Here is a 55484-nt window from a genome sequence, read left to right as displayed (position 1 = left end):
TATATGGATGGGCACCGGTCGGCGTACGCCGTACTCCTCGACCTTCTGGAGACGGCCCAGGCGAGGACGGCGCGCCTGATCATCGTGCCGAGCGCCCGCATGCGCGACGACCTCGCCGCCCGCGGCTGGCCCGCGGACCGGATGCTCGTCGTGCCGCACGGCTTCGAGGAGCCCGGACTGCTGCGGCTGGCCGGGCTGCCCGACGGCGAGCGCGACCGGGTCCGCGCGGAGGTGCGGCGGCGCTACCTGCCCGGCGGGCAGGGGCGGCTCGTCGTGTTCGCCGGGCGGCCGTCGCCGCACAAGGGGATCGGCACGCTGATCCGGGCGGTGCCGCGGGTCGTCGCCGAGCACGGTGACGCGCGGTTCGTGCTGATCGGCGCACAGGCGCCGCAGACCGACGACGCCTCGACGGTGGCCCGGCTGATCGAGCGGACGCGGACCTCCGGGCACGTGGTCGCCGGCAACCGCTTCCTCGCCCCCGCCGAGGTGTTCGCGCACTTCCTGGCCGCCGACGTCTGCGTCTTCCCGTCGGTGTACGAGCCGTTCGGCCTGGTCGCGGTCGAGGCGATGGCGCTCGCCCGCCCGGTGGTCGTCGGGCCCGGCTACTCGCCGGAGGTCGTCGGCGACGGCGCCGTCCGCTGCGCACGCGACGATCCCGGCGAGCTGGCCGCGGCCCTGCTGCGCCTCCTCGGCGACGCCGAGGAGGCGGACCGGCTCGCCCTGCGGGCAGCCGCGTACGTGCGGGAGCGCTACAGCTGGGCGCGCACCGCCCGGCTCACCCTGGCGGCGTACGCCGGCGCCGCGTGCCCCCGCCCGGGGACCCGATGACGGCCGTCGCGTCCGTCCGGGCCTCGGCGGACGGCCCCGCCGGCGGTCAGCCGACGCGGAGCGGAAGCGTACGCGGCCCCCGCACCTGGCCGGGAGCCCAGGTCACCGCAGAGGGATCGGCGAGGCCGAACACGGGGATCCGCTCCAGCCAGACCTCCAGGGCGACCCGGAGCTCCATGCGGGCCAGATGGGAGCCGACGCAGCGGTGGATGCCGAGCCCGAACGCCACGTGCCGGTTGATCTCGCGGTCGATGATCACTTCGTCGGCCCGGTCGAACTGCGCGGGATCGCGGTTGGCGGCCGGGAACGACAGCAGGACCCAGTCGTCGGCCTTCATGTCGACGCCGCGCCAGTGCATGTCCTCCTTGACCAGCCGCGCCATCGTGACCGGCGCGTACGCCCGGAGGAACTCCTCCATCGCGGTCGGCAGCAGTCCGGGCTCGGCGACCAGGCGCTCCCGGTCGGCCGGGGTCTTCGCCAGGTGCCACAGCGAGGCGCCGATCGCGCTCCACGTCGTGTCGATCCCGGCGATGAGCAGCAGGGCGATCGTGCCGGCGACGTGCGAGGGTTCGAGCTTGCGGCCGTACAGCTCCGCGTCGACGAGGTAGGTCGTGAGATCGTCGCGCGGGTGGTCGACGTGGTCGCGGATCTGGACGTACAGGTAGTCGAACAGCTCGTCCATGTTCGCGACCCGCTGCTCCGGCGGCAGGTTGACGCCTTCGAGCGCGTGCTCGACGAACTCCCGGAACCTGGGCCCGTCCTCGGGCGGGAAGCCCAGCATGTCGGCGATGACCCGCATCGGGATGTGCTGCGCGTAGTCGCGGGCGGCATCGACGATCTCCGCGCCTTCGAACCCGTCGATCAGGGAGTGGCAGAACGCCCGCGTCGCCTCCTCCCGCTTGGCCACTTCCTTCTTGGTGAACGCCGGGAGCAGCAGCTTGCGCGCGTCGTGGTGGAACGGCGGGTCGGAGGAGATCGGCGGCACGGCTCCCACCGGCGCGAGCTCCCGGGGCGGCCGGTAGTTGCTCATGATGATCGCCCGGGAGGAGAAGCGTTCGGTGTCGTAGGCGATGGCCGCGATGTCCTCGTAGCGCGTCGGCAGCCAGCCGCCGCCGAACCTCTCGGTGTGCGCGATCGGGCAGCGCGCCCGCAGGTCGTCCTGGATGGGGTACGGATCGGCGGCCCACTCGGACTCAAGGTGGGAGAAGTCGGTCGTCCAGTCGGACACCGGGCCGGTGATGATCTCGTTGCGCGTGCCGATGGGCTGTTCCTGCGGCTCGCGGAGGTCGCGGACGAAGCGATCGTCGACGGTCATGTCAGGCCTCCTCGACCAGGACGATCGCCTTCTCCGGGCAGTTGGAGGCCGCGACGCGCGCCGCGCGCTCGCCGCCCGGCGGCACGACGCCGTCGCCCGCGACCTGGCCATAGCCCTCGTCGTCCTCGGTGAACAGGTCGGGCGACAGGTCGTAGCAGCGGCCGTGTCCCTGGCAGCGCTCGGGATCGATCTGCACTTTCACTGGTGCTCCCCTTTATTCGGTGGCGTCCGCGGAGTGGGGTCGGTGGGGGCGATGGCGGTGACGAGGCGGGTGAGCAGGTCGCTCCACTCCTCGTCGCCGACCGCGTGCAGGTCCGGTGTGAGCACGGCGCTGCCCATCGCGAGCAGGAGACACAGATGGGCGACGGCGCCGGGCGAGAGCGCCGGGTCGATCTCGCCGTCGTCCTGGGCGGCGCTGACGAGCCCGGTGAGCCAGCCGGCCCGCTCGCCGACGTAGTCGCGCATCGGACGGGCCACGTCCTCGTCGCGGCGGGCCGCGACGAGCGCCTCGACGATCAGGGAGCCGCGGGCGTCGGGGCGGCGCGGGAGGCGGCGGCCGACGGCGACGAGCAGGTCCGCGACCGGCCGGTCGGGGTCGGCGGCCAGCAGGTCGGCCAGCAGCAGCGGCCCGTGGGCGCGCAGCGCGGCCACGATCAGCTCGGCCTTCGAGCCGAAGTGCGCGTACAGGGCGCCGTTGCTCACTCCGGCCGCCGCGGCGATGTCGGCCACGCGCGTGCCGTCGTACCCGCGCCGGGCGAACACGTCGACGGCCGCGCGCAGCAGCCGCTCCCGCGTCTCGGCGGCGGTGACACCCGCGATCCGGCCCATGACGGAATTAAATGGTCGTTCATTTGATTGCGTCAAGCCCGTGCCCGCCCCTATGGCGGCCGCCGCCTCTCGTACGGGAAGGACGGCGTGACAAGAGTCAGACAAAAGTCGCAATATAGACGAATGCGGAACAAATGGGACGTGCATCGCGACTGGTTCGTGGACGCGGCCCTGGCTGCGGCCGTCATCGCGTTCACCGTCCCCACCACCCTCATCGGTTACAGCTTCTCCCTCTGGGGCGGCGCGCCGGACGCGCTCGAGATCACGGTAGGAGCGATCACCGCGGCGACCATGCTGCTGCGGCGCCGCACCCCCTGGCCCGCGATCGTCGCCTCGGCCGTGTGCGGTTGCGTCACCGGGCAGGTCGTGCCGATGATCCTCGCCGTCTTCTCGATGACCGCCGAGCATCGGGTGCGCCGGTGGCAGTACGTCGCCCTGGCCCTGACGGTGGTCTACTTCGTGGTCGACTACCGCAACCCGCACACCGACCACTCGGTCTACCTGAACATCGTCCGCGCGCTGACCCTCATCTACCTGCCCGCGGTGGTCGGCACCTGGGTGAACGCCTACCGGCGGCTCATCCGGGATCTACGCGTCGGTGTACGCGAACGCGAGGAGATCGCCGCCTCCGAGGAGCGCCGCAAGATCGCCAGGGAGATGCACGACACCGTCACCCACGCGGTCACCGCCATGGTGCTCAACGCGGGCATGGCCCGTGACACCACCGAGCCGGGCGAGATCCGGGAGCTGATGGCGGCCATCGAGGACAAGGGCGTTCAGGCGCTCGGCGAACTGCGGCAGTTGCTCACCGTGCTCCGGCGCGAGGACGGCGACCTCGCCGAGGGCACCGAGGCGATCGCCCGGCTGGTCGGCGAGGCGCGGGCGAGCGGGCTCAAGGTCGACCTCCGCCTCGACGCTCCCCCGGGGGCGCTGCCGCGACAGGTCTCGCACGCGTGCTACCGCCTGGTGCAGGAGGGGCTGAGCAACGTGCGCAAGCACGCACCGGCCTCCCTCGTGCACGTCACCTGCGAGGTCACCGGCGACCAGGTGGCGGTCTCCGTGGTCGACACGCCGGACCGCGACGGCGCCGGCGGGAGGACGGTCAGGGCGGCGCCCTCCCTCGGCGGCGGGTACGGCCTGGCCGGCATCAGGGAGCGCGTCTCCCTCGCGCAGGGCCGGTTCTTCTCCGGGCCGACCCCCGAGGGCGGTTTCGTGCTCGCCGCCCGGCTTCCCCTCCGGTCGCCGCACGGCTGAACTCGTTTTTTCCCCCACCCGGCGGGGTACGTGCCTTTCACACCGATACAGCGCGGGCCCATGGGTCCGAACGCATCGGCCCGGTTCGTCTGGGCACTGGGCCGCCGTCGTGGATAGCGTGCGCGCGGCGCGCCCCTTTGCACGCGTCTGCCGTAACGATCGCGTTTGAGGGTAGCCATGAAAGCCGTGGTCTACGAAGGCCCCCGACAGGTCAAAGTCACCACCGTTCCGGACGCCCGGATCGAACGGCACACCGACGTGCTCGTCCGCGTCACCACCTCCAACATCTGCGGGTCCGATCTGCATATGTACGAGGGCCGGACCACTTTCGCGCCGGGCCGGGTCCTCGGTCACGAGAATCTGGGCGAGGTCGTCGAGGTGGGGGACGCGGTCGACCAGGTCAAGGTCGGCGACATGGTGTGCCTGCCGTTCAACATCTCCTGCGGCTTCTGCGCCAACTGCGAGAAGGGCCTGACCGCCTTCTGCCTGACCACCAACCCGAAACCGGGCGTCGCCGGCGCCGCGTACGGCTACGCCGACATGGGCCCCTACAACGGCGGCCAGGCCGAGTTGCTGCGGGTGCCGTACGGCGACTTCAACTGCCTCATCCTGCCGGAGGACGCGCGGGAGAGGCAGACCGACTACGTCATGCTGGCCGACGTCTGGCCCACCGGCTGGCACGCGACCATGCTCGCCTGCGTGCAGCCGGGCGACACCGTCGTGGTCTACGGCGCGGGCCCGGTCGGCCTGATGGCCGCCTACTCGGCCCTGCTCAGGAACGCGAGCGGCGTGATGGTCATCGACCACCATCCGGACCGGCTGGCCAAGGCCGAGGAGATCGGCGCGATCCCGATCGACGACTCCCGGTCCTCCCCCGTCGAGCAGGTCCTGGAGCTCACCCAGGGGATCGGCGCCGACCGGGGCTGCGAGTGCGTGGGCTTCCAGGCGCACGATCCGGAAGGCGCGGAGCATCCCAACATGACGCTGAACGACCTGGTCAAGTCGGTCAAGTTCACCGGGAACATCGCCGTCGTCGGCCTCTTCCTCCCCCGCGACCCCGGCGGCGGGAACGAACTCTACAAGCGGGGCGAGATGGCCATCGACTACGGGACCTTCTGGTACAAGGGCCAGACGATGAGCACCGGGCAGTGCAACGTCAAGAACTACAACCGGCAGCTGTGCGCCCTCATCCACGAGGCCGGAGCCCGGCCGTCCTGGATCGTCTCGCAGGAGCTGGACCTCGACGACGCGCCCGAGGCGTACGCGCACTTCGACGCGCGGGAGGAGGGCTGGACCAAGGTGGTCCTGCATCCGAACAAGGCCGGCTGACCGCGCGCCGGAGCCCGGCCGTCCTGATCGCGATGCGCGGTGCCCGTGATCGGCCGAAGTGGGCGGACCATACTCTTGGGGAGGAAAGCCGCGCCGCGGAGGCGCCTGGCGCGACCAGGAAGGGACGGGCGTGCTCACCGTCTGTGTGGCCCCGGCGGACCCGCCGCTGATCGTCGAATCCGTCCGCGCCGCCGGCGGCCAGGTCGTGGATGATCCCGGCCTGGCGGAGGCGCTGGTCTGGACCGACTCGCGACCGGAGGGCGTGCGGGACTACCTGACGCCGAGCGTGCGCTGGGTCCAGCTGCCCTCCGCGGGCGTCGAACGGTGGACGCGGGAGGGGCTCGTCGACTCCACCCGCGTGTGGTGCTCGGCGGCGGGGGCCTACGCCCCGCAGGTCGCCGAGCACGCCCTCGCCCTGCTGCTGGCCGGGGTGCACCGGCTGCCCGCCGCCGCCCGGCGCCGTACGTGGCAGCGCGACGAGCCCGGCACGCTGCGCGGGAGCACGGTGGCCGTCGTCGGCGCGGGCGGGATCGGCAGGGCGGTCATCCCCGCGCTGCGCGCCCTCGGCGCGAACGTCCTCGCGGTCAACCGCTCGGGCGAGCCCGTGGAGGGCGCGGCCGAGACCGTGCCGTTCACGGGCCTGGCCGCCGTCTGGCCGCGGGCCGATCACGTCATCCTGGCCGCGCCCGCCACCCCGGAGACGTATCGGATGGTCGGGCGGGACGAACTGCGCGCCCTGGGCCCGCACGCGTGGCTGGTCAACGTGGCCCGGGGTGAGCTCGTCGACACCGACGCCCTGCTCGCCGCGCTGCGCGCCGGCGAGATCGGCGGCGCCGCCCTCGACGTCACCGACCCCGAGCCGCTGCCGGACGGGCACGGCCTGTGGGCCGAGCCGAACGCGCTGATCACGGCGCACAGCGCCAACCCGCAGGCCCGCCTCACCGAGGGCCTCGCCGAGCGGGTGCGCGAGAACGTCGCCCGCTATCTGCGGGGGGAGCCGCTCCTGGGCCGCATCGATCCGGCGCGGGGCTACTGACGCGGCGCCGGGCCCGGTTTGCGCGGACCGGACGGTCGCGGGGAAGATCGTCCGATGGCCTCCCCCAGCCCGGCACGACGGCGGTTCGCGCTCTTCGCGGTCGCCGCCGCCGTCGTCTGCGTCTGCTTCGCGCGGGCCGAATCGGCTCTGTGGACCGCTGACGGGACTTTCCTGTCGAAGCCCCTCGTCATGGTCGACCGGACCGTGGAGCCGATCGCGGTCCTCGTGCTGGCGCTGCCGCTGGGAGTGCTGATCGACCGGACGCGACGCCGTTCCGTCCTGGTGGTGTCGGCGCTGCTGGGCGCGGCGGCCCTCGCGTCCGTCTCGGCGGCCGGGGCTCTCGGAGCACCCACCTGGCCGCTTCTGCTCGCGGTGATGCCGGCGAGCGGCGTCCTGGCGACGGTGACGGGACTCGCCCGGGACGCGTACCTGCCGTCCGTCGTACGGCGCGAGCGCCTGATTCCGGCGAACGTCCTGCTTCTGGCTCTGCTGCCGCAGGTCGTCGTCGTGCCGATGACGCTGGCGGGGGTCCTGTGGCGGGGGCCCGTGTTCCTGTGCGCGATCGGCCTGGCGTCGGCCGCGGCGGCGGCGCTGTTCCGGGGCGTCCGCGCCGTCGAGAGCCCGCCGCCGCCCAGGGCGGGGCTGTGGCGGGAGACGGCGGAGGGGATCCGTTTCACGGTCCGGCATCCGGCGCTGCGGGCGATCGCCCTCTATCTGGTGCTGTCGGCCCTGTTCGCCGAGATCGGCGACGCGGTGGCGGGCGGGGCGTGGGAGGCCGCGTTCCACGCCCTGAGCAGGGCGGACGGGACGTTCGCCTGGTGGCTGATGAGCGCGCCGGCGTACGTCCCGTCCGTCATCGGGGCTCTGGTGGCCGTGCTGCTGCATCGCAGGCTCGGCGCCTTCCGCCTGGCCGGGTGGGCCCTGATCGTGAGCGGGCCGTTCACCCTGCTGCTCGCCTTGTCCGGCACCGGACCCGGGTGGATCTGGTACGGCCTCGGGACCGCCGTCCCTGCGACCGGGACGCTGATCGCCTCCGTCGCCCTGCTCAGTCACCGGCAGGCCGTCACGCCCCACCGGCTGCTCGGGCGGACGGGCGCTCTGCTGATCGTCCTCACCACCGTGGCCGACGGCGTGGCGGACCTTCTGGAAGGGCCCGCGGAGCGGCTGGCCGAGCTGGGCGGCGTCGCGCCCGTCGCGCTCGCCACCGTCGCCGCGCTCGCCGCCGCCGTCCCGCTGCTGCGGGCCAGGCGGTCCGCGGCCCGCCACGACGCCGGAGCGGCCGTCGACTCCGTACCCTCAGGGTGACGTCGTCGCGCCGGCCGGCGCCGCGGTCGCATTCCACCGGTCCACAACCCGCCACTGGGGATTTCGATGAAGGTCTGCTCCATCGCCGCTCCGGCCACGGCCGAGGAGGCGGAGGCGATCCAGGACGCCCTGCGGCCCCGGCTCGACCTGACCGGCCCAGGTCCCCGTGACCCCGCCCTGGTCGCGGGGGTGGACGTGGCCTATGCCGACGACCTGCTGGCCGCCGCGGTCGTGGTGCTCGACGGGACGAGCCTGGACGTGGTCGAGCAGGTGACGGTGCCGGGACGGCCCGCCTTCGACTACGTTCCCGGCCTGCTCGCCTTCCGCGAACTACCCAGCCTGATCGAGGCGCTGGAACGGCTCACGGTCACGCCCGACCTGATCGTCTGCGACGGCTACGGCCTGGCGCATCCGCGCCGGTTCGGGCTCGCCTGCCACCTCGGGGTGCTCACCGGCCTGCCCACGATCGGCGTCGGCAAGACGGCCTTCGTCGGCTCCTTCGAGCCGCCCGGCCGGGAGCGCGGCTCATGGAGCGAACTGCTCCTCGACGGTCAGGTGGCCGGCCGGGTGCTGCGCACCCGGGACGGCGTCAAGCCGGTCTTCGTGTCCGTCGGCCACCGCGTCGACCTGGAGACCGCCTGCCACGACGTGCTGGCCCTGACCCCGCGTCACCGGCTCCCCGAGACGACGCGGGCCGCCGACCGCCTGTCCCGTTCGGCGCTGAAGGCGGCTCTGGCCGCCTCCACCTGACCACGGGGTTGCCGAAAGGCGGCGGGGGCGACACGCGTCCCCGGCCGTGATCAGGACGCGCCTTCGGCCAGGTGACGTTCCACGGTGGCCACCTTGGCGTCGAGCCTGCCCTGCCCGGCGCGGGCGTCGGCCTTGAGCACCAGGCTGACGCGGGAGCAGCGGGCCTCCACGGCGGCGACCGCGTCCTTGACGACGCCGAGCACCTCGTCCCACGTCTCACCCTCGACCGTGGTGAACATGGCGTCGGTGCGGTTGGGCAGCCCCGAGGCGCGGACCACGCGCACCGCCTCCGCCACCGTCTCGCCGACATCCTCACCGGCGCCGATCGGCGTGACGCTGAACGCGACGAGAACCGACATGAGACCTCCTCGAAGATCGCATCCCCGGGCCACGCTAACACCCGCCGCCGGGCGGCGGCGGGTGCGGGTGGTTCACGCGCGGGTCGTACGCTCGCCCGTCCTGTGGCGGGCGGCCGCACGGGCGTGCGCGTCGGCGAGGAGAGCACGCACCCGCGCGGCGGTGGCGTCGCCGGGGTTGAGCACGCAGATCCACGACTGGGCCGCGTACACCGGGTGCGGCAGGATCCGGTCCGGCACGCGGTAGTCCAGCGCCTCGTGGTGGCCGGCGTGCGCGGCCGGCGGATAGCCGAGCAGGTCCTCGAACACGGCGCGGCCGACCCCGATGTTGACCCGGAAGACGCCGGGGCGGTTCAGGTCGGAGGCGGTGTCGAACCCCTCGTAGTCCTTCACGACGATCGTGGCGAAGGGCATCTTCCGGTTGGCCGGTTCGTCGTCCGGGTCGTAGTAGAAGAAGGTGTCCCCCCATGCCGCCTGCGGGGCGCCGTTGTCCGCCGCGGCGGTGAAGGCGACGACACCCGGCAGGCCGGTCACGAATTCGATGACGTCGTTCTCGGTCACACGAGATCCTTTTCTCGCTGGATTTCCTCCTTCAAGTTTCTCATTCAAGTCCTTTATGAGACTTTTCCGAAAAACCCGCTGGCAGCCGTTCGCCAACCCTCAATCCGCGGGTAAGAGCTGCGCTTCGGCCTCAGCCCCGGCGGGGCCGCACCACCGCGACGGTGCAGTGCGCGTGGTGCAGGACCGCCCGGCTCACCGAGCCGAGCACCGCCGCCCCCACGGCGCCGCGCCCTCGCGACCCCACGACGAGCAGGTCGGCCTTCTCCCCCGCCTCGACCAGCGCGGCGACGGGGTGCGCGCAGACGGCCCGCATCTCGGCGGCGACGTCGGGATACCGGTCCCGGTAGGTCCGCAGCGCGCCCGCCACGTAGTCCTCCTGCGCCTTGCGCAGCTCGTCGACGTCGTAGGTGATCTCGGGCGCGAAGGGGTGCACCGGAAGCTGCCAGGCGTACAGGGCGAGCAGGCGGCACTCACGCAGCCGCGCCTCCTCGAACGCGTAGGTCAGGGCGGCGCCGGCCTCGTCGGAGCCGTCGATGCCGACGACGACCAGCCCGTGAGGCGCCGACACCCCGGCACGCACCACGACGACGGGGGCGTCGACCTGACCGGCGACGTGCATGCCGACCGATCCGAGCAGCATGCCGGCGAACCCGCCGTGTCCCCGGCTGCCGATCACGATCTCCGCCGCGTTCCCTGCCTCCTGACGCAGCACCCGGGACGGGTCGCCCTCGACCATGGCGGTGGCCACGCGGACGCCCGGGTGGGTCTCCCGCACGGCCTGCTCGGCCTCCTCCAGGATCCGCCGGCCGGCCCGGTCGAGCTGGTCCTCGACGGGGATCGGATAGCGCGCGATCTCGTACGGCAGGCGGTCCACCGCGTGGACGATCCGCAGCGGCAGCCCTTTGCGTGCCGCGTCGCCGGCGGCCCATTCCACCGCGGCGGCCGCGGCGCGCGATCCGTCGGTGCCGACGATGACGGGTTGGGTCATGGCTCCTCCTTCTGCTCCTGCCCCCATCCGACCGCCTGCGCCTCGTCCGGGGCAGGGCCGCTGGTCCCTGCCGCGCGGGACCTTTCTCCTCCCACGGCAGAGTTCGTGACGGAGTGTCGACGCGGAGCGGCCGGCTCGCGTGGCGCCGAGGCACGCAAGCCGGCCGGGGCCGGAAACAGCCAGACGGGTCAGAGGCAGGTCGGGAGGGTCAGGAGCAGGCGAACCCGCTCGCCCCCGGTGAGGAGGGGCCGGACCCCTGGAAGCCGAAGCTCGCCGACGCGCCGGGCGCGAGGCTCTTCGCCCACGAGGGCGCCTTGGCCGTCCAGCGGGTGCCGCTGGAGGTCACGGTCGCGCTCCAGCCGCTGACGAGGCTCACTCCGGACGGCATGTCCCAGGTGACCGTCCAGTCCGGCAAGGTCGCGGCGCCGGTGTTCTTGACCGTGACGTTCGCCGTGAACCCGCCCTGCCACGAGCTGGCCACCTGGTAGGTCACCTGGCAGGTCCCGGGGTTCGCCGACGGCGACGGGCTGGGACTGGGACTGGGACTGGGCGACGCGGAAGGAGACGCGGACGGCGAGGCGGACGGTGACGCGGAGGGCGAGGTGGAGGGCGACGGCGACGGCGAGCCGCTGGGGGTCGTCGTGGTGTAGCTCGCCTCGGTGTAGTCCGCACCGCACTGCGATCCGCAGGACGAGGGCAGGGCGAAGCTGTAGACCCGGCCGCCGTTCACCAGCGCGTCGGACGCGTCGCGCACCCGGATCTGGAACCGCGTCGCGCCCTGCGTGACCCCGCCGATGATGTACGACTGGCCCATGTCGGAGTTCATCTGGGCCTGCTTCCAGGCGCCGTCGGCGTAGTACTCCACCCCGTGGATGCCGTTGGGCAGGTGGGAGACCGCGATCGCGGGCCACCACGCCTGCGCGCCCTTCATGAACCCGATCCTGATGTCGCCGCTGTAGCCGGGCGCCGGGACGAACGACCAGGTCACGTGGCGGTTGTTCCAGTGGTTCGGGTACATGTCCCCGACCGGCGCCCCGTTCTTGACGAACCTGTTGAGCGACGGCTTCGACAGGTCCAGGTGATACCGGTCGTCGCGGCACCAGCCGTTGGAGTCGCCGCAGCTGTCGGCGACGAGCATGGTCAGCGTGGCCCCGTTGTAGGCGTCGGACACCCACGAGCCGTTGCGGCAGAACGGCTGGCCGGGCGCGCCGTCGTTGACGCCGGTGCAGTAGTCGGAGACGGTCACCTTCACATACCGGCCGCAGTTGAGGCCGTTGTTCCACAGCCCGGCCTTGGACGCGTTCGCGCCGGTCAGCGGCCGGGGGTAGAAGGAGTAGTCGCCGGGCGTGTCGTACACGTTCAGCGCGACGAAGTCCTGCGAGTCCAGCTCCGGCTGCGGCATGCCGCAGCCGCCGTACGGCGAGCCGAGACCGTCGAAGTAGGTCGCACTGCCGGTCACCGGCGCGGGCGGGTCGTCGACCGCGCCGGCCGGCGTCGCGGCGGGCCAGGCGGTGAGCAGCACCGCGGCGAGGGCTGCCGCCCAGATGCGGCGTCGGACGGAGGTTGCGCGGCCGGTCATCGGGCTCCCTGCGGTCACGGTCGTGCTCGGAACGCCGAGAAGCGTGGCGGCGGGGCCGCGACCCGGTCAAGGCGGCCTCAGGGACGACTCCGGTGAGCTGGGGATCCTCCGGTGAGTGCCTGTAACTTTCATCACCATGCCAAACCAGAGATGTGCGTAAGCCGACTTTCAGGGCAGAGAGCACGAAAATACTCATCAGCCTGGGGAGCGGCTACATGACAGACCTCGCACGGGACATGGCGGTCGGCGTCGAAGAGGAGTTTCACGTCGTGGACCTGGGAACCCGGCAGCTCGTCCCGCGCGCCGGTCTGCTCCTCCAGCAGTTGCCACCCGACCGGTTCACGCAGGAGTTGCACCGTTCGGTCGTGGAGGCCAACACCCGCCCGTGCACACGTCTGGAGGACCTCTCCAGGGAGCTGGCCGGGCTGCGGGCCGGCGCGGTCGCCGCGGCGGACGGTCTCGGCCTGGGCATCGTCGCCGCCGGGACGGTCCCGCTGGTCGATCCCGAGACGATGAAGATCTCCCCCGATCCGCGCTACGAGCAGATGCTGGACGACTACCAGGCGCTCGCCCGCGAACAGCTCATCTGCGGCACGCAGGTGCACGCCGAGGTGCACGACCGCGACCTCGCGGTGGCCGTCACGCACCGGCTGGCTCCCTGGCTGCCGCCGCTGCTGGCCTTGAGCTGCAGCTCGCCGTACTGGATGGGGGCCGACACCGGTTACGCGAGCTTCCGGTCGATGGTGTGGCAGCGCTGGCCGACCGCGGGGCCGGCGGGGCGGTTCGAGTCGGCCGAGGAGTACGACGCGATGGTGGACGAGCTGATCCGGTCGGGGGTCGTCAGCGATCCCGGCATGCTCTACTTCGACGTCCGGCCGTCGGCGCACGTGCCGACCGTCGAGCTGCGGGTGTGCGACGCCTGCCCGCGCGTGGACGACATCGTGCTGATCGCCGGGCTGTTCCGCGCACTCGTCAGCCGGGAGCTGGACGCCCTCACCGCCGGCGGGCCGCCCTCCGCGGCCGAGGAGTCCGTGCGTACGGAGCTGGTGCGGGCCGCCTCCTGGCGGGCGGCGCGCTCCGGGCTGGACGACGAGCTGGTCGATCCCGTCGAGGGCGTGCCGAGGCCGGCCCGCACGGTCGTCGGCCGGATGCTGGAGGGGCTCCGGCCGCAGCTGGAGGAGTCCGGCGACTGGGCGCTCGTCTCGTCGCTGGCCGCCCGCGCGCTGGCGGACGGCGGATCGGCCGCCCGGCAGCGCGCGGCGTTCCGGCACGGCGGCCGCCTGAGCGACGTGGTGGATCTCCTGCTCGCCGAGACGAGATCCGGCGACCGGCGACTCGCGGCGGCGGGGAGGTAGGACATGTGCGGACTGACCGGCGAGATCCGGTTCGACGGACGGCGCGCCGACATCGGCGCGGTGGGCAGGATGACCGACGCGATGCACGACCGCGGCCCGGACGGGTCGGGCCTGTGGTCGCAGGGCCCGGTCGCCCTCGGCCACCGGCGCCTGAAGATCATCGACCTGTCGGACAAGGCGGCCCAGCCGATGGCGGACCCCTCCCTCGGCCTGGCCGCGGTCTTCAACGGCTGCCTCTACAACTACCGTGAGCTGCGCGAGGAGCTGCGGGCCGAGGGATACCGCTTCTTCTCCGACTCCGACACGGAGGTCCTGGTCAAGGCGTTCCATCGCTGGGGCCCCGACTGCGTGCACCGCTTCGCGGGGATGTTCGCCTTCGCCGTCTTCGAACCGGAGACGGGACGGCTGACGCTCGCCCGCGACCGGCTCGGCATCAAGCCCATGTACGTGTCGGGGGACGGGCGGCGGCTGCGCTTCGCCTCCACCCTGCCCGCGCTGCTGGCGGGCGGCGAGGTGAACACCGACATCGACCCGGTCGCGCTGCACCACTACATGACCTTCCACTCGCTGGTGCCCGGCGAGCGCACCGTCCTCGCCGGGGTGCGCAAGCTGCCTCCGGCGACCGTACGCACGGTCGAGGCCGACGGGACCTCCCATGACACGGTCTACTGGGACCCGCCCTTCACCCGCCTGCCGCGATACGAGGGCATGGACGCGCACGACTGGCGCGAGGCCGTGCTCGACCGGCTGCGCGCCGCCGTCCGCAGGCGCATGGTCGCGGACGTGCCCGTGGGCGTGCTGCTGTCGGGCGGGCTGGACTCCAGCGTCATCGTGGCCCTGCTGGCCGAGGAGGGCCAGCGGGACCTGTCGACGTTCAGCATCGGGTTCCACGCGGCCGGCGGCGACGCGGGAGACGAGTTCCGCTACTCCGACCTGGTCGCCGAACGCTTCGGCACCGACCACCACCGCATCCTCATCGAGGACTCCCGCCTGCTGTCCGGTCTGCCGGAGGCGGTCTCGGCCATGAGCGAGCCCATGGTGAGCCACGACTGCGTCGCCTTCCACCTGCTGTCGGGGGAGGTGGCCAGGCACGTCAAGGTCGTGCAGTCCGGGCAGGGCGCCGACGAGGTGTTCGCCGGATACCGCTGGTTCCCCCCGCTGGCCGCCGTGCCCCGCGAGGAGGCCTTCGCGACGTACGCCCGGGAGTTCTTCGACCGGCCGCACGAGGACCTCGCCGGCATCGTCGCACCGGACCGTCTGGCCGGGGAGGACGTGAGCGCCGACGTCGTCCGCCGCCACCTCGCCCGGCCGGGCGCCGAGACCGCGCTCGACGCGGTGTTGCGCCTGGAGACCCGGCTGATGCTCGCCGACGACCCGGTCAAACGCGTGGACAACATGACGATGGCCCACGGCCTGGAGGCCCGCACGCCCTTCCTCGACCACGAACTGGTCGAGCTGGCGGCGGCGTGCCCGCCGGAGCTCAAGCTCGCCGAGGGCGGCAAGGGCATCCTGAAGGAGGCCTCCCGGGCGCTGCTGCCGCGCGAGGTCGTCGACCGGCCGAAGGGCTACTTCCCGGTGCCCGCGATCCGGCACATCGACGGGCCGTTCCTCGACCTGGTGCGCGACGCGCTCACCGCGCCCGCCGCGCGCTCCCGCGGCCTGTTCGACAAGGCGTACGTCGAGGAGCTGCTGGAGAACCGGGAGGCCCACCGCACCACGACGGGGGTCAACGTGCTGTGGCAGCTCGGGCTGCTGGAGATGTGGCTGCAGGCGCAAGGAATCTGATGGCGGAGCACCTCCTCGGCGCTGTCCTTCCCGGCACCGGCGTCGTCGGCGCCGGGTTTCTCGACACCTGGAGCTGCCGGACGCCGGCTCTGGCGCCGGACCGGCGCGCCGTCGCGTACGTCAGCGACAGGGACGGCGCGCCGCGGGTCTGGGTCCAGCCGGTGGAGCCGGGCGGCCGGGCACGGGTCGTCGACACCGGGCCCGAGCCGGTCGCCGACGTGAGCTGGTCACCGGCCGGAGATCGGCTGGCCGTGCTCGTGGCGCCGGGCGGCGGCGAGCACACGCAGGTCTGGACGGTCCGGACCGACGGCGGCGACCTGCGCCCGCTGGCCGCGCCCGACGGCGGATCGGCGTGGTTCGTCGAGTGGACCGGCCGGGGCGACCTGCTCCTGGTGGCCGAGGTCTCCGCGGCCGGGCTGACCGAGGCCCTGCTGGTCGACGCGGCCACCGGGAGCCGGGAGACGGTCGCCGCCGGGCCGCTGCTGCATCCGGAGGCGGTCAGCCGCGACCACGCGAGGGTGCTGCTGCGGCACGGCCCGCGCGGAGTCCGGCGGATGTACGTCAAGGACCTCTCCCCGGGCGGCGGGCACCTCCCGGCGGGTGACACGGGCCCGTCCCGGGGTGCCACGGACGGGAGCGGCACGGGCCCGTCATGGGGTGGCACGGGCGCGTCCGGCGGCGTCGCGGAGCGGTCGCTGCTCGCCGGCCTGCCCGGCTCGTCCGAGCACGGCGTGCTCTCGCCCGACGGCGCGACCGCCTACCTGCTGACCGACGCGGGCCGGGACCGCGCCGCGCTGATCGCCGTGCCGGTCGACGGACTGGCCGACGGGCCGGTTCACGGGCCGGTTCACGGGCCGGTCGGCGGGCCGGTCGACGCGGGCCGGGAGGGTCTTCCTGCCGTGGTGGCCGAGCGGCCGGACGCCGAGCTGGACCGCTTCGCACTCAGCGTGGACGGCCGCCGCCTCGTGCTGGCGTGGAACGCGGCCGGACGTTCGGAACTGGAGGTGCTGGAGACGGGCAACGGCCCCGCCGCCGGTTCCGATGACGCGGGGCACGCGGACACCGGGGACCCGGATGCCGCCGGCACGGATATCGGCAGGGCGGATGTCGGCACCGCCGCGAGCACCGGGGGCACGGCCGGTGGCGGAAGCGGCGGCGCGGCGGCCGGGTTGGGTGCGGAGCTCGGCGTAGGCCCCGGGTGGGTGCGACGCCCGCTCCCCGCTCCGCCCGGCGAGGTGGTCTCCTCGATCAGGCTCTCCATGGACGGCCGGATGGCCGTGCTCGCCGTCGAGGGGCCGGCCCAGCCGTCGCACGTCGTGCTGTGCGACCTGGACGCGGGCCGCTACCTGCCGGTCGCCGGAACCGGCCGCCTCGCCGGGGCCGTGGACGCCGAGCTCGTGCGCGTCCCGGCCCGCGACGGGCTTGAGCTCAGCGGATGGCTCTACCGGCCTCCCGGCGTCCTGGGCCCGGCACCGTACGCGGTCTTCCTGCACGGCGGGCCCGAGGACCAGGAGCGACCGGCGTTCACCCCGCTGTACCAGTGCCTGGTGGCCGCCGGCATCGGGGTGTTCGCGCCGAACGTGCGCGGCTCCGCCGGGTCCGGCCGGGCCTTCCGCGAGGCCGACAACCACGCGCTGCGCTTCCGCGCCATCGACGACGTGGCCGACTGCGCCGCCCATCTGGTGCGGGCAGGGCTCGCCGACCCCGCTCGCCTCGCGTGCCTGGGCTGGTCGTACGGCGGCTACCTCACGCTGGCCGCCCTCGTCACATATCCACGGCTCTTCCGCACCGGGGTGGACGTGTGCGGAATGGCGGACTTCGCCACCTTCTACGCGCGCACGGAGCCGTGGATCGCGGCGGCCGCCGTGAGCGAGTACGGCCATCCCGAGGCCGATCGCGACCTGCTGCACGCCCTGTCGCCCCTGCACGCCTTCGACCGCCTGGCCGCTCCCCTCCTCGTGGTGCACGGCGCGCGGGACACCAACGTCCCGGTGTACGAGGCCGAGCAGGTCGTCCGCGCGGCCCGGGCCCGGGGCGTGCCCTGCGAGCTGCTGCTGTTCGAGGACGAAGGGCACGAGATCCGGCGGCGGGCCAACCGAATCGTGTTCGCGGGGCGGGTGACCGAGTGGCTCGTACGGCGCCTGACCGGCGTCTCCTCCGGATGACTCCCGGCGGCGGCTCTCAGCGCGACTCGTGGAGCCGCGCCAGGTCGCTCTCCATCTTCGCGATGACCCGCTGGTACCCCTCCCAGCCGTACAACCGGAACAACTCGGACTTCAAGCGGAGCGTCTCCTCCTGCACCGCCTCTGGACCCTGGCGGCGTATGGCGTCGAGCGCGAGACGCGCCTGCCGCTCTCGGTCGGTGGTTCCGGCGAGATCCTCGCGTCTCATCTCAGGAGTAGGCATGGGGCTCTGCCCTCCGGGTCTGGACGAACGGTGCCTACACCTGACGCGCCTCGGTAGCGCTAGGTTGACGGCCGCGAGAAAAACTTCGAAACGAACACGTACCGGCGAGTAGGCATCAGCGTCCCCGATGCCGCGTCAGGGCGCCTCGCCGCCGGGAACGTCGACCGCGATCTCTCCGCCCAGCCGGTGCCCCCCGCCGAGCTCGAGGTTGTCGCCGCTCCAGAACCTTCCGGGGTCGTACCAGTTCGGGCGGCGGCCCGCGGGCAGCAGGCCCATCGCCTCGTACGTCACCGCGACGACCTCGGCGCAATAGGCCGTCTCCAGGGCACGGTCCAGCGCACCGGCCGCCGCGCCGTCGCGGGCACCGTCCTGGGTGCCGTCCCCGGCGCGATCCCGCGTGCCGTCGCCGGCGCCGTCCCGTGCTCCGCGCCGGAGCGAGGGCAGCCGCCCCCGCAGCCAGCGCCCGGCCAGGCGGGCCGTCGACGGGAACGGCGTGCCGTCCAGTCGCGCGATCGTCCGCAGGACGGCGTCCTCCATCTCCCGGGTGGCGGACGGCTCCAACTGCCGCAGCCAGGCGCGCTGGCCATACCTGGCCGCCCAGACGCAGACCGCGTCACGCATGTCGTGCAACTGGACGCCGCGCTGATGCGTGCCCGACCACATGTCGGGCAGCGACCGGCCGAGTTCGGCGTGCCACATGAGCGGCGGCAGGTCCTCGATGACGACGGCCATGCCGACGTGGTTGACCGGGCTGTTGGTGGTGACCTGGATGGCGCGGTCCGGCACACTGCGTCCGCGGAAAACCCAGACGTCACCGGTACGGGCTAGTTCGAGCGCCTTGTCGAGACTTATCCGCGTATGAGCCACGGCAGTAGCCTAGGCACATGCGCTGGTGGAAGATACTCGGTCTGGCGGCCTTCGCGGGTGTCGCGGCGACCGGTGTGGTGATCGCCCGGTCCGAGCGCCGGCGGCGCGCGTACACGCCCGAGGAGATCCGGGGGCGTCTGCGGGCCCGGCACGCCGAGGCCGTCGCCCCGGCCGAGGCGCCCGGGATCACCGCTCAGCCGCCCCGGTAGGCGTCGACGCCGAGCTTGACCGCGACCGCGAGGCCGCAGAGGGCCGCGGCGAGGCGCAGCGTCTGGCCGGGCAGGCGGCGCGCGACCGCCGGTCCGATCCAGCCGCCCGCGAGGAACCCCACGGCCAACGGGCCCACCGCCGCCCAGTCGACCGGGCCGAACACGGCGAACCCAACGGCCGCGACGGCGTTGGCAAACGCGGCCATGACGTTCTTGACCGCGTTGACGCCCGCCGCGGGCCGGTCGAGCGCCGCCGCGAGCACGGCGAACATCATGATTCCGCCGGCGGCGCCGAAGTAGCCCGTGTAGACGGCGACGCAGAAGACGCCCACGCGCAGCGCCAGGCCGCTCTCCCCGCCGAGGCCCACCTGCCCGGGGCGCGGCGGGCGCAGCAACAGCAGCAGCGAGGCGCCTGCGACCAGCCACGGGGCGACCAGCTCGAACGTCCGCGACGGCGTGAGCAGCAGCAGCCCGGCGCCGGCCGCGCCGCCCAGCGCGGCGGCGAGACCGAGCCGGCCGACGAGACGTCCCTGCCCCGCCAGTTCGGGCCGGGATCCTGCCGCCGCCCCCACACCGGTGAACAGCAGCGCGACCGTGTTGGTGACGTTCGCGGCCAGCGGCGGCAGGCCGAAGGCCAGCAGCGCGGGGTACGACACGATCGAGGCCAGGCTCACGACCGTGCTGACCACTCCGGCGACCAGGCCGATCCCGGCAAGCCCCAGCACGTCCACAAGCACAAGGGCACCCAACCATACGGATTCCGGACGTCCGCGACCGGCCTCCCTCTCCCGCCCGGCGGCGCGGCTCCTCTGTCAGGACGCGGGAAAGCGCAGCACCCACCGGCGCTGCCAGGGCGTCTCCACGGCCCGCGGGTGGTATTCGGCCCGGGCCCAGGCGACCGCGCGGTCGGCGGGCAGACCCGACAGGATGGCCAGGCACGCGATGACGGTGCCGGTGCGCCCCACTCCCCCGCCGCAGGCGACCTCGACCCTGCGGCCTGCCTGCGCGTGCGCGTGCAGCGCCCGGATGCGGCCGATCGCGTCCTCCTGGTCGCGGGGAAGGAGGAAGTCGGGCCAGTCGATCCACTCGTGGGGCCAGGTGAGGCCGTGGTCGTGCTTGAGCCTGAGCCGCCGGCTGCCCAGGTAGAGGCCGTGGTCGGGCAGGACGCCCGGCGGCATGGGACGTCTCAGGCCCCGGCCCCGCACGGCGGTGCCGTCGGGAAGCAGGATGGCACCAGGAAGATCGTCAATGGGCATGCCTCATCGTGCCTTCCGCCGCGCCGCCCTCGCAGCGGATTTTCCGGACTCATCCGGACGCGAGGTCGAACTCGTCCCGCAGGATGGAGAACAGGAGCTGGTCGTGCCAGCGTCCGCCTCGCCACTGGGCACGCCGGACCACGCCTTCGAGCCGGAACCCGATCTTCTCCAGGCACCGTACCTCGGCCTTGTTCTCCGGGTCGGTGGTCGCCTGCACGCGCTCCACTCGCGTGTGCGTGAACAGGTAGCGGACGAGTTCCCGCTGGGCCCGGGTCCCGATTCCCCTGCCCCGCCAGTCCGGCAGCAGGCCGACGGCGATCTCCCAGCACAGCGACGTGTCACGGCGGCCCCAGCGCCGCTCCAGCCACTCGACCCGTCCGGCGAGCTCGCCGTCCACCGTGACGGCGAGCATGTTGTCGGCCCCGGCCAGGAGCCCGCGGGTGCGCAGCGCCTCCCGCAGCGCGATAGTCGGAGTGAATCCGAACCACTGGTGCGGACTCGCGCCGCTCTCGCTCTGGAAGGCCGCGTCGAAGGCGTCCAGGTCGGCGTCGGTGACGGGTCGCAGTGCCAGGTCGTCGGGCATTCCTGTCGCTCTTCCTCACGGTCGTTCGCGTGCGGCCCACCGGGCCTGGGCACGTTCACCGTGTCCGTTCGGCGGCGAGGGGCGGACCCGATCATCGCATGCTCCGCGTCGGCGACCGGATCGGCGTCCCCCCGGCGGCCCGGCCGTCCGTTCCTGCGCCCGTTCCTGTGCCCGTTTCTGTGCGCCCGCGATCAGATCTGTCCGCTGTCGCCGGCGAAGTAATGACCCTCTTCGAGGTCCGCGATTAGCGCGGGCCGCACCGGATGCCACCCCAGCCGCTTGCGCGTCAGCTCGCTGGAGACGGGGTTGTCGAGCGACGCGAAACGCGCGAGCCAGGCGAAGTGGCCCTCCGCCTCCTCGGGAGACAGGGCGACCACCGGCATTCCGAGGTGCCTGCCGACGACTCCCGCGATGTCGCGGAACGGCACGCCCTCGTCGTCGGCGGCGTGAAGCCGCGCCCCCGGGGGCGCGTGCTCCAGCGCCAGGCGGAACAGCGCGGCGGCGTCGAGCCGGTGCACCGCGGGCCAGCGGTTGGATCCGTCACCGACATAGGCGGACACGCCCGTCGCGCGGGCGATGCCGATCAGGTCCGGTACGAACCCGCGGTCGCCGTGCCCGTGCACCGACGGCGGGAGGCGCACCGCGCTGACGCGCACGCCACGCGCGGCGAACGACAGCGCCCTTTCCTCCGACGCGGCCCGGGGCCGCGCCTCCAGGACGGGCGCGCGTCCTCCGTGCCGAGGCGGCCCGGCCTGCCCCGAGCGAAGGCGCTGCTGCGCCTGGCCGCCCAGGCCGCAGCCCAGACCCGCGCCGCGGCCCGTCCCAGCCGGATCGCCATCGGGTGCATCGCGAACATGGACCTCGCCCCGGCGGTGCGGGAACTGCGCCGCCACCACCCGGACGCGGACGTACGCACCCTGACGCTGGCCTGGAACGAGGCACGTGCGGCCCTGCTCGATCATCGTGTGGACGCGGCGGTGACCCGGCTGCCGCTGCGGACCGACCGCCTCCATGCGACGGTCCTCTACGACGAGCCCCGCGTCCTGCTGGTCCCGCGCGGCCACCGCCTGGCCGGCCGGCGATCCGTCACGCTCGACGACATCGCGGACGAACCCCTCCCCCGGCTGCCCGACCCGGACTGGAACGCCTTCTGGCGCATCGACCCCCGTCCCGACGGGAGCCCCGCGCCGGACGGCCCCCTGATAGAGCTCCTCGAGGACAAGCTCGAACTCATCGCCGCCGGGCAGGCCGTGGCCATCGTCTCGGCCGGCCTGCGCGCGGACGGCCTCCGTCCCGGCCTCACCACGGTTCCCCTGCGCGGCGTCGAGCCGGGCCACGTCGTGCTCGCGACCCGCGCCGGCGACGACGACCCCCTCATGACGGCCTTCCGCACGTACGCTCAGACCCACCTCGGAAGCAACGTCGACGGGGAGGCGTAGGGGCCGGTCCACATCGTCCGCCCACCCCTCCTGACACCGGAGAGCGCTCTCCACCTCGTGCTATAAATGGCTGCATGAGCACCGATCTCCCGCACACGTCGGGAGCCCCCACGCTGGAGGACGTGGCCCGCGTGGCGGGAGTGTCCCGGGCGACCGTCTCGCGCGTGATCAACGGCATCCGCAACGTCGCGCCGGACATCCAGGAGGCGGTGCACCGGGCCATCGCGACGACCGGCTACGTGCCGAACCGGGCGGCCCGCTCCCTGGTCACCCGGCGTACGGGAGCGGTCGCGCTGGTCGTGTCGGGCGCGGGCGACGCGCAGGGCGGCGAGCCGTTCGAGTCCCGCGTCTTCGCCGACCCGTTCTTCGGCCGGGTCGCGAGCGGCGTGGTGGGATACCTGCGGCCGCGGGGCATCCATCCGGTGCTGATGCTGGCGGACTCGGCGCAGACGCGCGACGACGTCGTGTCCTTCCTCCGGCAGGGCAGCGCCGACGGCGCCCTGGTCGTCTCGACGCACGGCGAGGACCCGCTGCCGAAGCTGCTGGTGGACGCCGGGCTGCCCGCCGTGCTGTGGGCGCGGCCCGCCAGGCCGATCCCGATCAGCTACGTCGACCTCGCCCACCGGGCGGGCGCGGCGCTGGCCGCCGACCACCTGGTGGCGCGCGGCTGCCGGCGGGTGGCCACCATCAGCGGCCCCTTTGACGTGCCCGCCGCCCAGGACCGGTTGTCGGGATTCCAGGAGGCCATGGCCGGGCACGGCCACCCGTACGTGCCGGCCGTGGAGGGCGACTTCATGCCCGCGAGCGGGGAGGCCGGCATGCACCGGCTCATCAAGGAGCACCCGGACATCGACGGCGTGTTCGTCGCCAACGACCTCATGGCGCAGGGCGCGCTGCTCGCGCTGCGCGACCTCGGGCGCCGGGTGCCCGAGGACGTCGCGGTGATCGGGTTCGACGACAGCGCCGCCGTCACCTGCCGCCCCCCGCTGACGACCGTGCGCCAGCCGATGGAGGACATGGCCGCCGAGATGGCCCGCCTGCTGCTCGCGCAGGTCGCGGACCCGGACTTCCAAGTCACTTCGGTCATCGTGCAGCCGACGCTGGTGGTCCGCGAGTCGGCGTGACGGACCACCGGCGCCTCGCTGCCCTCTCTCAGGCCACCCGCAGCCGCTTGCTCGCTCGGATGATCTCGGCATAGCGGCGGCCGCTCGACTTGACGGTCCGCGTCTGGGTCTCGTAGTCGACGTGCACCAGGCCGAACCGCTTGTCGTATCCGTAGGCCCACTCGAAGTTGTCCAGAAGCGACCACGCGAAGTAGCCCGCCACCGGCGCCCCCTGTTCGATGGCCCGGCCGCAGGCCGCGATGTGGTCCTCCAGGTAGGCCAGGCGCTCCGGGTCGTCGACCGCGCCGTCGGGGCCGACCCTGTCGGGCCAGGCGGACCCGCTCTCGGTGACGTACAGACGGGATGCGGCGTACTCCCGGGCGAGACGCACCAGCAGGCGCTCCAGACCGCCCGCGTCGACCTCCCAACCCATGGCCGTGGTGGTCGCCCCCGGCACCTCGACCTGCCGCGCGTACGGCACGGGCCCCTCGGGGTCGGCCGCCACCACCTGCCGAAAGTAGTAGTTGACGCCCAGGTAGTCGAGCGGGGCGGCGATCGTCTCCAGGTCGCCCGGCTTGATCGGCAGGTCGACGCCGTACACCGCGAGCATGTCCTCGGGGTAGCCGCGGCCCGTGACCGGGTCGAGCCACCACCGGTTGACGTGCCCGTCGAGGCGCCGCGCGGCCGCGTGGTCCTCCTCGCTGTCGGTCGCCGGGTCGCACGGGCTGAGGTTGTTGACGATCCCGATCGACGGCGTCAGCCGCGCCGCGGCCCGCACGGCCTGCGTGCCCAGGCCGTGGGCGAGGTGGAGGTGGTAGGACGTGCGGACGGCGGCCTCCAGGTCCTTCACCCCGGGCGCCATGGAGCCCTCCAGGTGCCCGTGCCAGGAGCAGCACAGCGGCTCGTTGAGCGTCGTCCAGTCGGCGACGCGGTCGCCGAGCCGCTCGGCCACGACGGCGGCGTAGTCGGCGAAGCGCTGCGCGGTGTCGCGCTCGGGCCACCCGCCGCGGTCCTGCAGCGCCTGCGGCAGGTCCCAGTGGTAGAGGGTCACGAACGGCCGGATGCCGGCGTCGAGCAGGGCGTCCACGAGGCGGTCGTAGAAGGCGAGCCCGCGCGGGTTGACCGGTCCCTTGCCGTCGGGCACCACGCGGGGCCAGGCCACCGAGAAGCGGTAGGCGTCCACGCCGAGACGTTCGAGCAGGCCGACGTCCTCGCGCCACCGGTGGTAGTGGTCGCAGGCCACCTCCCCGGTGTCGCCGCCGTCGATCGCCCCGGGCACCTCGCAGAAGGTGTCCCAGATCGAGGGCAGCCTGCCGTCCTCGAGGGCCGCGCCCTCGATCTGGTAGGCCGAGGTGGCGACGCCCCAGACGAAATCGGTGAAAGCGGTTACATCAGGGGCGTGGCCGCGCTGCGGCTCCATTCGCTGGTTCTCCTTGGATCGATGGTGGTGATGGTGAGCGTTCACTTCACGGCGCCCGCGGTGAGGCCCTGCACGAGGTAGCGCTGCAGCAGCAGGAACCCGGCCACCACGGGGACGCTGACGACCAGGGAGGCCGCCATGATCTGGTTCCAGTAGACGTCGTTCTCGGTGGCGTACCCCTGGAGGCCGACGGCGAGGGTGCGGCTCGACTCGTCGGTCATGACCGAGGCGAACAGCACCTCCCCCCAGGCGGTCATGAACGCGTAGATGGCGACGGCCACGATACCGGGGGTGGCGGCGGGAAGGACGACCCGCAGCAGGGCCCCGATCGGACCGCTGCCGTCCACCTGGGCCGCCTCGTCCAGCGCCGTGGGGATCGAGTCGAAATACCCGGCCAGCATCCAGATCGAGAACGGCAGCGAGAAGGTCAGATAGGTGATGATCAGCCCGGTGCGGCTGGCGTACAACTCGACCCCGAGGGCGGTCCCGAGGTTCACGTAGATCATGAACAGCGGGAGCAGGAAGAGGATGCCGGGGAACATCTGCGTCGACAGCACGGTGATCGAGAAGACGCGGCGGCCGGGGAAGCGGAAGCGGCTGATCGCGTACGCCGCGAAGATCGCGATGAGGACCGACACCAGCGCGGCCACCGACGCCACGATCAGGCTGTTGGCGAAGTAGCGCGCCAGCGGGACCGTCCGCCACATGTCGGCGAACGGACGGAGCGTGATCGTCGTGGGGATCCAGTGGAAGTCCCCCTGCACGTCCTGCAGCGGCTTGATCGCCGAGGTCAGCATCACGTAGAGGGGGGTCAGGGTGAACAGGCCGAGCAGGCCGAGGCCGGCCCACCGCGCCCACGGCAGCCAGCGGGGCTCACGCATCGCTTCTCCTCCGCGACGTCGCCACCAGATACACGGCGGTCACCAGCAGCAGGAACAGCAGGAGCAGCACCGACATGGCCGAGCCCGAGCCGAAGTTCCAGGTGACGAACGAGCTCTGGTAGATGTGGATCGAGATCAGGTCCGCCTCGTGCGGGGCCGACTTGCCGAACAGCACGTACGGCGTGTTGAAGTCGTTGAACGTCCACAGGAACAGCACCAGGACGAGCACCTGGTTGACGGGCCGCAGCATGGGCAGCGTCACCGTGCGCAGCCGCCGGCCCCAGCCCGCGCCGTCGATCGCGGCCGCCTCGTACAGGTCGTCGGAGATGTTCTGCAGCCCCGCCATCAGCACGAGGAAGGCGAACGGCCACGACCGCCACACGCAGACCACGATGAGGGACCAGAAGCTGTTGGCCCCGATCAGCCAGAACGGCCGCTCGCCGAACAGGTGCAACTGCTCCACGAGCACGTGGTTGACGAGCCCGGAGTCGCGCTGGAGCAGGAAGCTCCAAGTGATCACCCCGGCGTAGACCGGCAGGGCGTACGGCACGAGGAACAGCGCGCGCAGCACGGCCCGGCCCCGGAACGAGCCCTGCATGAGAACCGCGCCGCAGATGCCGAACAGCCACGCCAGCCCGACGGTGAGCAGGGTGAACGCGACGGTGACGAGGAACGAGTGCAGCAGCGAGCGGCCGACCGCGCCGTCGAAGTCGACGGCGACGCTGTAGTTGTCCAGCCCGGCGAAGGGCGCGGCCGACCAGTTGCGCAGGAAGAACTGGGTGAGCTTCAGGAAGCTCATCCCGATGCCGATCAGCATCGGCACCAGGTGGACGAGCAGTTCGAGCAGCACGGCCGGAAGGATCAGCAGGTAGGGCAGGGCGGCGCGGCGCAACCGCACCGGGACGCGGCCCGCGAGCCCCCGTCGCCGGCCGCCCCGAGGCGCGGGGCCGTCCGAGTGGCCGGTGCCGGGCCGGGACGTGGTGGACACGACCGCCGGACCGGTCCGGCGGGGGAATCGCTCGCCTGATGCCGTCCTTGTACGCCCCGGCGGGGCATCGGTCAGGGCTTGGCCGTCGCCTGCCCCGGCTGCCTCAGCCGGGGACAGCGAGAAGCCGTCCTCTTCAGGGGACGGAGGAGTCACGGACTTCCTCTCGATGTCGAGGGTCTGCGTAGGGGCGCCGGGCGGAGCCTCCGCCCGGCGCCGGATTGTCGGCGCCGGATTGTCCGGGCCGGATTGCCGGGGCCGCTCAGCCGCCCATCTGCTGGTTGGCCTCGGTCAGCTTGGCCTTGACGGCCTCCTCGCTGACCGGCTTGCCGCTCGCGGCGTCGGCGAACAGCTGGTTCATCGCGTTGCCCACGAGCGTCTCGAACTGGCTCTCCTGCGCCACCTGCGGAAGCGGCGCGGCCGTGGAGGAGAGGATCTGCTGGAACGTCTTGATCGTCTCGCTCTCGAACGCCGGGTCGTCGTAGGCGTCGGTGACGGTCGGCAGCGAGCCGTACGCCTTGTTGAGGTTCTGCTGGGTCTGCTTGGACGTCATGAACTGGGCGAACTTCAGCGCCCCGTCCTTGTTGGCGGCCGTCTTGAACACGGCGAGGTTGATGCCGGCGACCATCGCGTTGACCTGCTTGCCGCCCTGCGACGGGTCGGGCAGCGGGATGGGGGCCAGGCCGTAGTCGTCCTCGCTCCAGCCGGCCTGCTTGAGCTGCGTGGCGATCGACTGCCACATCAGCATGCCGGCCTTGCCGGAGACGAAGTCCTGCACCGCCTCGGTGCCGTTGGCGTACTCGGCGTTGCTCGGGTTGACGATCTTGTGGACGGCCATCAGGTCCAGGTACTGCTTGATGGCCGCGACCTCCTGGTCGGAGTCGAAGTGCGGCTTGCCTGAGGCGTCGAACAAGTCCGCGCCGTGCTGCTGGCCGAAGATGAAGGCGTGGTGGGCGTTCTCGCTGACGCTCGCGCCCTCCACGGCGAGCCCCCACTTGCCGTCCTTGGTCAGCTTCTTGCCGTCCGCGATCAGCTCGTCCCAGGTGGCCGGCGGCTTGTCGATGCCGGCCTCCTTGAACATCTTCTTGTTGTAGAAGAGGCCGTACGTCATGCCGTAGATCGGCACGGCGGTGGGCGGCTGGCCGGGGGCGCCGGTCGCGGCGAGGCTGGGGCCGAGGAAGCGCTCCTTGCCGCCGAGCGTCTTGAGCAGCGCGTCGTCCCACGGCACGAACGCCCCGGTCGCCTGCAGCGAGGCCGACCAGGTGTTGCCGATGTTGACGACGTCCGGCCCCTTGCCCGACGTGGTCGCGGCGAGGATCCGGTTGAGCAGGTCGGCCCAGGGGACGACCTCCACGTTCACCGTGATCCCGGTCTCCTTGGTGAACCTGTCCAGCTCGGGCTTGAGCACCTCCTTGTCGTTCTCCAGGCTGGTGCCCTGGTTGGACGCCCAATAGGTGATCGTCTTGGCCGCGCTCCCACCGGCGGAGCCGGCCGTGGACGACGAGTCGTCGGCGCCGCAGGCCGTCGCGGCGAGCACGAGGGCTCCGGCGACGGCGAAGAGATATGGCTTGCGTCTGCGCACGGGTGGTGTCCTCACTCTTTCGGATGCCGCCGCCCGCCCGTGAGGGCGGCGGCCTGGGGGGTGAACGGTCCTCATGCCTGTGACAGCGCGGTGCCGCGACTGCACCGTCCTGCGACAGCGCGGTGCGGACGACCCCCGCTTGTGCGGGAGTCGCCCCAGGTGACGGGCGCAGGCCACGCGAGCACGGGCTCTCCTCACCGGCGTCGGCTTGGAGAGCGCTCTCCAAGGAGGAGAGTGTCGCGGAAGGCGAAGAGTGTCAAGAGGCACCCCTCCCCCGCGCTCGCGCAGCCGACCGCTCCGGCCACGCTTTACCCGGATGAACTGCGGATTCCCGCTGTGTCGAGAGGGCGGCCTTGACAGGGCGGCCGCCGGGATACAGGCTCTGGGAAAGCGCTCTCCAATCCACTTTCCCGCATCTCGCCGACGAGGGGCCGCCGTTTCCCCACCGCACGCCGGGGACGTCCCGGCCTCCGCACCGACCGGTGGCGCCGCGCGCCCCTGCCGTTCAGGCCCGTACGCAGCGCATTTGACCAAGCCAATAGGGAATTTTGACTTTTTTGCGCAATTCGTGCGTCCGTTCGGGCTTCACGGGTAGCTCGCCGCTCCAGGGACGATTTCGACCCAAGGAGGCTTCAGTGAGCGACTTCCATACCGAGACGCGAACATACGCCGGTGGAAGCGAGCTGCCGCAGGGCGACGGCCGTCAGCGAGCCGGACAGCAGGGCACCGCGCCACAGGGCCCCGCGCAACAGGGCACCGCGCAGCAGGTCCGTCAGGCGGCGCAGGAGACGGCCCACGAGGCCAGGTCGGCCGCCGGTGAGGTGGCGGTCACCGCCGCGGACCAGGCGCGTACGGTAGCCCACGAGGCCAGGGAGCAGACCCGGCACGTGCTCCACCAACTGCGCAGGCACACCGACGAGCAGGCCCGGCACCAGAGCAGGCGCGCGGCCGACACGATCCGGCAGTGGACCGGCGAGCTGGAGGCCATCGGCGACAACGCCAAGCCCGACTCCCCCATGCGGGGCGTGGTCCAGCAGGTCGCGGAGCAGGGCCACCGCGCCGCCGACTACCTGGAGACCGAGGGCCTGCAGGGCGCGGTGCGCGACGTACAGGACTTCGCGCGGCGCCGCCCCGGGCTGTTCCTCGCCGGCGCCCTGGTCGCGGGCTTCCTCGTGGGACGGGCCGTCAAGGCCGTCGCCTCGGCCGACGAGCCTCACACGGACGGCGCCGCGAGGCGGTTCGACTCCGGCACCGCATACGGCACCGCCGCCGGCGACGGAAGCGGCGCCGCATACGGGTCCGGATCGCCCTCGTCCGCCCCGTACGGCACCCGCCCGCCGACGGCGTACGGCACGGGCGCGCAGCACACCCTGGTCGGAGAGTCGGTGAGCGGCAGCACGGGCACCGGCGGCCCGGGGACCGGCGTGACCGCCTCACCGTCGTACGGCACCGGCACCGGCACCGGCACCGGCACCGGCTATCGGGCCGGTGACGACACGCGCAACGGCACCGGGACCGGTTACGCGACCGGCGCGCGCTACCCGTCGGAGGAGTTCCGCGACGGCCACGCGGACGGCCACCCGGGGACGCCGGGCAACGGGGGTGGCCCGCGATGAGCTACCCCAGCCCGCCCGCCGAGCCCTCACTGGGCAAGCTGGTCGGCGAGATCGGCGAGGACCTGTCCACGCTGTTCCGCCAGGAGGTGGAGCTCGCCAAGGCCGAGATCCGGCAGGAGGCCGCCAAGGCCGGCAAGGCCGCCGGGATGCTCGGCGGGGCCGGCTTCGCCGGATACATGGTGGCGCTCCTCGTCACGCTGGCCGTCGTGTTCGGGCTCGGCAACGTCATGGACCTGGCCTGGGCCGCGCTCATCGTCGCGGCCGTGTGGGCGGTGATCGGCGGGGTTCTGTTCGCGCGGGGCAAGGAGCGCATGCGCGAGGTGAACCCCACGCCCGAGCAGACCATCGAGACGCTGAAGGAGGACGTGCGATGGGCGCGAGCCCAGAGGAGATAAGGGCCGAGATCGAGGTCACGCGGGCGGAACTCGCCGCAGACGTGGACCGGCTCGCCGACCGGGCGAGCCCGGCGCGCATCGTGCGGCGCCGTACGGACAGGATGCGCCAGGCGGCGCAGTCGGTGAAGGAGAAGGTGATGGGAGTGCCGGCACACGCCACCCACACGGTTCGCGACCAGGCCGGTGAGGCCGCGGGGACGATGCGGGACGCCGCGGCGCACGCCGGCGAGACCGTCCGCGACGCGGCGGCCCAGGCGGGCGAGACGGTCCGCGGCACCGCCGCCGAGGCGGGCGAGATGGTGCGGCACGGCGCCCAGCAGGCCGCTCAGACCGTGCGCGACGCGCCGCGGCAGGCCATGCGGAGCACGCAGGGCAATCCGTTCGCCGCGGGGATGATCGCCTTCGGTGCCGGGCTGCTGGCCGCGAGCCTGCTGCCGAAGACCTCCGCCGAGGAACGCGCGGCCGTCCAGGTCAAGGACCGGGCCGGTGAGATGGTCGAGCCGGTGAAGCAGGCCGTCCAGGAGACCGCGCAGCGTGTGGGCGAGAACGCCAGGGAGGCGGTCCAGCAGGTGCGCGAGACGGCCGCGGAGGCGACCAGGACCACGGGTGAGGAGGCGCGCGACCAGGCGCGGCAGGTCACCGAGCAGACCCGCGACCAGGCGCGGCAGATGACCGGGCAGGCCCGGTCGTAGCGCCGTCCGTGGGAACGTTCCGAGGGCCGGGCCCGGCACGAAGGGCCCGGCCCTCGGCGTGCCCGTCCCCGCCCGGCCGGTTACGATCAAGGTGGACGACGGACCGAGGGGAGCGGCGATGACGCGGGGGACCAGGACGTGAGGGCCGCCCGGCTGCACAAGGTGGGCGACATCCGGCTGTCCGAGGAACCGCGCCCCGTTCCCGGGCCCGGCGAGAGCCTGGTGCGCGTCACCGCCGTCGGTCTCTGCGGCTCCGACCTGCACTGGTACTCCGAAGGCGGTATCGGCGACGCGGTGCTGGACGATCCGCTCGTCGTGGGGCACGAGATCGCCGGGGTGATCGAGGGAGGTCCGCGGCACGGCACACGGGTCGCGGTCGACCCCGCCATCCCCTGCGGCCGGTGCGGGGTGTGCGCGACGGGATACGGCAACCTGTGCCCGGATGTCCGCTTCGCCGGCCACGGCACGCTCGACGGCGGCCTGCGCGAGTTCCTCACCTGGCCGGACGACCTGTTGCACCCGCTGCCCGACACGCTGTCCGACAGCGACGGGGCGATGCTCGAACCTCTCGGTGTGGCGGTCCACTCCGTGGACCTGGGGCATCTGGGCCTCGGGGCGCCCGTCGCCGTCATCGGCTGCGGACCGATCGGGCTGCTGGTGGTCCAGCTCGCCCGGCTCGCCGGCGCCTCGACGGTGGTCGCCGTCGATCCCCTGCCGCACCGCCGCGCCGCCGCGTTGCGCTTCGGCGCCGACCACGCCCTGTCCCCCGAGGATGCGGGACCGGCCGCGTGGACCGGGATCGAGGGGCTTGACGGACTCGGCGTACGCGTGGCCTTCGAGGTTTCGGGCGACGACGACGCGGTGCGCGTCGCCATGACCGCGGCCCGGCCCGGTGGCCGGGTCGTGCTGGCCGGCATCCCCGAGGAGGACCGCACCTCGTTCCCCGCGTCACTGGCCCGGCGCAAGGGCCTCACGCTCGCGCTGGTCCGGCGGATGAACCTCACCTATCCCCGGGCGATCCGCCTCGTCGAGAACGGGTCGGTGGACGTGTCGTCGCTGGTCACGGACCGCTTCCCGCTCGCGGCCACGGCGGACGCCTTCGCCGCCGCCGTCTCCCGGCGCGGGCTCAAGGTCGTGGTCGAACCCACGACTGCGGCTTCTTGATGTCACAAACGGAGCAGAGACGGTCGAATTGACAGCCATGCCGACAGGGATACGACGACACGGGTCAAGATTCGCGCGAAATCCCGGTGCGACGGACGCGAAACCGGGTATGTTCTGAGCATCGCGCAAGCGAACACAGGCTTCACCGGGGCACTCGCCCCCGAGGGCGCGGTCTTCTGGGCCGCGCCCTCTTTATTTCCCCGATGTTTTGTTTCCCCCGATGTCCCCGTACACCCCCCGAGGTTGCGTCAGCATGCATGCGATCCCCGCCGGTCGTGACCCCCGGTCCTCCTACTCCCGGCACGTCACCACCCGGCTGCTCGACTTCACCCGTCAGGGAGCCCCCTGGCCGATCCGCCTGTGGGATGTCGGCTCGTTCCTGGCCCTGGAGGAGTTGTACGAGGCCGGGGTGTGGGTCGATCGGCGGGTGCTGTCGCAGGCCGCGGTGGACTGGCAGCGCCATGCGCTGGAACGCCTGCTCGGCGACGATCCCGCCCTGGGCACCGCGACCTACCGCCGGGAAATGCGCGAGGTTCTGTGCACGACCCTGACGCTGGCCAGCGACGGCCGCCGCAAGCTGCGTCACCTCATCGACATCGGGCGGCCCGGCTACCTCGGCCGCTGGTCGTCCTGCGCGGCGGCGCAGGAGCCGCCCCGGGCCGAACGCGTGGCCCGGGCCGTCGCCGCGCACCTGCTCGACAGCGGGCACAGCCTGGCCGGGGTGCAGCGCTGGCTCCGCGCCGGCCACCTGAACCTGTCGGCGACGGACCTGGTCGCCGAGGCGTCCGCACTTCTGGCCCGGCCGCCGCGCCAGTGGCGGGTCGTCGTCCCCTTCCGCGCGCTCAACCGGCACGAGGACCTGGCCGGCTGGCTGCCCAACTGGCTGACGGCCGAGCAGACGCGGCCCCTGATGGCGTACGCGAGCGCCGAGCGGCACCGGGAGGTGGTCGGCGGGCTGAGCTACTCGGTCGAGGCCAGGGACGCCGAGCGCGCCGTGGAGATCGTCTCCGACCTGGTCGAGCGGCTCCAGGCGCGGGCGCGCTTCACGGCCGCGGGGTCGGTCGTCCCGCTGGGCGAGGCGTACATCGAAGGCGAGGACCGGTCGTTTCCCCTCCTGCTGCCCCCGCGCGGCGCGCAGGTGCTCTCACTGGCCGCCGAGCGGCAGTTGTACGTGGTCGGCCAGGACGTGCAGCGGTTCGGCGAACAGGCCAGGAGCGCGGTCGACGAGGCCCTGGAGATCGCCTCCGCGCTCAACCCGGGGCCGCTGGCGCCCGCCATCGCGGGAGGCTGGGCGGCTCTGGAATCCCTGCTGACGGAGGCCAGGGACCCCGACGAGCGGGAGAAAGTGGTGGCCGCCGCCCGCGCCGCGGCGCTCGTCGCCTGTTCCTGGCCGCGCGCCGAGCTCACCGCGCTCTCCTACCGCGTACGTGCGGTACCCGGCGACGCCCTCCCCGACAAGCTGGCGGCCTGCGCGTCCAATCGGGAACGTTCCACACTGATCGCCGCCGAGCTGGAGTGCCGGGACGGGCTTCCGCTCGTGCGGTCCTGGCGGACCGGCAGCGACGTCGCGTCGGTCTTCCGGATGAAGGCGCTGCTCGCCGACCGCCGGCGGGTGCTGGAGCGGGTGCGCGGCTACCTGGAGGTGTCGCTGCGGCGGCTGTATCGGTGCCGCAACATCGTGCTGCACGGCGGTTCCACCGGCGGCGTCGCCCTTCCCGCCGCTCTCCGGGTCACGGCGCCGCTGGTCGGCGCCGCCCTCGACCGGATCGCGCACTCCCATCTGGTGGCGGGGGTGCCCCCGCTCGCGCTCGCGTCGAGGGCGGAGACCGCGCTGCGGATGGTGGACGACGACCTCGGCCCCGGCCTGTGCGATCTCATCGACTGAGAAACTGGTCGTACCCGAGCTTGGCCACCAGGGCGGCCACCACGCACAGCAGGACGACGCGGACGAATCCCGCTCCCCGGCTGAGCGCCATCCGCGCGCCGATCTGCGCTCCGGCGATGTTGCAGGCGGCCATGGCCAGGCCGAGCGCCCACACCACGTGGCCCTGCGCGGCGAAGACGACCAGGGCCCCGAGGTTGGTGCCGGTGTTGACGACCTTCGCCGTGGCGGAGGCGTGGACGAAGTCCATCCCGAGGATCGAGGTGAACGCGATGAGCAGGAACGTGCCCGTGCCCGGGCCGACGATGCCGTCGTAGTAGGCGATGCCGACGCCCGCGACCGCGACTCCCGTCACCACCCGCGCACGTGTACGCAGGTGCGGGTGGGGCAGGCGGCCGAACCCCGGCCGCAGGGTCACGAACGTCCCCACGCCCAGCAGCACGACCATCACCAGCGGCTTCAGCACGTCCGCGTCGAGCAGCGCCGCCGAGGCGGCGCCGAGGCCGGCGAAGGCGACCGCCAGCGCCGCGGCCGGTACGGCCACCGCCCGATCGAGCTTCGTCCTCCTCGCGTAGGTGACGGCGGCCGACCCCGTCCCGAAGATCGCGGCGGACTTGTTCGTCGCCAGCGCCTGGACCGGCGTGAGACCGGCCAGGAGCAGCACGGGAAGCTGCAGCAGCCCTCCCCCGCCGACGACGGCGTCCACCCATCCGGCGGCCACGGCGGCGAGGAGCAGGAGCACCACCTGTCCGGCACCCATGTGGCTCCGTTCCCCCTTTGCACCCGGTTGACCCTGGCTCGACGAGCGAGCCTAGCGGGCGGCGGAGAGCCCGGCGTTGGCCAGGATCTCCTTTGCGGGCAACGCCGTGCTCTCGGCGGCGGTCAGGCCCGAGGCGGCGAGGTGGGCGTCGACGATCCGCAGCCCGACCGGGTAGCCCGCGTGGTCGGGCAGGCCGACGGGCGGCTGCCCCATCAGCTCGGCGGTGGCGTCCCCGTGCACGTACGCGGTGAAGTTGTGCATGCCGGTCAGGTCCAGGGCCCCGGTGATCGTGGCGTACGCGGTGTCCAGCGCCGGCCCCTCCAGGGAGGTGCTCCAGGGCCCGAGCCCCTCCCGCCCGTGCAGCTCCCGGGCGAACGCCTCGGCGAGCCCTTCGGAGACGACCTGATCGCCGAGGGTGACGGCGGCGGGGTCCCAGACGACGTTCGAGTGCCTGATGTTGTGGTTGAGCTCGTGGACCGCGCAGTGCCCGAGGCGGCCGAGGTTCTCCTCCGTCGGCCACACGAGGAGGTAGACCAGGCCCTTGCCGCTCATGCCGAGGTAGCCGTGGTTGCGCCGCACCAGGTGCTCCGCGTCCGGGTCGCCGAGGACGATGTAGACCTGCAGCGTCTCGGGGTGCCGGATGCCGGGCACGGCCTCACGCTGGTGCTTCCACGCGGCGCTGAGCGCGTCGCGGACCTGCTCCCACACCCCCGCGTCGCGCATCCGCCGCACCGCGGGCGGGTAGCGCTCGTCGTCCCGGTCGACGCGGAAACCGAAGCCCCTGTGGTGCATGCCGACGACGTCGCCGACGGGCATCCAGGGCACGGCGTCCCACATCGGACGGAGCATGCCGGTGAGCGCCGCGGGCCGTTCCGCAAGGGGGGCGGCCAGCAGATCGGCCATCGCGGCGGCCGTGTCGTGAACGATGATCTCCATGCCGCCGACGCTAGAAGCTCACGCCACGTGAGGCTCAAGGGACTTTTCCCCCACGCGGGGGACGCGGGTCCCGCCCAGTGGGGAGGCCCGGCGAGGTCGCGACCGCGAGCCTGGAGTCATGCGAACGACAGACCTTCACCGGGAGTCTCCGCCCACGCGCAGCGGCGGGCTCGGCACGGCCGCCGCGGCGGTGGCCGGTCTCGCGCTGACCGGCGTCGGAGCGAGCGGGATCGCCTTCGACATCGTGGGCGGGATCATGGCGGCGATCGCGGCGGCCACCGGGGAGAGCGGCGTCGTCGACCTGGGCTTCGAGTGGCCGGCGGCCGCCGCCCGCGCCGCCGCGCTCGCCGCCGGCACGACACTCCTCGTGACCGCCGTACGGCGTCGCCGCCGCGCGCGGGGCGCCTGCGCACGCTGCGGCCGGTCCGCAGGACCCGGCGATGTCCAGCTCGAAGACCGCGACGACGCGGTGCGCACGTCCCCCGCCGGCGGGGGCCGGGGGACGTGGCAGGCCCGGGAATCGTGGCAGAGGCTGAGCGTCCGCGCCGGATATCTCACGGTGCTGCTCGCGGCCGGGTACGGCGCGCTGAAGGTGCAGTGGGGCCTCGGAGGCACGGTCGGCCTCACGGATCCCCGGGCGTTCGGGGATGTGCACCTGTGGACCCCGGGACTGGGCGACACCGGGGTGCTCGCGCTGATCGGCGTGGCGCTCGGGCTCGGGTTCGCCCGGACGTGGCGGCCGCCGCTGCGCATGCCGCGGTGGATGCCGCTGACCGCCGCCTTCGTGGGGAGCGTGATGCTGGTCCCGGTCGGCGTCCTCGGCACGGGACTGCGCGTCGCGGTCGCCCTCGGCCTCGCGAAGCCGTCCCTGGAGGGCGTCTCTCCTTGGGTGTTCGACGTCATCTATCCCTGGTTCCTCACCTGGGGGCTGGCGATGGGGACGGCGGCCGTCGGCTACCACTACCGCACGCGTGGCGTCTGCCGCGCCTGCGGCCGGGGGCGGCCCGCCTTCTGAGGCGGGCATGCGTCGGACGCGGGACCATCGGAACGTGAACCGCATCCTCGGACCGCTCCTCGACGGGGCCGTCTACCGCAGATGGGCCTGCCTGATCGTCGGCGGGGCGCTGCTCATGCCGTACATGATGGCCGGACAGGTCGCGACGGCGATCTGGCGCCCGACGCCGAACGTCGGCGATCCACTGCTGTCGGTACAGCCGTTGATCTTCATCGGGATGCTCCCCGTGGTGGCGGTGTCGGGGCTGTTCCTGCCGGTCCGGGCCTTCGAGGCCGCCGCCGCCCGCACGTTGCTGGGCGTGGCCGTCGAGGCCCCGCCGTCCTCCGTACGGCGGACATGGTCCGAACGCCGCCGGACCGCGGCGTGGTTCACCCTGCACCTGGGGATCGGCGGCCTGATGAGCGGGGTGACCCTGGCCATGGTGCCGTTCGCGGTCTGGCTGGCGGCCCTCCCGCTGGCCGGTGATCGCCTCGGGCTGGTGGACCGCGGGATCGGCGGCGGCTGGGCGACGATGTGGGGTCCGCCCGCGGGGCTGGCCGTCCTCGTCTGCCTGCTCTTCCTCGCCGTCGGCGCCGGAGCGCTGCTCGCCCGCCTGGCCCCCGTGTTCCTGGGGCCGTCCGCGGCCGACCGGCTCGCCCTGGCGCAGCAGGCCGCCCGCCGGCTGGCTCTGCGCAACCGGCTCGCCAGGGAGCTGCACGACTCGGTGGGCCATGCGCTCAGCGTGGTCACCGTCCAGGCCGCCGCCGCGCGGCGAGTGCTCGACCGTGACCCCGCCGTGGCCCGTGCCGCGCTGGAGGCGATCGAGTCCTCCGCGCGGGGCGCGCTGGACGAGCTCGACCACGTCATCGGGGTGCTGCGGGAGGGCGGCGGGCGGACCTCGCCGGAGCCGTCTCTCGGCGACCTTCCCGCGCTGCTCGACACCGCCGGCACCGGCGACACCGGCGACAGGCCGGTCGTCCGGCGGCTGGGCGACCTGTCGGCCGTGCCTCCCGTGATCTCCCGGGAGGCCTACGGCCTGGTGCAGGAGGCGTTGACCAACGCGATCCGGCACGGCGCGGGCCCGATCGAGATGGACGTCCGCGTGCGTGACCACGTCCTGGAGGTCCGCGTCCGCAACGCCGTCCGCACCGGCGGTGTGACCGGCAGGGCCGGGCACGGCCTGGACGGCATCCGGGAGCGGGTGACACTGCTGGGAGGCCGGATGGAGGCGGGCGGCAGTGACGGGACGTGGCGACTGGATGTCCGCATCCCGCTTCCCGGCGCAGGCACCGGCCGATCGTGGGAGGATCCCCCGGTCCCACCAGCCCGGAGCACCGGCGAGGGTTCGGGTGGGGACGAAGGCATCGGCGAGCGGCGGGTGGGCGCATGAATTCGACCATCGGAGTCCTGCTGGCCGACGACGAGGACCTGATCCGCATCGGCCTGCGGATCGTGATCGAGTCGGAGCCCGGCCTCGTCGTCGTGGGCGAGGCGGCCGACGGCGCGTCGGCCGTGTCACTGGCCCGTCGGCTGCGGCCCGACGTCGTGCTCATGGACGTGCGGATGCCGGCCGTGGACGGCATCCAGGCGACGAGGGCGCTGGTGGCCGCGCAGAACGCGCCGAAGGTCCTGGTGGTGACGACGTTCGAGAACGACGACTACGTCTACGAGGCGCTGCGGGCGGGGGCCGGCGGGTTCCTGCTCAAGCGGGCGAGTGCGGACGAGCTCGTCCAGGCGATCAGGGTCGTCGCGGCGGGCGAGTCGCTGCTGTTCCCCGCCGCCATCCGGTCACTGGTCGCAACCCGCGGCGCCGCGCGCCCGGCGCCCGGAATCGAGAGGCTGACCGCGCGTGAGGGGGACGTGCTGCGGCTGATGGCGCGCGGCCTGTCGAACGCGGAGATCGCCGCCGAGCTCGTCGTCGGCGTGGAGACCGTGAAGACCCACGTGGGGAACGTCCTGTCCAAGCTCGGGGCCCGCGACCGCACGCAGGCGGTGGTCGCCGCCTACGAGTCGGGTTTCGTCTCCCCCGCCGGGCCCTGAACCACCCGGCTGTCCTCTCCCGGACTCACCGGCTCGTGGGCGACGGCGGCGGGCGCCAGGCGCGGCCTTTCGCCGGACCGCTCTCGCTCCTCACGAGAGCCGCGGGGCCGTGGCGACAAGCCGGCCGAACGCGGGCAGGGACACGGCGCCGGACCCGGGGTCGACGTCGCCCTCTCCCGCCGCGTGGCTCCACGGTCCTGCCGGCACCGCGGCCGCCGCGGGTGCCGCGCCGAAGTTGAGCCCGACCGCGACGGCGCCGCCCTCGGGGCCGGTGAGGGTGTAGGTGAGCACGGCGTTGTTCAGGGTGTGAAGGTGGGTCTGCGCCCGCACCAGCCAGGGATGGCGCCGGCGCAGGCCCACCAGCGTCTGGTGGAGCCGCTCCACGGCCAGCTGCTCGGAGCCGAGGCCGGCCGGGTCGGCCGGGAAGGCGGGACGGATGGCGTCGTCACCGCCTTCGCGTTCCTCCTTCACCCCCCGCATGGCGCGCTCGTCACCCGCGTAGACGGACGGGATCCCGCCTACGGTGAACAGCACCGTGAGGGCGTGCGGCAGATGCCGGGGGTCACGCAACCGGCTCGCGATCCGGGTGACGTCGTGGTTGCCGACGAACGTCTGCGGGACGAAGGTGTCGAGCATGGCGTTGTGGCGCTTGAGCGCCCACGCCAGCTCATGGGGGTTGGTGTCGTTCAGCGAGCTCCAGATCGCCTTCCACAGTTCGTACTGGGTGACCGAGTCCAGCCCGCCCTCGGTGACGTAGGCGGCGTAGTCCCCGTGGATGACCTCCCCGCTGAACCACGCCTGGGGATACCGGGCCCGGACCCGGTCGGTGACCGCGCGCCAGAAGGACCGCGGCACGGCGTAGGCGGCGTCGAGACGCCAGCCGGCCACGCCGCGCTCCAGCCAGTACTCCAGGACGGAGACCACGTAGTCGGCCACGGCGGGATTGGCGTGGTTGAGGGCGACCAGGTGACGGTGCCCTTCGAAGGTGCGGAAGTCGTCGCCCTCGGGCACGAACCAGTCCGCGTACGGCGAGGCCGCGCCCGCGCGCCGTACGTCGGCGAACGGGCCGAAGGACCGGCCCACGTGGTTGAAGACGCCGTCCAGCAGCACCCGCACCCCGCGGTCGGCGGCTCGCCCGATCAGCTCGGTGAGGTCGTCCTCGGTGCCCAGGCGGGGGTCGATCCGGAAGTGGTCGACCGTGTCGTAGCCGTGTGTCTCGGCGGCGAAGACCGGTCCGAGGGCGAGGCCGTTGCAACCCAGCCGTGTCAGGTGGTCGAGCCAGCCGGCGAGCACCGGCAGCCGGTGGCGCGGTGATTCATGCGGGGGCAGCGCGACGCGTTCGGCGCCGAGGAAACCGAGGGGATAGACGTGCCACCAGATGGCGTGGTCGGACCAGGACATGAAGGCCTCCGTCAACGATTTCGGAGCGAGCGATCCGAGTGGCCGCCCGGTGAGTCGGCGAGGCGGTTCATCAGGCGCGCGGCGAGCAGCAGCACCTGCTGCTCGGTCTCGGTCAGGTCGGCGAGGGCGCCGCCGAGCCACGCGTCGCGCTGTGCCATGTCGCGGGCGAGCGCCCTGCGCCCCTCGTCGGTCAGTTCCAGCATGCGCTGCCGCCCGTCGCGGCTGTCCCGGGCGCGGCTGATCAGGCCGTCTCTCTCGAGTTCGGCGAAGACGCGGGTCAGCGACTGCGGCCGCTGGTGGTCGGCGGCGGCCAGCGCGCCGGCCGACATGGGACCGTTGCGCCGCAGGTGCGCGAGCACGCTGCTCTTGTTGAGGCTGAGCCCGTCCTCGGGACGCTCGGCGCTCAGCCTGCGGGCCAGCCGGATGACGCCCTGCCTGATCTCCATGGCCCGGTCCTGGCTCCTCGACGGTCCTGCCTGCTCCACCACAACACTAAGGTATCACTTAATAAACTTCCGCGAATCTGACCCTGTTAACGCGTGGTGTCACTCAGTAGCGGGGAATGATGTTAAGCGATGCGTAATACCTTCATGAGGTCGCTGCTCCACGACTGGTTCGGCCAGAGCCCTGGAGACCTCCTGCGCGTCCGGCTGGCCTGCATCGCCGTCGGCGCGATGATCGGCCTCGCCGCATCCTGGCTCGTGCTGCCGATCCGTACGACCGCCGTGGCCCGGGCCCGGCACCGCCGCCGCGCTGGCGGGCCTGGGCGAACTGCTGGAGGCCGACTGGCGCGACGTGCGCGCCGTACGGCGGGCGCGGGCCCGGTTCGCCCACGGCGTGGACCAGCTGACGCGCGCCGTCGCCCCGCTGCGGTTCTCGCCGGGCGACCGGCCAGGGCGGCCGCCCGCTGAACCGGGACGGGCCGGGCCGGATCGACGTCGTAAGACGGGCCACCCCTCCCTCCCCCGGGCAGCTCTTCCGGGCGGCGGGCTGCGCGGCGCCGACAAATCTTCCGCGGCTTTTTGGTCGATCATCACGCCTGCCCGCGGTGGGGGCGCTTTGGCAGCGTGAGGACCGGAATTGTCCGGCGCGATGCGCCCACCGCCATGCAGGGCGAATCGGCGCGGCCATCACAGAACAAGGGGGGTCGTCGATGGGAGACGGAATCAGGGCGCGGGTGTCGGTCACCGGGCTAGGCGCCACCACACCGCTGGGCGGGGACGTGGCCACCACCTGGGCGGGTCTGCTGGAGGGACGGTCCGGCATCCGCCTGATCGAGGAGGACTGGGCCGAGGACCTGCCCGTACGGATCGCCGGCCGGCTGCCGGTGGACCCCGCCGAGGTGCTGGGCCGGGTGGCGGCGCGGCGGCTCGACCGCTGCCAGCAGGCGGCGCTGGTCGCCGCGCGGGAGGCGTGGGCGGACGCGGGAGCGCCCGGCGTCGAGCCCGAGCGCCTGGCCGTGGTGATCGGCACGGGAGTCGGCGGCGTCCTGACCACGCTGACCCAGAACGAGATCCTGGAAGGGTCCGGACCGCGCAGGCTCTCGCCCTACACGGTGCCGATGCTGATGCCCAACGGACCGGCGGCGGTGGTGAGCATCGAGCTCGGCGCGCGCGGGGGCGCCCACACGCCGGTGAGCGCGTGCGCCACCGGCGCGGAGGCGATCGCGATGGGCCTCGACCTGATCAGGCTCGGGCGCGCCGACGTGGTGATCGCGGGCGGCGCCGAGGCGTGCGTGCACCGGCTGACCCTGGCCGGGTTCGCCCAGGCCAAGGCCGTCTCCACGCGCAACGACGCGCCGCAGGAGGCGTCGCGGCCGTTCGACGTGGAGCGCGACGGCTTCGTGCTGGGCGAGGGGGCCGCGCTGGTGGTGCTGGAACGCGAGGAGTTCGCCGCCGCCCGCGGCGCCCGGGTGCACGCCGCCCTCGCCGGAGCCAGGGTCACCTCCGACGCCCACCACATCACCGCCGCCGACGCGGCCGGACAGGCGCGGGCGATGCGGCTCGCCCTGGCCGACGCCGGTCTGGACGCTGTCGACGTGGGACACGTGAACGCCCACGCCACCTCGACCCCCGCGGGCGACCTGACCGAGAACGCGTCGATCGCCGAGGCGATCGGGACGCATCCCGCGGTCACCGCGATCAAGTCGATGACCGGTCACCTGTGCGGCGCGGCCGGGTCGCTGGCCGCGATCGCCACCGTCCTCGCCCTGCGGGACGGGGTGATCCCGGCGATCCGCAACCTCGACGCTCCGGACCCGGAGGTGAAGCTCGACCTGGTGGCCGGGGCGCCGCGCAGGGGCCGCTGGACGGCCGGGCTGGTCAACTCCTTCGGCTTCGGCGGCCACAACGCGTCCCTGGTGTTCACCGGCACCTGACGTTCGCGTCAGATCGGACCGCGGCCGTCGAACAGATCGTCCGGCCAGGGGCTCTGGCTGCCGTCTCCGCTGCCGGACGGGCCGGGGGTGGGCTGCTGCGGCTCCGGCGAGGCGGGCTCGGGCGGCGGGGTGGGCACGAACTGCGTGTTCGGCAGCGGCCGGGGCGGCTCCGGCTCGTCCTCGCCGCGGAACAGCAGCATCCAGGTGACCAGCAGCAGCGCGAGCACGAGCGTGGCCAGCAGCGTCGAGGCGAGCACGACCGAGCGCCGGGTGGCCACCGGCGGCGGTGGCGGCGCGGGCGGGGCGGGCAGGGCGGGGGTGCGGTCGCCCAGCCAGTAGTGCGCGAAGTCGGGCCCGTGCCGCTGCCCGATCAGCGTGCCGGACACGGTGACCGGGTCGAGGAACCGCTCGGCCCCCGGACCGTTCGGCACGTACGGCACGGCCACCCAGGGCGCGGGCCCGTCGTGCATCGCCAGGACGGGAGGCGTGTCGGGGGACACCCTGCCGCGCACCCGGTCGACCAAGGAGGCGCCCCACGCGCGTACGCCCGTCCTGCCCTGTGTTTCCCTGATCGCGCTGCTTTGTGCGTCCTTGATCGCGATGACGAAGCGGTCCCTCGCGGCGGCGTCGAGAGCGGCGCCGCTGGACAGGACGGCCACCGACACCACCCGTCCGTCGGGCGCCTGGCCCAGGTAGACGAGCCCGGCCGGGGCCGTCTGCAGACGCGCCTGCAGCGCGAACGGCCCCACGTGGGGCGGGTCGCCGTACTGCAGCGGAGTGACCATCCCCCACATCAAAACACACGGGCGCGGCAGGGGGTGTGGCACGCGCCGGGACGGGCAAATGGGAGAGAAATGGATTCTCCAGCCGAGTCACGATTGAATAACGAGCATGACCGTTGCCGATGAACGCAGTGACCCGGAGCCCGGCGAGGGCGTGACGGAGCAGGAGGAGGGCGAGGCCCGGCTGGACGCCCTGCGGGAGGCGCTGGCCGAGGTCCGGCGGGTGATCGTCGGACAGGACCACATGGTCGAGCGGCTGCTGGTCGCGCTGCTCGCCCGGGGACACTGCCTGCTCGAAGGCGTCCCGGGGGTCGCCAAGACGCTGGCCGCCTCGACGCTGGCCACCGTCGTGGGCGGCACGTTCGCCCGCATCCAGTTCACCCCCGACCTGGTGCCCAGCGACATCGTCGGCACCCGCGTGTACCACCCCAGTTCGGAGCGGTTCGACGTCGAGCTCGGGCCGGTGTTCGTCAACTTCCTGCTCGCCGACGAGATCAACCGCGCTCCGGCGAAGGTGCAGTCGGCCCTGCTGGAGGTGATGGCCGAGCGGCAGGTCACGCTCGCGGGGCGCACCCATCCGCTGCCCCGGCCGTTCATCGTGCTGGCCACGCAGAACCCGATCGAGTCGGAGGGCGTCTACCCGCTGCCCGAGGTGCAGCGCGACCGGTTCCTGTTCAAGGTGCGGGTGTCCCACCCGAGCGCGCACGAGGAGCTGGAGATCCTGCAGCGGATGAGCGTGCGCCCGCCCGTGCCCAGGCCGGTGCTCGACCCGGCCACGCTGGTGCGGCTGCAGGACATGGCCGAGGAGGTCTCGGTCCACCAGCTCGTGGCCGACTACGTCGTACGGCTGGTCATGGCCACGCGCACCCCGGCGGACTACGGCCTGGCCGACCTGCAGGACACGATCGAGATCGGGGTGAGCCCCCGGGCGACGCTGGGCCTGATCGCCGCCGGGCGGGCCCTGGCCCTGCTGCGCGGGCGCGACTACCTGCTGCCCGACGACGTCCGCGACGTGGCGGTCGACGTCATGTCGCACCGGCTGATGCTGACCTTCGACGCGCTGGCCGACGAGGTGGACCCCGACGACGTCGTACGCCGGGTCCTGCAAGCGGTGCCGCCGCCGCTCGTCGTGTGGAACCAGGGCATGCGGTGAGCGGGGCGAACCCCGACCAGGCGCTGCGGCGGCTGGAGCTGACGGTGGTGCGGCGGCTGGACGGGCTGCTGCAGGGCCGCCACCAGGGGCTGATCCCCGGGCCCGGCAGCGAGCACGGCGACACCCGCGTGTACGTGCCCGGCGAGGACGACGTGCGCCGCATGGACTGGGCGGTGACGGCGCGCACGACGGTGCCGCACGTGCGCGACCTGATCGCCGACCGGGAGCTGGAGACCTGGGCGGTGGCCGACCTGTCGGCCAGCATGGAGTTCGGCACGGCCGACATGTCCAAGCGCGATCTGGTCGTCAGCGCCGTCGGGGCGATCGGGATCCTGGCCGGCCGGGTGGGCGACCGGTTCGGCGCCTACATCCTGTACGGCGACGACGTGCACCGCTTCCCGGCCAAGCCCGGCCGGCCCCGGCTGTACGCTCTGCTGCACTCGCTTCTCAGCGCGCCGCCCGCGCAGGGCGCGGTGGACCTCGGGGAGGCTCTGGAGATGATGGCGACGGCGCACCGCAAGCGCGGGCTGCGGCTGATCGTCTCCGACTTCCTCGACTCGCCCGACTCCTGGGAGCCGCCGCTGCGCCGCCTGGCCGCGCGGCACCAGGTGCTCGCCGTGGAGATCATCGATCCCCGCGAGCTGGAGCTGCCCGACGTCGGGTACGTCACCCTCGCCGACCCCGAGACCGGGCGCTCGCGCGGCGTCCACCTGTCGCGCACGCTCAGGGAGCGGTACGCCGAGGCGGCGGCCGAGCAACGGCAGGAGACCCGGGCCGCGCTGCGCCGGGCCGGGGCGGCCCACCTGGTGCTGCGCACCGACCGCGACTGGGTGTTCGACATCGCCGAGTTCGTGCTGCGCCAGCGGCGGGCCTCCCATCTGCTGCGCAGGGCCGCGAACAGGAAGGCGGGCGCATGACCTTCCTCACCCCCGGCTGGCTCTGGCTGTTCGTCCTGGTCGCCGCGCTGGTCGCGGCGTACGTCGCGGCGCAGTTCGCGCGCCGCCGCTACACCGTGCGCTTCACGAACCTCGCGCTGTTGTCGCTGGTGGCGCCCGAGCGGCCCACCTGGCGGCGGCACGTGCCGGCCGTGCTGTTCCTCGTCATGATGAGCCTGCTGGTCCTCGGCGCCGCCCGGCCCGCGGGCGAGGTGAAGGTGCCCCGCGACCGCGCCACCATCATGGTCGCCGTGGACGTGTCGCTGTCGATGGAGTCGGCGGACGTCGCGCCCACCCGGCTCGTCGCGGCCAAGCAGGCCGCCCAGCAGTTCGTGAAAGACCTTCCCGAGCGGTTCAACGTCGGGGTGGTGGCCTTCGCCAGATCGGCCGCCGTCGTGATCTCCCCCACCACCGACCACGCCGCCGTGAACACCGCGATCTCCAGCCTGACCACCCGGCCCGGCACGGCGATCGGCGAGGCCGTGTTCAACTCGCTCGACTCGATCAGGTCGTTCGACCAGCGGGCGGTCACCGATCCGCCGCCGTCCGCCATCGTGCTGCTGTCGGACGGCGACAACACCTCCGGACGGTCGGTCAACGAGGCCATCGAGGCGTCGGTCGGCGCCAAGGTGCCGGTGTCCACGATCGCCTACGGCACGCCGGAAGGCACGGTGACGATCGACAACCGGGCGGTGCAGGTGCCGGTCAACAAGACCACGCTGAAGTCGCTGTCGGACGGCACCGGGGGCCGGGCGTACACCGCGGAGTCGGGCAGCGAACTGCGCGACGTGTACGCGCAGATCGGCACCTCGCTCGGCTACAAGGTCGTGCATCAGGAGATCACCCAGCGGTTCCTCGTCGCGGCGATCGTCGCGGGCCTGCTGGCCGCCGTCGCGGCGATGCTGCTGGGCGCCCGCATCCCCTGACGCGGTCACCCGGCGCGTTCAGCGGACCGGCACCTCGGGGCAGCTCGCCGCCCTTCTCCACCGGCGCGCGCCGAGGAGACCGGGCGAAGGCTGGCCCGGCCGCCAGGAACGCCGCCCGTACGGCCTCGAGATCCTCGTGATCCGGCGTCCGATCGTGCTCGTCCCATTGGCCGAGTTCGGCTCCGAGCCGCTCCACGAGCGCGCTCCTGCGGGTCTCGGCCCTGCGGCCGTTGGCCCGCACGTCGCCGATGCGCCGCCATGCCGTGGCGAAGTCTCGGCGAGAGCGTCGGCGGCGTCCTCGGGGGACTCGGTGCGGCGCCGCACGTATCGGAGGAGATCCGCGTAATGCGCCAGATAGATCTCCTCGAAACGACGTCTCAGGTCCGAGCGGGCCACCGATACTCCCCCTTCGCCGCTTTCTCCGTCATCTCGTACGTGTCCGTAAGGCCGGAAGTGTTTCCGCCTGTCCCCGGTCCTCACAGGCGACGGAGATCACCGGTCTCCGGCGTTGGTACGTTTGGGCACGTGGCCCATTACTTCGAGGAGAGCCCCCAGACGGCCAGCCGGCCCGGTTCGGTCGCTCTGGTCCTCCCGGATCTGCACCTGCGACTGGAGACCGACCGCGGGGTGTTCTCCCCCGAGCGGATCGATCCGGGGACGCGGGTGCTGCTGGAGACCGTTCCGCCGCCCCCGGCGGAGGGCGACCTGCTCGACCTCGGTTGCGGCTACGGTCCCATCGCGCTGACGATGGCGTCGCGGGCGCCGGGGGCCACGGTGTGGGCCGTCGACGTCAACCGGCGCTCGGTGGAGCTGTGCGCGCGGAACGCCAAGAGCGCCGGCCTTGACAAAGTAAGGTCGGTTCATGTCGACGAGATGCCGGAGGACGTCAGGTTCCGGGCCATCTGGTCGAACCCGGCCATCCGGATCGGCAAGGCCGCGCTCCACGAGATGCTCACCCGGTGGCTCGACCGGCTCACCCCCGACGGCAGCGCCTACCTGGTCGTGCAGAAGCACCTGGGCTCCGATTCCCTGCAGCGCTGGCTGAGCGACCACGGCCGGCCCACCTCACGGCTGGCCTCCCGGTCCGCCTACCGCGTGCTGCGGGTCGACGCCCGCCCCGCCGACATCGAGACCCAGGAGCGATGAGCGCCCGATGAGCACTCCCAACCCGCGCAGGCAGCTCAAGCCGACCGACGTCAAGCGGCTCAACCGCACCTGGCGCCGCAACACCGAAGGGCGTCTCGCGCTGATCCTCGAGTCGGTGACCGGTCCCTTCAACATCGGATCGATCTTCCGTACGGCGGCCGCCTTCGGCGTGGAGACGATCTGGCTGGCCGGCAACGCCACCCCGCCCACCAACCCCAAGGCGCAGAAGACCGCGCTCGGCACCGACCGGCTGGTCGAGTGGCACGAGCCGGTCCCGGTGGCCGAGGCCGTGCGCGCCGCCAGGGAGGACGGCTTCCGGGTGGTCGCCGTCGAGCTGACCGGCGACGCAGCGCCGCTGCACGAGGCCAAGCTCGACGGCGACGTCTGCCTGGTGCTCGGCAGCGAGGACCACGGCTGCTCCCCCGCCTGCCTTGAGGCGGCCGACTCGGTGGCCTACATCCCCCAGGTCGGCAGGGTCGGCTCGGTCAACGTGGCGGTCGCCGCGGCCATCGCGATGGCGGAGACCAGGCGGCAGGAGTGGGCGTCGCCCGCCGGGTAACCGCTCTCCCTGACGGCCACCGGCCCGGCCGGGACCGCCCTCGGTGTGCGGCCCGGCTCGCCTGGGCGGGACTTCCGCCACGAAGATGACAATGGACTCTTGTGACGCAAATGTTCACCTTGGTGCGCTGACTGTATGGCCGGAACCCGGCATACTCCTCTCGTGCATCGCCGTTTCGCGTTCCTCGACCACCCCGGACCGCTCGCCTTCGCGCATCGAGGCGGGGCGGCGGAGGCCCGCGAGAACACCATGGCCGCTTTCTCCCGGGCGGTCGAGCTCGGCTACACCTACCTGGAGACCGACGCGCACGCGACCGCCGACGGCGTCCTGCTCGCGTTCCACGACCACACCCTCGACCGCGTCACCGACCGCACCGGCCGCATCTCGCGGCTGCCCTACCGGGAGGTGCGCGGGGCCAGGATCGGCGGCCGGCACGAGATCCCGCTGATGGAGGACCTGCTCGGCGCCTGGCCGGACGTGCGGTTCAACATCGACGTCAAGGAGAGCGCCGCGATCGCGCCGCTGGCCCAGGCGATCCGCCGCACCCGCGCCTACGACCGCGTGTGCCTGACGTCGTTCTCCGACGCACGCCTGGCCCGCGCCCGGCGCGCGATCGACCGGGAGGTCTGCTTCTCGCTCGGCCCGCGTGGCCTGGCCGCCCTGCGTACGGCCGCGATGGGAGGTGGCTACGGCAGGCTGCTGGCCGGGCTGGCCCGGGCGGGGGTGCCGTGCGCGCAGGCGCCGATCGGGTTCCGCGGCCTGCGGGTGACCACCCGCGCCCTCGTACGGACCGCGCACGCGATCGGCATGCAGGTGCACGTGTGGACCGTGAACGACCCGGTGACGATGGCCCATCTGCTCGACCTCGGCGTCGACGGGATCATGACGGACAACATCAGCGGCCTGCGCGACGTGCTCAAGTCACGCGGGCAGTGGCACCCCCGCCCGGCCGAGCCGTGACCCGGAACCACCCCGCCCGGCCCGGACCGCGCCGCCGAACCCGCTGACCCCGCTCCCGCTCGACCCCTATGTCCGCTCGATCCCTGCTCCCGCTCGACCCCCGCCCCCGCCGATCCCCCGGCCCCGGCGGCGCTCCACCCCGTGAGGAGAGACCATGACCGCTCCCCAGGTCGTCCAGGAGGAGATCCCCGGCGCGCGGCGGCGCGAGCAACGCGGCTGGTACTGGTACGACTGGGCGGACTCGGCGTTCCAGACGACCGTCCTGACCGTCTTCCTCGGGCCGTATCTGACCTCGGTCGCCACGACGGCGGCGGGCGGCGAGGACGGCTTCGTGGCGTTCCTGGGCCTGGACCTGCGGCCGAAGGCGTACTTCACGGCCCTGGTGACGATCTCGGTGCTGCTGCAGATCGTGGTCATGCCGATCGCCGGCGCCCTGGCCGACCACACCGGCCGCAAGAAGCAGATCCTGGGGGTCTTCGCCTATCTCGGCGCGGCGGCCACGCTCGGCTTCTACCTCGTCTCCGGCGGCGGTTACCTGCTCGGCGGCGTGCTGTTCCTGGTCGCCAACGTGACCTTCGGCGTGGCCCGCGTGGTCTACGACTCCTTCCTGCCGCAGATCTCCGGTGCGGAGGAACGCGACGCGATCTCCAGCAGGGGCTGGGGCTTCGGCTATCTCGGCGGCGGCCTGCTGCTCGCGCTCAACCTGGTGCTGTACCTGTCCGGCGCGGTCGAGGAGGGCCTGGCGGTCCGCGTGAGCCTGGCCTCGGCGGGCCTGTGGTGGGGCGCGTTCACCCTGATCCCGATGCTGCGCCTGCGCAACCGGCGGGTGCCCGTCCACGAGGCGACCGCCTTGCGGGCCGCGGCCGGCAGCGTCCGCCAGCTCGGCCGCACCCTCGCCGACCTGCGGCGCTATCCCCGCACGCTGCTGTTCCTCGCGGCCTACCTGATCTACAACGACGGCGTGCAGACGGTGATCGGGTTCTCCGCGACGTACGCCGACCAGGAGCTGGGCCTGAGCCAGACGCACCAGATCGGGGCGATCCTCATGGTGCAGTTCATCGCGGTCGGCGGCGCGCTCGGGCTCGCGCGGCTCGCGGCCAGGTTCGGGACCAAGCGCACGGTCCTGGCCAGCCTGGTCGTGTGGACCGCGGTGGTGGGAGTGGCCTACTTCCTGCAGAAGGGCGCTGCGGTCCAGTTCTACGCGATCGCCTTCGCCATCGCGATCGTCATGGGCGGCACACAGGCGCTGTCGCGCTCGCTGTACTCCCTGGTGATCCCGCCCGGCAGGGAGGCGGAGTACTTCAGCCTCTACCAGATCAGCGACAAGGGGTCGGCGTTCCTCGGCTCGCTGATGCTCACGCTGGCGCTCCAGCTCACCGACAGCTACCGCACCGCGATCGTCTCGCTGATCGTGTTCTTCGTCGTGGGGTTCGTGCTGCTCACCGTTGTCAACCTGCCCCGGGCAATTCGCGAGGCGGGGAACGAGGTGCCCGACCACATCTGAGACCAGTGGGACGGAAAAAGCGCGATTGGATCAGGTCTCCGCTGGGAATCCACACACGGTATCAAAGCGTTGTACGCGGTGGCGAACGAACCCCTCGAAGGCGGGGACCTCAGGAGGCTTAAAGACATGGGCGAGCGTGCACTTCGCGGTACCCGGCTCGGCGCGACCAGCTACGAGAACGACCGCAACACCGATCTGGCCCCGCGCCAGGAGGTGTCCTACACGTGCCCGAAGGGCCATCTCACCACCGTCCCGCTCGCCGTCGAGGCCGAGATCCCCACGACCTGGGAGTGCCGTCACTGCGGCAGCCCGGCGCTGCGGGTGGACGCGGAGCAGCCCCAGCAGAAGAAGGCGAAGCCCCCGCGGACCCACTGGGACATGCTGCTGGAGCGTCGCTCGATCGAGGACCTCGAAGAGGTGCTGAACGAGCGCCTCGCCATTCTGCGCGAGCAGCGGCGCAAGAGCGCGTAGGACGCCGCGACGCCCCCGGCGGCCCGGAGATTCCGGGCCGCCGGGGGCGTTCGCATGCCCGGCCGTTTCGATTCGGACTGCTCAGCCGGTCGATGCCGGCGCGCGGACGACGACCATGGGGCACGTCGCGTAATGCAGCATGGCCTGGCAGACCGATCCGAGGATCAGGCCGGTGAACTCGCCGTGACCCTGGGAGCCGATGACGAGCAGGTCCGCGCCGGCCGACGTCTGCCGCAGCACGTCCACCGGATGACCCCGGACGACCTCCTCGACGACCTTGACGTCGGGATAGCGCTCGCGACGCCCGGCGAGGGCCTCCCTGACCATCCGCACCTCGACCTTCTCGTCGTCGAAGTCGTCGGGGAGCGGCGCGAAGCCTCCTCCCGCCTCCAGCGAGCTGTAGGCGTGCACCACCCGCAGGCCCGTCCCGCGCAGCGCCGCCTCGGCGAAGGCGAAGTCGAGCACCTTGGCGCAGGCGGGCGATCCGTCGATGCCCACGACGATCTCCGGGCGCGGCGCGGAGGGCACTTCCCGCACGACGACCACGTCGCACGGGGCGTGACCCGCCACGCCGTACGCGACCGAGCCGAGCAGCAGGCCGCGGAAGCCGCCGAGCCCGTGGTTGCCGAGCACCAGGAGATCGGCGTCCACGGCCGCCTCGACGAGCGCCGGGCGCGGGTCGCCGGCCAGGATCGCGGTGTCGATCGGCACCCGGGGCGCCTCCGCGCGAACCCGCTCGGTGGCGGTGTCCAGCACGGCGGCGGCGCCGTCGCGCATCCACGCCGCGACGCTGGTGTAGGGGCCTTGCTGCGCCGTCGAGCACGCCCAGGCGGGGATGGCGTTGGCGATGCGCAGGGGCACGCCGCGCAGGTCGGCCTCCCGGGCCGCCCAGCAGGCGGCCTCCATGCCGGCGTGCGAGCCGTCGACACCCACGACGATCATGACGCCCTCCCCTCGAACGCTCCTTCCATCACATCGTTCCCCGGCTGGGCACGCGAGCACCGAAGGTCCCGCCGAGGCGGGACCTCCGGCCCCCGGCACTCCTCTACGACACCCCGGCGTGCTCCGGGGAGGCGGCCCGGGCGGTGAGGTGGTGGCGCAGGCGCTCGCCCTCGACGTCGAGGTCGGGCAGCGCCCGGTCCAGGGCGCGCGGCAGCCACCAGGCGGCGCGGCCGAGCATGGACATCACGGCGGGGACGAGGGTCATGCGGACCACGAAGGCGTCGACGAGCACGCCGACCGCGAGCGCGAAGCCCATCGACTTGATGATCGGGTCGTTCATGAACACGAACCCGCCGAACACGGCCGTCATGATCAGCGCCGCGGCGGTGACGACCCGCGCGTTGTGCCCCATGCCGTTGATCGTCGCCTGGCGGGGAGTGTCGCCGTGCACGTAGTCCTCGCGCATCCGCGAGACCAGGAACACCTCGTAGTCCATGGCCAGGCCGAACAGGATGCCGATGAGCAGGATCGGCAGGAAGCTCACCAGCGGGCCCGGCACGTCCACGCCCAGCAGGCCGGCCAGGTGGCCCTCCTGGAAGATCGCGACGGTGATGCCGAAGGTCGAGCCGACGGTGAGCAGGAAGCCCAGCGCCGCCTTGACCGGGACCAGGATCGAGCGGAAGACGAGCATGAGCAGCAGCACCGACAGGCCGACCACCAGGACCAGGTAGACGGGCATGGCGTCGGCGAGCTTGTCGGAGACGTCGATGCCCACGGCCGTGGCGCCGGTGACGGCGATCTCGGCGCCGCCGATCGCGGCGACCTTGGCGCGGATGGCGTGGACGGCGTCCTCGGTGGCCGCGTCGGTCGGCCCGGCCTTGGGGATGATGGTCAACAGCGCGGTGGTGCCCGCGGCGTTGGGCTGCGGCGGGGCCACGGCCAGCACGCCGGGAGTCTGCTGGATCATCCGGGCGGCCTCACCGGCGGCGGCGGTCGTGGCCGCGCGGTCGGCGGCGGAGACCACGGCGACCAGGCGGGCGTTGAAGCCCTCGCCGAACCCCTCGCTGGTCAGGTCGTAGGCCTCGCGGGCCGGGGTGCCCGGGGCGGCGGTGCCCGCGTCGGGCAGGGCCAGCCGCAGGTCCTGGGCCGGCAGGGTGAGCGCGCCGAGGGCGAGGACCCCGGCCAGCAGGATCGGCACGCGCAGCCGGGTGACCGCCCGCCCCCAGGTGTAGCCGAAGCCCCGGCCGCCCGTGCCCGCGTTCTCGCCTGTGCGCTGCTTGCGCGGCAGCACCCTGGCTCCGGCGTACGACAGGAAGGCGGGCAGCAGCGTGAGGGCGACCAGCACGGCGACGGCCACGGTGCCGGCGGCGGCCAGGCCCATCACGCTCAGGAACGGGATGCCGACCACGGACAGACCGGCGAGCGCGATGACGACGGTGGCCCCGGCGAACACGACCGCCGACCCGGCGGTGCCGACCGCCCGGCCCGCGGCCTCCTCCGGTGCCTCGCCCTCGGCCAGGAACTGGCGGTAGCGGGAGGTGATGAACAATGAGTAGTCGATACCCACGGCCAGCCCCAGCATCAGCGCCAGCACCGGCGTGACGGAGGTCAGCTCGACGACGCCGCTGAGCGCGAACAGGCCGCCCATGCCGGCCCCCACGCCAATCAGCGCGTTCAGCAGGGTCATGCCGGCGGCCACCAGCGAGCCGAAGGTGACGATCAGCACCACCGCGGCGATCACGACGCCGATCCCTTCCGAGCCGCCGACCTCCGGCGCGGCGTTCAGGACCTCGCCGCCGTGCTCGACCCGCAGCCCGGACACCGAGGAGCCGGCCTTCAGGTAGGCCGCGCGCTGGGCGTCGGTCACGTCCTTGACCGCATGGGCGAACTGCACCTGGACCAGGGCGTAGCGGCCGTCGGCGGAGACGGCGCCGACCCGGAACGGATTTATCGCGGCGACGACGCCGGGGATGCCGGCGGCCTCCTTGACCACCGGCGCGACCGCGGCCGGGTCCAGCTTCCGGCCCTGCGGAGCGGCGACGACGATGGTGCCGGTGGCACCGCTGGCCTGCGGGAACTCCTTGGCCAGGGCGTCCAGCGCCCGCTGCGACTCGGTGCCCGGCATGGCGAACTTGTCGCCCGTCGGGCCGTGGAAAGCGGCGGCGCCCAGGCCCAGGACCACGAGGAGCAGCAGCCACACGGCGGCCACGCGCCCGCGTCTGCGGAAGGAGAACCGGCCCAGCCGGTAGAGCAGGGTTGCCAAAGCAGATCTCTTTCTTCGGGAGGTCAGTCGGTCGGCAGACCGAGCGTGCGCAACGCACCGCGGGTCAGCTCCGCGCGCAGCGTCTCCTCGGGGAGCGCGAGCTCGCCGGCGCTGGTAAGGATGATCCCCAGCATCGCCATCCAGGCCCAGACCCGGGCCTGGGGGGCGGCCGAACGGCCGGACAGGGCGTCCGTCAGCCGTTCGGTGAGGCCGTCCACGTCCGGCAGTTCCGGCCGGCAGATCAGCGCGTCGACGTCCTGCAGGAGGATCTTCACCTGGAGCCGGAAGCGCAGGGACAGGTCGACGAGCCCGGCGACGGCGGCGCGGGCCGCCTCTTCACCGTCGAGCGCGGCGAGCCGGCCCTCCAGCTCGGCGAACTCCGGCCCGACGGGCGCCAGCAGCTCGGTCAAGATCGCGTCCTTGTTCGTGAAGTGGTAGAGCAAGGACGCCTTGGAGCAGCCCGCGTCCGTGGCGATGTCCTGCAGGGAGGTGCCGCGGAAGCCGTGGGCGGCGAACAGCCGCAGGGCCGAGTCCAGGATGTCCGCGCGCATGGTGGTTGCGGAACGTGCCATGGGGACCACCTTAGCTGACCGATCGGCCAGCTTTGACCGATCGGACAGTCACGACTCCGGCGGCCGCCGGCGCTCCATGCCGGCCTTCACCTGGCACGGCCGCCGCGTGGAGGTCTCACCCGTCGTCCGCTAGAGACCTGTAACGGCGAGGGTCGTATGGCCGTCCCTACGACCGGCCCCGCTGGTCGACGCCGCTCACCAGCACTGCAATCTGCATCGAGCTTGGGGCATCACGCACAAACGCATACGCCCCTACCGGCAGCAGACCAATGGCAAGGTCGACCCCTTCCACTGCAGCATGGTCGACAAAGGGGCCTACGCCCGCTCGTATGCCTTAGAGGCCGAGCAGGCGCACGTTGAGGCCAACCTGGACGCCAATCGCCCGGCCATGCCCGAGCCGACACCAGCGCGGAAGACGACGGATTCTACCCGTCACCCCCACCGCCGGCGGTTTCCCCGCCGCCTCTTCTGTGAGCATCGCCTCAAGATCCGAGATGGTTGCAGAAATATCGCGAATGTTCGCGGCTCAGCCATTCCGCCGTCAGCCGGACACCGGTAATCCGCTCGATCAGAACCAGTGCGTGCACCTTCCACTCATTCGATGATTTACCTCGAAGATAGGGCAAGTCTGCAAGATTTCCTTCCAGGGCGCCGATATCACCGGCAGGATCATCCAGATAACGGAGGCGACATAGAACTCGACCCTTACAAGCATAGATTAGAGAGTAATGCAGAAGTGTGTCGCCAATCACCAAAGAAAGCGCCTCTCCGTTGATCGAGAGGTGGTCCAGCGATTTTGAAGCGCGCAGGTCCCCGGGTTCCATGACGATGAACCAGGAACCTAAGTCACCGACGAGGAGAGTATTTCCGCGACCGGTTTGCATGATGTGTTGATGAGATTCGGCATCCGCATCGGACAGTGTGCGAGGGGCTGCGCTCCGAAGATCTCCACCGAGCAAGCCAGCAAGTTCGTGCGAACTGCCGGCCCGACACCACGTCAAGCATGTCTCCCCG

At 72.7% G+C, this 55484-nt stretch carries 55 protein-coding genes and 1 pseudogene (2 of these 56 cut by a window edge); 30 read left to right on the top strand and 26 right to left on the bottom strand.

Going from position 1 to position 55484, the window contains the following annotated elements:
* Nucleotides 1–828 carry the 3' portion of a glycosyltransferase family 4 protein gene (locus ABZ860_RS22735; protein ID WP_357223264.1) on the top strand. The gene continues 462 nt to the left of window position 1, outside the view, so only the last 828 of its 1290 coding nucleotides appear in the window; its start codon lies beyond the left edge, outside the window; its stop codon occupies nt 826–828.
* A 46-nt stretch (nt 829–874) separates the two neighbouring features.
* Here ABZ860_RS22735 and ABZ860_RS22730 read toward each other — a convergent pair whose 3' ends face one another.
* The 3 genes from ABZ860_RS22730 to ABZ860_RS22720 are packed head-to-tail and all read right to left on the bottom strand — an operon-like array spanning nt 875 to nt 2971.
* On the bottom strand, nt 875–2143 hold the full coding sequence (locus ABZ860_RS22730; RefSeq protein WP_357223261.1) for a cytochrome P450: 1269 nt from the start codon (nt 2141–2143) through the stop codon (nt 875–877).
* Between the two features lies 1 nt (nt 2144).
* A complete protein-coding gene (locus tag ABZ860_RS22725) occupies nt 2145–2345 on the bottom strand; it encodes a ferredoxin (protein ID WP_357223258.1) in 201 nt (66 codons plus the stop codon).
* Nucleotides 2342–2971, bottom strand: coding sequence for a helix-turn-helix domain-containing protein (locus ABZ860_RS22720; protein ID WP_357223256.1), 630 nt, complete (start codon nt 2969–2971; stop codon nt 2342–2344). The genes ABZ860_RS22725 and ABZ860_RS22720 overlap by 4 nt, the downstream gene beginning before the upstream one ends.
* A 123-nt stretch (nt 2972–3094) precedes the next feature.
* Between ABZ860_RS22720 and ABZ860_RS22715 the strand changes: the two genes are divergently transcribed.
* The 5 genes from ABZ860_RS22715 (at nt 3095) to ABZ860_RS22695 (ending at nt 8645) form a co-directional block, all read left to right on the top strand.
* Nucleotides 3095–4225: a sensor histidine kinase gene (locus ABZ860_RS22715; RefSeq protein WP_357223253.1), complete on the top strand. Its 1131-nt coding sequence runs from the start codon at nt 3095–3097 to the stop codon at nt 4223–4225.
* A 177-nt stretch (nt 4226–4402) separates the two neighbouring features.
* Nucleotides 4403–5554, top strand: a complete 1152-nt coding sequence (locus tag ABZ860_RS22710) for a glutathione-independent formaldehyde dehydrogenase (RefSeq protein WP_357223251.1) — start codon at nt 4403–4405, stop codon at nt 5552–5554.
* 130 nt (nt 5555–5684) lie between these two features.
* Nucleotides 5685–6590 (top strand): D-isomer specific 2-hydroxyacid dehydrogenase family protein, encoded by a 906-nt coding sequence (locus tag ABZ860_RS22705; RefSeq protein WP_357223248.1) that lies wholly within the window; start codon nt 5685–5687, stop codon nt 6588–6590.
* A gap of 54 nt (nt 6591–6644) precedes the next feature.
* Nucleotides 6645–7895 carry a hypothetical protein gene (locus ABZ860_RS22700; protein WP_357223246.1) on the top strand — a complete coding sequence of 417 codons (1251 nt, stop codon included), beginning with the start codon at nt 6645–6647 and terminating at the stop codon, nt 7893–7895.
* Nucleotides 7896–7961: 66 nt separating this feature from the next.
* Nucleotides 7962–8645: an endonuclease V gene (locus ABZ860_RS22695; protein ID WP_357223243.1), complete on the top strand. Its 684-nt coding sequence runs from the start codon at nt 7962–7964 to the stop codon at nt 8643–8645.
* 50 nt (nt 8646–8695) lie between these two features.
* On the opposite strand, the gene ABZ860_RS22690 is transcribed toward ABZ860_RS22695, so the two are convergent.
* The 4 genes from ABZ860_RS22690 to ABZ860_RS22675 form a co-directional block, all read right to left on the bottom strand.
* Nucleotides 8696–9004 carry a thiamine-binding protein gene (locus ABZ860_RS22690; protein WP_357223240.1) on the bottom strand — a complete coding sequence of 103 codons (309 nt, stop codon included), beginning with the start codon at nt 9002–9004 and terminating at the stop codon, nt 8696–8698.
* A 72-nt stretch (nt 9005–9076) separates the two neighbouring features.
* Nucleotides 9077–9562 (bottom strand): DUF6194 family protein, encoded by a 486-nt coding sequence (locus ABZ860_RS22685; RefSeq protein ID WP_357223237.1) that lies wholly within the window; start codon nt 9560–9562, stop codon nt 9077–9079.
* 130 nt (nt 9563–9692) lie between these two features.
* Nucleotides 9693–10550 (bottom strand): universal stress protein, encoded by an 858-nt coding sequence (locus ABZ860_RS22680; protein WP_357223235.1) that lies wholly within the window; start codon nt 10548–10550, stop codon nt 9693–9695.
* A 208-nt stretch (nt 10551–10758) separates the two neighbouring features.
* Nucleotides 10759–12129, bottom strand: a complete 1371-nt coding sequence (locus ABZ860_RS22675) for a cellulose binding domain-containing protein (RefSeq protein WP_357223232.1) — start codon at nt 12127–12129, stop codon at nt 10759–10761.
* A gap of 215 nt (nt 12130–12344) precedes the next feature.
* Here ABZ860_RS22675 and ABZ860_RS22670 point away from each other — a divergent pair, with 215 nt between their 5' ends.
* From ABZ860_RS22670 to ABZ860_RS22660, 3 genes are read left to right on the top strand one after another with little or no spacing between them, the layout of a single operon-like run.
* Complete coding sequence (locus tag ABZ860_RS22670) at nt 12345–13484, top strand: glutamate--cysteine ligase (RefSeq protein WP_357223229.1); 1140 nt, start codon at nt 12345–12347, stop codon at nt 13482–13484.
* A 3-nt stretch (nt 13485–13487) separates the two neighbouring features.
* Entirely contained in the window at nt 13488–15269 is a 1782-nt protein-coding gene (locus tag ABZ860_RS22665; RefSeq protein ID WP_357223226.1) for an N-acetylglutaminylglutamine amidotransferase, read from the top strand.
* Nucleotides 15269–17434: an alpha/beta fold hydrolase gene (locus ABZ860_RS22660; protein ID WP_357223223.1), complete on the top strand. Its 2166-nt coding sequence runs from the start codon at nt 15269–15271 to the stop codon at nt 17432–17434. The genes ABZ860_RS22665 and ABZ860_RS22660 overlap by 1 nt, the downstream gene beginning before the upstream one ends.
* Nucleotides 17435–17450: 16 nt before the next feature.
* Here the strand turns inward: ABZ860_RS22660 and ABZ860_RS22655 are convergent, their stop codons facing one another.
* Together ABZ860_RS22655 and ABZ860_RS22650 are read right to left on the bottom strand one after the other, a co-directional pair.
* The gene (locus tag ABZ860_RS22655; protein WP_357223220.1) at nt 17451–17660 is read right to left on the bottom strand and encodes a hypothetical protein; all 210 of its coding nucleotides are present in this window, start codon (nt 17658–17660) and stop codon (nt 17451–17453) included.
* A 150-nt stretch (nt 17661–17810) separates the two neighbouring features.
* Entirely contained in the window at nt 17811–18527 is a 717-nt protein-coding gene (locus ABZ860_RS22650) for a hypothetical protein (protein WP_357223559.1), read from the bottom strand.
* 32 nt (nt 18528–18559) lie between these two features.
* Here ABZ860_RS22650 and ABZ860_RS22645 point away from each other — a divergent pair, with 32 nt between their 5' ends.
* Nucleotides 18560–18751, top strand: coding sequence for a hypothetical protein (locus ABZ860_RS22645; RefSeq protein WP_357223568.1), 192 nt, complete (start codon nt 18560–18562; stop codon nt 18749–18751).
* On the opposite strand, the gene ABZ860_RS22640 is transcribed toward ABZ860_RS22645, so the two are convergent.
* The 4 genes from ABZ860_RS22640 to ABZ860_RS22625 form a co-directional block, all read right to left on the bottom strand.
* The gene (locus tag ABZ860_RS22640) at nt 18736–19476 is read right to left on the bottom strand and encodes a sulfite exporter TauE/SafE family protein (protein ID WP_357223217.1); all 741 of its coding nucleotides are present in this window, start codon (nt 19474–19476) and stop codon (nt 18736–18738) included. The genes ABZ860_RS22645 and ABZ860_RS22640 overlap by 16 nt on opposite strands.
* Nucleotides 19477–19563: 87 nt before the next feature.
* Nucleotides 19564–20007 (bottom strand): protein-tyrosine phosphatase family protein, encoded by a 444-nt coding sequence (locus ABZ860_RS22635; RefSeq protein WP_357223214.1) that lies wholly within the window; start codon nt 20005–20007, stop codon nt 19564–19566.
* Between the two features lie 49 nt (nt 20008–20056).
* Nucleotides 20057–20590: a GNAT family protein gene (locus tag ABZ860_RS22630; RefSeq protein ID WP_357223211.1), complete on the bottom strand. Its 534-nt coding sequence runs from the start codon at nt 20588–20590 to the stop codon at nt 20057–20059.
* 191 nt (nt 20591–20781) lie between these two features.
* The gene (locus tag ABZ860_RS22625; RefSeq protein WP_357223209.1) at nt 20782–21246 is read right to left on the bottom strand and encodes a hypothetical protein; all 465 of its coding nucleotides are present in this window, start codon (nt 21244–21246) and stop codon (nt 20782–20784) included.
* 78 nt (nt 21247–21324) lie between these two features.
* Between ABZ860_RS22625 and ABZ860_RS22620 the strand changes: the two genes are divergently transcribed.
* Both ABZ860_RS22620 and ABZ860_RS22615 read left to right on the top strand, forming a co-directional pair.
* Complete coding sequence (locus tag ABZ860_RS22620) at nt 21325–22029, top strand: LysR family substrate-binding domain-containing protein (protein WP_357223206.1); 705 nt, start codon at nt 21325–21327, stop codon at nt 22027–22029.
* 74 nt (nt 22030–22103) lie between these two features.
* Nucleotides 22104–23153: a LacI family DNA-binding transcriptional regulator gene (locus ABZ860_RS22615; RefSeq protein WP_357223203.1), complete on the top strand. Its 1050-nt coding sequence runs from the start codon at nt 22104–22106 to the stop codon at nt 23151–23153.
* Nucleotides 23154–23181: 28 nt separating this feature from the next.
* Here ABZ860_RS22615 and ABZ860_RS22610 read toward each other — a convergent pair whose 3' ends face one another.
* From ABZ860_RS22610 to ABZ860_RS22595, 4 genes are all read right to left on the bottom strand, one after another.
* Entirely contained in the window at nt 23182–24552 is a 1371-nt protein-coding gene (locus ABZ860_RS22610; protein WP_357223202.1) for a GH1 family beta-glucosidase, read from the bottom strand.
* Between the two features lie 41 nt (nt 24553–24593).
* Entirely contained in the window at nt 24594–25433 is an 840-nt protein-coding gene (locus tag ABZ860_RS22605) for a carbohydrate ABC transporter permease (protein WP_357223199.1), read from the bottom strand.
* Complete coding sequence (locus ABZ860_RS22600) at nt 25426–26421, bottom strand: sugar ABC transporter permease (protein ID WP_357223196.1); 996 nt, start codon at nt 26419–26421, stop codon at nt 25426–25428. Before ABZ860_RS22600 ends, ABZ860_RS22605 begins: the two co-directional genes overlap by 8 nt.
* 259 nt (nt 26422–26680) lie before the next feature.
* A complete protein-coding gene (locus ABZ860_RS22595) occupies nt 26681–28000 on the bottom strand; it encodes an extracellular solute-binding protein (RefSeq protein ID WP_357223193.1) in 1320 nt (439 codons plus the stop codon).
* Nucleotides 28001–28635: 635 nt separating this feature from the next.
* On the opposite strand from ABZ860_RS22595, the gene ABZ860_RS22590 reads away from it, so the two are divergent.
* The 5 genes from ABZ860_RS22590 (at nt 28636) to ABZ860_RS22570 (ending at nt 33752) form a co-directional block, all read left to right on the top strand.
* Nucleotides 28636–29616: a hypothetical protein gene (locus tag ABZ860_RS22590; protein WP_357223190.1), complete on the top strand. Its 981-nt coding sequence runs from the start codon at nt 28636–28638 to the stop codon at nt 29614–29616.
* Nucleotides 29613–30011 (top strand): phage holin family protein, encoded by a 399-nt coding sequence (locus ABZ860_RS22585; protein ID WP_079319590.1) that lies wholly within the window; start codon nt 29613–29615, stop codon nt 30009–30011. The genes ABZ860_RS22590 and ABZ860_RS22585 overlap by 4 nt, the downstream gene beginning before the upstream one ends.
* On the top strand, nt 29987–30703 hold the full coding sequence (locus tag ABZ860_RS22580; RefSeq protein ID WP_357223186.1) for a DUF3618 domain-containing protein: 717 nt from the start codon (nt 29987–29989) through the stop codon (nt 30701–30703). The genes ABZ860_RS22585 and ABZ860_RS22580 overlap by 25 nt, the downstream gene beginning before the upstream one ends.
* A gap of 138 nt (nt 30704–30841) precedes the next feature.
* Nucleotides 30842–31867: a zinc-binding dehydrogenase gene (locus ABZ860_RS22575; protein WP_357223184.1), complete on the top strand. Its 1026-nt coding sequence runs from the start codon at nt 30842–30844 to the stop codon at nt 31865–31867.
* A 253-nt stretch (nt 31868–32120) separates the two neighbouring features.
* Nucleotides 32121–33752 carry an integrase gene (locus ABZ860_RS22570; protein ID WP_357223181.1) on the top strand — a complete coding sequence of 544 codons (1632 nt, stop codon included), beginning with the start codon at nt 32121–32123 and terminating at the stop codon, nt 33750–33752.
* Here the strand turns inward: ABZ860_RS22570 and ABZ860_RS22565 are convergent.
* Complete coding sequence (locus ABZ860_RS22565; protein ID WP_357223178.1) at nt 33742–34509, bottom strand: TSUP family transporter; 768 nt, start codon at nt 34507–34509, stop codon at nt 33742–33744. The genes ABZ860_RS22570 and ABZ860_RS22565 overlap by 11 nt on opposite strands.
* Nucleotides 34510–34560: 51 nt before the next feature.
* Complete coding sequence (locus ABZ860_RS22560; RefSeq protein ID WP_357223174.1) at nt 34561–35445, bottom strand: DUF2268 domain-containing putative Zn-dependent protease; 885 nt, start codon at nt 35443–35445, stop codon at nt 34561–34563.
* 118 nt (nt 35446–35563) lie between these two features.
* Between ABZ860_RS22560 and ABZ860_RS22555 the strand changes: the two genes are divergently transcribed.
* The 3 genes from ABZ860_RS22555 to ABZ860_RS22545 are packed head-to-tail and all read left to right on the top strand — an operon-like array spanning nt 35564 to nt 38479.
* Nucleotides 35564–36460 carry a hypothetical protein gene (locus tag ABZ860_RS22555; protein ID WP_357223171.1) on the top strand — a complete coding sequence of 299 codons (897 nt, stop codon included), beginning with the start codon at nt 35564–35566 and terminating at the stop codon, nt 36458–36460.
* Between the two features lie 34 nt (nt 36461–36494).
* Nucleotides 36495–37829 carry a histidine kinase gene (locus ABZ860_RS22550; protein ID WP_357223168.1) on the top strand — a complete coding sequence of 445 codons (1335 nt, stop codon included), beginning with the start codon at nt 36495–36497 and terminating at the stop codon, nt 37827–37829.
* Nucleotides 37826–38479: a response regulator transcription factor gene (locus tag ABZ860_RS22545; protein WP_357223166.1), complete on the top strand. Its 654-nt coding sequence runs from the start codon at nt 37826–37828 to the stop codon at nt 38477–38479. The genes ABZ860_RS22550 and ABZ860_RS22545 overlap by 4 nt, the downstream gene beginning before the upstream one ends.
* A 90-nt stretch (nt 38480–38569) precedes the next feature.
* Here ABZ860_RS22545 and ABZ860_RS22540 read toward each other — a convergent pair whose 3' ends face one another.
* Complete coding sequence (locus ABZ860_RS22540) at nt 38570–39880, bottom strand: alpha-amylase family protein (protein ID WP_357223163.1); 1311 nt, start codon at nt 39878–39880, stop codon at nt 38570–38572.
* A gap of 11 nt (nt 39881–39891) precedes the next feature.
* Nucleotides 39892–40368 carry a MarR family transcriptional regulator gene (locus ABZ860_RS22535; RefSeq protein ID WP_357223160.1) on the bottom strand — a complete coding sequence of 159 codons (477 nt, stop codon included), beginning with the start codon at nt 40366–40368 and terminating at the stop codon, nt 39892–39894.
* Nucleotides 40369–41033: 665 nt separating this feature from the next.
* Here ABZ860_RS22535 and ABZ860_RS22530 point away from each other — a divergent pair.
* Nucleotides 41034–42257, top strand: coding sequence for a beta-ketoacyl-[acyl-carrier-protein] synthase family protein (locus ABZ860_RS22530; protein WP_357223157.1), 1224 nt, complete (start codon nt 41034–41036; stop codon nt 42255–42257).
* Nucleotides 42258–42265: 8 nt separating this feature from the next.
* On the opposite strand, the gene ABZ860_RS22525 is transcribed toward ABZ860_RS22530, so the two are convergent.
* Nucleotides 42266–43042, bottom strand: a complete 777-nt coding sequence (locus tag ABZ860_RS22525; RefSeq protein ID WP_357223154.1) for a hypothetical protein — start codon at nt 43040–43042, stop codon at nt 42266–42268.
* Between the two features lie 106 nt (nt 43043–43148).
* Here ABZ860_RS22525 and ABZ860_RS22520 point away from each other — a divergent pair, with 106 nt between their 5' ends.
* The 8 genes from ABZ860_RS22520 to ABZ860_RS22485 all read left to right on the top strand — a co-directional run bounded on the left by ABZ860_RS22520 (nt 43149) and on the right by ABZ860_RS22485 (nt 50693).
* Nucleotides 43149–44192, top strand: a complete 1044-nt coding sequence (locus ABZ860_RS22520) for an AAA family ATPase (protein ID WP_357223151.1) — start codon at nt 43149–43151, stop codon at nt 44190–44192.
* Nucleotides 44189–45109 (top strand): DUF58 domain-containing protein, encoded by a 921-nt coding sequence (locus tag ABZ860_RS22515; protein WP_357223148.1) that lies wholly within the window; start codon nt 44189–44191, stop codon nt 45107–45109. Before ABZ860_RS22520 ends, ABZ860_RS22515 begins: the two co-directional genes overlap by 4 nt.
* Nucleotides 45106–46053 (top strand): VWA domain-containing protein, encoded by a 948-nt coding sequence (locus ABZ860_RS22510; RefSeq protein WP_357223145.1) that lies wholly within the window; start codon nt 45106–45108, stop codon nt 46051–46053. Before ABZ860_RS22515 ends, ABZ860_RS22510 begins: the two co-directional genes overlap by 4 nt.
* A gap of 525 nt (nt 46054–46578) precedes the next feature.
* Nucleotides 46579–47199 carry a methyltransferase gene (locus ABZ860_RS22505; protein ID WP_357223142.1) on the top strand — a complete coding sequence of 207 codons (621 nt, stop codon included), beginning with the start codon at nt 46579–46581 and terminating at the stop codon, nt 47197–47199.
* A 7-nt stretch (nt 47200–47206) separates the two neighbouring features.
* Nucleotides 47207–47758, top strand: coding sequence for a TrmH family RNA methyltransferase (locus ABZ860_RS22500; protein WP_357223139.1), 552 nt, complete (start codon nt 47207–47209; stop codon nt 47756–47758).
* A 135-nt stretch (nt 47759–47893) separates the two neighbouring features.
* Nucleotides 47894–48718, top strand: coding sequence for a glycerophosphodiester phosphodiesterase (locus tag ABZ860_RS22495; protein ID WP_357223136.1), 825 nt, complete (start codon nt 47894–47896; stop codon nt 48716–48718).
* Nucleotides 48719–48872: 154 nt separating this feature from the next.
* Nucleotides 48873–50222 (top strand): MFS transporter, encoded by a 1350-nt coding sequence (locus tag ABZ860_RS22490; protein ID WP_357223134.1) that lies wholly within the window; start codon nt 48873–48875, stop codon nt 50220–50222.
* Between the two features lie 126 nt (nt 50223–50348).
* Complete coding sequence (locus ABZ860_RS22485) at nt 50349–50693, top strand: RNA polymerase-binding protein RbpA (protein ID WP_030509898.1); 345 nt, start codon at nt 50349–50351, stop codon at nt 50691–50693.
* A gap of 81 nt (nt 50694–50774) precedes the next feature.
* Here ABZ860_RS22485 and ABZ860_RS22480 read toward each other — a convergent pair whose 3' ends face one another.
* From ABZ860_RS22480 to ABZ860_RS22470, 3 genes are all read right to left on the bottom strand, one after another.
* Nucleotides 50775–51635 (bottom strand): universal stress protein, encoded by an 861-nt coding sequence (locus ABZ860_RS22480; protein WP_357223132.1) that lies wholly within the window; start codon nt 51633–51635, stop codon nt 50775–50777.
* A gap of 103 nt (nt 51636–51738) precedes the next feature.
* Entirely contained in the window at nt 51739–53898 is a 2160-nt protein-coding gene (locus tag ABZ860_RS22475) for an MMPL family transporter (RefSeq protein ID WP_357223129.1), read from the bottom strand.
* A 23-nt stretch (nt 53899–53921) separates the two neighbouring features.
* Nucleotides 53922–54470, bottom strand: coding sequence for a helix-turn-helix domain-containing protein (locus ABZ860_RS22470; RefSeq protein ID WP_357223126.1), 549 nt, complete (start codon nt 54468–54470; stop codon nt 53922–53924).
* A gap of 226 nt (nt 54471–54696) precedes the next feature.
* On the opposite strand from ABZ860_RS22470, the pseudogene ABZ860_RS22465 reads away from it, so the two are divergent.
* Nucleotides 54697–54819: pseudogene (locus ABZ860_RS22465) on the top strand (IS481 family transposase); the annotation flags it as partial.
* A 133-nt stretch (nt 54820–54952) separates the two neighbouring features.
* On the opposite strand, the gene ABZ860_RS22460 reads toward ABZ860_RS22465, so the two are convergent.
* A protein-coding gene (locus ABZ860_RS22460) for a hypothetical protein (protein WP_357223123.1) crosses the window boundary here: on the bottom strand, nt 54953–55484 show its 3' portion. Its footprint extends 59 nt past the window's final position; the window shows 532 of its 591 coding nt (coding positions 60–591); the start codon falls outside the window, past its right edge; its stop codon occupies nt 54953–54955.

Source organism: Microbispora sp. NPDC046973, assembly GCF_040644495.1.
Classification (GTDB): domain Bacteria; phylum Actinomycetota; class Actinomycetes; order Streptosporangiales; family Streptosporangiaceae; genus Microbispora.
The sequence above is the reverse complement of the archived record's forward strand: the minus strand, read 5'-3'. Positions and strand labels throughout refer to the sequence as shown.

Coding starts and splice junctions, on each gene's coding strand:
- ABZ860_RS22510 (WP_357223145.1), top strand. CDS start 45,106: ATGACCTTCCTCACCCCCGGCTGGCTCTGGCTGTTCGTCCTGGTCGCC.
- ABZ860_RS22630 (WP_357223211.1), bottom strand. CDS start 20,590: ATGCCCGACGACCTGGCACTGCGACCCGTCACCGACGCCGACCTGGAC.
- ABZ860_RS22710 (WP_357223251.1), top strand. CDS start 4,403: ATGAAAGCCGTGGTCTACGAAGGCCCCCGACAGGTCAAAGTCACCACC.
- ABZ860_RS22555 (WP_357223171.1), top strand. CDS start 35,564: ATGCGAACGACAGACCTTCACCGGGAGTCTCCGCCCACGCGCAGCGGC.
- ABZ860_RS22500 (WP_357223139.1), top strand. CDS start 47,207: ATGAGCACTCCCAACCCGCGCAGGCAGCTCAAGCCGACCGACGTCAAG.
- ABZ860_RS22690 (WP_357223240.1), bottom strand. CDS start 9,004: ATGTCGGTTCTCGTCGCGTTCAGCGTCACGCCGATCGGCGCCGGTGAG.
- ABZ860_RS22695 (WP_357223243.1), top strand. CDS start 7,962: ATGAAGGTCTGCTCCATCGCCGCTCCGGCCACGGCCGAGGAGGCGGAG.
- ABZ860_RS22495 (WP_357223136.1), top strand. CDS start 47,894: ATGGCCGGAACCCGGCATACTCCTCTCGTGCATCGCCGTTTCGCGTTC.
- ABZ860_RS22720 (WP_357223256.1), bottom strand. CDS start 2,971: ATGGGCCGGATCGCGGGTGTCACCGCCGCCGAGACGCGGGAGCGGCTG.
- ABZ860_RS22700 (WP_357223246.1), top strand. CDS start 6,645: ATGGCCTCCCCCAGCCCGGCACGACGGCGGTTCGCGCTCTTCGCGGTC.
- ABZ860_RS22680 (WP_357223235.1), bottom strand. CDS start 10,550: ATGACCCAACCCGTCATCGTCGGCACCGACGGATCGCGCGCCGCGGCC.
- ABZ860_RS22665 (WP_357223226.1), top strand. CDS start 13,488: ATGTGCGGACTGACCGGCGAGATCCGGTTCGACGGACGGCGCGCCGAC.
- ABZ860_RS22610 (WP_357223202.1), bottom strand. CDS start 24,552: ATGGAGCCGCAGCGCGGCCACGCCCCTGATGTAACCGCTTTCACCGAT.
- ABZ860_RS22480 (WP_357223132.1), bottom strand. CDS start 51,635: ATGATCGTCGTGGGTGTCGACGGCTCGCACGCCGGCATGGAGGCCGCC.
- ABZ860_RS22525 (WP_357223154.1), bottom strand. CDS start 43,042: ATGGTCACTCCGCTGCAGTACGGCGACCCGCCCCACGTGGGGCCGTTC.
- ABZ860_RS22730 (WP_357223261.1), bottom strand. CDS start 2,143: ATGACCGTCGACGATCGCTTCGTCCGCGACCTCCGCGAGCCGCAGGAA.
- ABZ860_RS22605 (WP_357223199.1), bottom strand. CDS start 25,433: ATGCGTGAGCCCCGCTGGCTGCCGTGGGCGCGGTGGGCCGGCCTCGGC.
- ABZ860_RS22715 (WP_357223253.1), top strand. CDS start 3,095: ATGCGGAACAAATGGGACGTGCATCGCGACTGGTTCGTGGACGCGGCC.
- ABZ860_RS22545 (WP_357223166.1), top strand. CDS start 37,826: ATGAATTCGACCATCGGAGTCCTGCTGGCCGACGACGAGGACCTGATC.
- ABZ860_RS22655 (WP_357223220.1), bottom strand. CDS start 17,660: ATGAGACGCGAGGATCTCGCCGGAACCACCGACCGAGAGCGGCAGGCG.
- ABZ860_RS22635 (WP_357223214.1), bottom strand. CDS start 20,007: ATGCCCATTGACGATCTTCCTGGTGCCATCCTGCTTCCCGACGGCACC.
- ABZ860_RS22585 (WP_079319590.1), top strand. CDS start 29,613: ATGAGCTACCCCAGCCCGCCCGCCGAGCCCTCACTGGGCAAGCTGGTC.
- ABZ860_RS22520 (WP_357223151.1), top strand. CDS start 43,149: ATGACCGTTGCCGATGAACGCAGTGACCCGGAGCCCGGCGAGGGCGTG.
- ABZ860_RS22615 (WP_357223203.1), top strand. CDS start 22,104: ATGAGCACCGATCTCCCGCACACGTCGGGAGCCCCCACGCTGGAGGAC.
- ABZ860_RS22490 (WP_357223134.1), top strand. CDS start 48,873: ATGACCGCTCCCCAGGTCGTCCAGGAGGAGATCCCCGGCGCGCGGCGG.
- ABZ860_RS22670 (WP_357223229.1), top strand. CDS start 12,345: ATGACAGACCTCGCACGGGACATGGCGGTCGGCGTCGAAGAGGAGTTT.
- ABZ860_RS22675 (WP_357223232.1), bottom strand. CDS start 12,129: ATGACCGGCCGCGCAACCTCCGTCCGACGCCGCATCTGGGCGGCAGCC.
- ABZ860_RS22645 (WP_357223568.1), top strand. CDS start 18,560: ATGCGCTGGTGGAAGATACTCGGTCTGGCGGCCTTCGCGGGTGTCGCG.
- ABZ860_RS22565 (WP_357223178.1), bottom strand. CDS start 34,509: ATGGGTGCCGGACAGGTGGTGCTCCTGCTCCTCGCCGCCGTGGCCGCC.
- ABZ860_RS22470 (WP_357223126.1), bottom strand. CDS start 54,470: ATGGCACGTTCCGCAACCACCATGCGCGCGGACATCCTGGACTCGGCC.
- ABZ860_RS22485 (WP_030509898.1), top strand. CDS start 50,349: ATGGGCGAGCGTGCACTTCGCGGTACCCGGCTCGGCGCGACCAGCTAC.
- ABZ860_RS22540 (WP_357223163.1), bottom strand. CDS start 39,880: ATGTCCTGGTCCGACCACGCCATCTGGTGGCACGTCTATCCCCTCGGT.
- ABZ860_RS22560 (WP_357223174.1), bottom strand. CDS start 35,445: ATGGAGATCATCGTTCACGACACGGCCGCCGCGATGGCCGATCTGCTG.
- ABZ860_RS22570 (WP_357223181.1), top strand. CDS start 32,121: ATGCATGCGATCCCCGCCGGTCGTGACCCCCGGTCCTCCTACTCCCGG.
- ABZ860_RS22660 (WP_357223223.1), top strand. CDS start 15,269: ATGGCGGAGCACCTCCTCGGCGCTGTCCTTCCCGGCACCGGCGTCGTC.
- ABZ860_RS22580 (WP_357223186.1), top strand. CDS start 29,987: ATGGGCGCGAGCCCAGAGGAGATAAGGGCCGAGATCGAGGTCACGCGG.
- ABZ860_RS22530 (WP_357223157.1), top strand. CDS start 41,034: ATGGGAGACGGAATCAGGGCGCGGGTGTCGGTCACCGGGCTAGGCGCC.